The sequence below is a fragment of the Sphingomonas paludis genome, assembly GCF_053502515.1.
Genome location: NZ_CP187558.1, coordinates 2,417,625 through 2,473,906 on the forward strand (window position 1 = coordinate 2,417,625; position 56,282 = coordinate 2,473,906).

At 66.8% G+C, this 56,282-nt stretch carries 52 protein-coding genes (2 of these 52 cut by a window edge); 26 read left to right on the plus strand and 26 right to left on the minus strand.

Going from position 1 to position 56,282, the window contains the following annotated elements:
* Window positions 1-816, plus strand: partial view of a transcription-repair coupling factor gene (mfd, locus tag ACPVPU_RS11635; protein ID WP_448658102.1) — the final stretch only. The gene continues 2,643 nt to the left of window position 1, outside the view; 816 of the gene's 3,459 nt are visible here — the last part of the coding sequence; the start codon falls outside the window, past its left edge; the stop codon is at window positions 814-816.
* Window positions 817-836: 20 nt separating this feature from the next.
* Here mfd and ACPVPU_RS11640 read toward each other — a convergent pair whose 3' ends face one another.
* Together ACPVPU_RS11640 and ACPVPU_RS11645 are read right to left on the minus strand one after the other, a co-directional pair.
* On the minus strand, window positions 837-1,397 hold the full coding sequence (locus ACPVPU_RS11640; protein ID WP_448658103.1) for a fasciclin domain-containing protein: 561 nt from the start codon (window positions 1,395-1,397) through the stop codon (window positions 837-839).
* A 46-nt stretch (window positions 1,398-1,443) separates the two neighbouring features.
* Window positions 1,444-2,484, minus strand: coding sequence for a hypothetical protein (locus ACPVPU_RS11645; RefSeq protein WP_448658104.1), 1,041 nt, complete (start codon window positions 2,482-2,484; stop codon window positions 1,444-1,446).
* Window positions 2,485-2,581: 97 nt separating this feature from the next.
* On the opposite strand from ACPVPU_RS11645, the gene ACPVPU_RS11650 reads away from it, so the two are divergent.
* The 6 genes from ACPVPU_RS11650 (at window position 2,582) to ACPVPU_RS11675 (ending at window position 8,175) form a co-directional block, all read left to right on the plus strand.
* Complete coding sequence (locus tag ACPVPU_RS11650; protein ID WP_448658105.1) at window positions 2,582-2,779, plus strand: hypothetical protein; 198 nt, start codon at window positions 2,582-2,584, stop codon at window positions 2,777-2,779.
* Between the two features lie 77 nt (window positions 2,780-2,856).
* A complete protein-coding gene (glsA, locus tag ACPVPU_RS11655) occupies window positions 2,857-3,768 on the plus strand; it encodes a glutaminase A (RefSeq protein WP_448658106.1) in 912 nt (303 codons plus the stop codon).
* A 415-nt stretch (window positions 3,769-4,183) separates the two neighbouring features.
* Window positions 4,184-5,524 carry an MFS transporter gene (locus ACPVPU_RS11660; RefSeq protein WP_448658107.1) on the plus strand — a complete coding sequence of 447 codons (1,341 nt, stop codon included), beginning with the start codon at window positions 4,184-4,186 and terminating at the stop codon, window positions 5,522-5,524.
* A complete protein-coding gene (cysK, locus tag ACPVPU_RS11665; protein ID WP_448658108.1) occupies window positions 5,521-6,438 on the plus strand; it encodes a cysteine synthase A in 918 nt (305 codons plus the stop codon). The genes ACPVPU_RS11660 and cysK overlap by 4 nt, the downstream gene beginning before the upstream one ends.
* Window positions 6,439-6,559: 121 nt before the next feature.
* A complete protein-coding gene (locus ACPVPU_RS11670; protein WP_448658109.1) occupies window positions 6,560-6,823 on the plus strand; it encodes a hypothetical protein in 264 nt (87 codons plus the stop codon).
* Between the two features lie 77 nt (window positions 6,824-6,900).
* Complete coding sequence (locus ACPVPU_RS11675; protein ID WP_448658110.1) at window positions 6,901-8,175, plus strand: cell wall hydrolase; 1,275 nt, start codon at window positions 6,901-6,903, stop codon at window positions 8,173-8,175.
* Here ACPVPU_RS11675 and ACPVPU_RS11680 read toward each other — a convergent pair.
* The 3 genes from ACPVPU_RS11680 to ACPVPU_RS11690 form a co-directional block, all read right to left on the minus strand.
* Window positions 8,137-9,618 carry a PH domain-containing protein gene (locus ACPVPU_RS11680; RefSeq protein WP_448658111.1) on the minus strand — a complete coding sequence of 494 codons (1,482 nt, stop codon included), beginning with the start codon at window positions 9,616-9,618 and terminating at the stop codon, window positions 8,137-8,139. The genes ACPVPU_RS11675 and ACPVPU_RS11680 overlap by 39 nt on opposite strands.
* Entirely contained in the window at window positions 9,615-10,127 is a 513-nt protein-coding gene (locus ACPVPU_RS11685; protein WP_448658112.1) for a PH domain-containing protein, read from the minus strand. The genes ACPVPU_RS11680 and ACPVPU_RS11685 overlap by 4 nt, the downstream gene beginning before the upstream one ends.
* A gap of 657 nt (window positions 10,128-10,784) precedes the next feature.
* The gene (locus ACPVPU_RS11690) at window positions 10,785-11,570 is read right to left on the minus strand and encodes a hypothetical protein (RefSeq protein WP_448658113.1); all 786 of its coding nucleotides are present in this window, start codon (window positions 11,568-11,570) and stop codon (window positions 10,785-10,787) included.
* Between the two features lie 438 nt (window positions 11,571-12,008).
* Here ACPVPU_RS11690 and ACPVPU_RS11695 point away from each other — a divergent pair, with 438 nt between their 5' ends.
* A complete protein-coding gene (locus ACPVPU_RS11695; RefSeq protein ID WP_448658114.1) occupies window positions 12,009-12,569 on the plus strand; it encodes a TIR domain-containing protein in 561 nt (186 codons plus the stop codon).
* Between the two features lie 49 nt (window positions 12,570-12,618).
* A complete protein-coding gene (locus ACPVPU_RS11700; protein ID WP_448658115.1) occupies window positions 12,619-13,497 on the plus strand; it encodes a macro domain-containing protein in 879 nt (292 codons plus the stop codon).
* A 396-nt stretch (window positions 13,498-13,893) separates the two neighbouring features.
* Here ACPVPU_RS11700 and ACPVPU_RS11705 read toward each other — a convergent pair whose 3' ends face one another.
* Genes ACPVPU_RS11705 through hfq form a run of 6 tightly spaced genes read right to left on the minus strand, consistent with a single transcriptional unit; the run spans window position 13,894 to window position 18,867 of the window.
* Window positions 13,894-15,696, minus strand: coding sequence for an acyl-CoA dehydrogenase C-terminal domain-containing protein (locus tag ACPVPU_RS11705; RefSeq protein WP_448658116.1), 1,803 nt, complete (start codon window positions 15,694-15,696; stop codon window positions 13,894-13,896).
* Between the two features lie 7 nt (window positions 15,697-15,703).
* Entirely contained in the window at window positions 15,704-16,129 is a 426-nt protein-coding gene (locus ACPVPU_RS11710; protein WP_448658117.1) for a MerR family transcriptional regulator, read from the minus strand.
* 48 nt (window positions 16,130-16,177) lie between these two features.
* Entirely contained in the window at window positions 16,178-16,708 is a 531-nt protein-coding gene (locus tag ACPVPU_RS11715) for a hypothetical protein (protein WP_448658118.1), read from the minus strand.
* The gene (gene hisI, locus ACPVPU_RS11720; protein ID WP_448658119.1) at window positions 16,708-17,073 is read right to left on the minus strand and encodes a phosphoribosyl-AMP cyclohydrolase; all 366 of its coding nucleotides are present in this window, start codon (window positions 17,071-17,073) and stop codon (window positions 16,708-16,710) included. The genes ACPVPU_RS11715 and hisI overlap by 1 nt, the downstream gene beginning before the upstream one ends.
* Window positions 17,070-18,362, minus strand: coding sequence for a GTPase HflX (gene hflX / locus ACPVPU_RS11725; protein WP_448658120.1), 1,293 nt, complete (start codon window positions 18,360-18,362; stop codon window positions 17,070-17,072). Before hflX ends, hisI begins: the two co-directional genes overlap by 4 nt.
* A 10-nt stretch (window positions 18,363-18,372) precedes the next feature.
* Complete coding sequence (hfq, locus tag ACPVPU_RS11730; protein ID WP_448658121.1) at window positions 18,373-18,867, minus strand: RNA chaperone Hfq; 495 nt, start codon at window positions 18,865-18,867, stop codon at window positions 18,373-18,375.
* Window positions 18,868-19,047: 180 nt separating this feature from the next.
* On the opposite strand from hfq, the gene ACPVPU_RS11735 reads away from it, so the two are divergent.
* Window positions 19,048-19,548, plus strand: a complete 501-nt coding sequence (locus ACPVPU_RS11735; protein WP_448658122.1) for a hypothetical protein — start codon at window positions 19,048-19,050, stop codon at window positions 19,546-19,548.
* Window positions 19,549-19,694: 146 nt separating this feature from the next.
* Here the strand turns inward: ACPVPU_RS11735 and ntrX are convergent, their stop codons facing one another.
* The 3 genes from ntrX to ACPVPU_RS11750 form a co-directional block, all read right to left on the minus strand.
* The gene (gene ntrX / locus ACPVPU_RS11740; protein ID WP_448658123.1) at window positions 19,695-21,074 is read right to left on the minus strand and encodes a nitrogen assimilation response regulator NtrX; all 1,380 of its coding nucleotides are present in this window, start codon (window positions 21,072-21,074) and stop codon (window positions 19,695-19,697) included.
* Between the two features lie 9 nt (window positions 21,075-21,083).
* The gene (locus ACPVPU_RS11745) at window positions 21,084-23,318 is read right to left on the minus strand and encodes a sensor histidine kinase (protein ID WP_448658124.1); all 2,235 of its coding nucleotides are present in this window, start codon (window positions 23,316-23,318) and stop codon (window positions 21,084-21,086) included.
* A 174-nt stretch (window positions 23,319-23,492) separates the two neighbouring features.
* Entirely contained in the window at window positions 23,493-29,339 is a 5,847-nt protein-coding gene (locus ACPVPU_RS11750) for an autotransporter outer membrane beta-barrel domain-containing protein (protein ID WP_448658126.1), read from the minus strand.
* Between the two features lie 184 nt (window positions 29,340-29,523).
* Between ACPVPU_RS11750 and ACPVPU_RS11755 the strand changes: the two genes are divergently transcribed.
* A complete protein-coding gene (locus ACPVPU_RS11755; RefSeq protein ID WP_448658127.1) occupies window positions 29,524-30,594 on the plus strand; it encodes a helix-turn-helix transcriptional regulator in 1,071 nt (356 codons plus the stop codon).
* 90 nt (window positions 30,595-30,684) lie between these two features.
* The gene (locus ACPVPU_RS11760) at window positions 30,685-32,064 is read left to right on the plus strand and encodes a hypothetical protein (protein ID WP_448658128.1); all 1,380 of its coding nucleotides are present in this window, start codon (window positions 30,685-30,687) and stop codon (window positions 32,062-32,064) included.
* Between the two features lie 42 nt (window positions 32,065-32,106).
* Here ACPVPU_RS11760 and ntrC read toward each other — a convergent pair whose 3' ends face one another.
* From ntrC to ACPVPU_RS11780, 4 genes are all read right to left on the minus strand, one after another.
* Window positions 32,107-33,552, minus strand: coding sequence for a nitrogen regulation protein NR(I) (gene ntrC / locus ACPVPU_RS11765; RefSeq protein ID WP_448658129.1), 1,446 nt, complete (start codon window positions 33,550-33,552; stop codon window positions 32,107-32,109).
* Window positions 33,549-34,673 (minus strand): two-component system sensor histidine kinase NtrB, encoded by a 1,125-nt coding sequence (locus ACPVPU_RS11770; RefSeq protein WP_448658130.1) that lies wholly within the window; start codon window positions 34,671-34,673, stop codon window positions 33,549-33,551. Before ACPVPU_RS11770 ends, ntrC begins: the two co-directional genes overlap by 4 nt.
* A complete protein-coding gene (gene dusB, locus ACPVPU_RS11775) occupies window positions 34,649-35,647 on the minus strand; it encodes a tRNA dihydrouridine synthase DusB (RefSeq protein ID WP_448658131.1) in 999 nt (332 codons plus the stop codon). Before dusB ends, ACPVPU_RS11770 begins: the two co-directional genes overlap by 25 nt.
* Before the next feature lie 189 nt (window positions 35,648-35,836).
* Window positions 35,837-36,568, minus strand: coding sequence for a hypothetical protein (locus ACPVPU_RS11780; protein ID WP_448658132.1), 732 nt, complete (start codon window positions 36,566-36,568; stop codon window positions 35,837-35,839).
* Window positions 36,569-36,824: 256 nt separating this feature from the next.
* Here ACPVPU_RS11780 and ACPVPU_RS11785 point away from each other — a divergent pair, with 256 nt between their 5' ends.
* The 3 genes from ACPVPU_RS11785 to ACPVPU_RS11795 all read left to right on the plus strand — a co-directional run bounded on the left by ACPVPU_RS11785 (window position 36,825) and on the right by ACPVPU_RS11795 (window position 39,070).
* A complete protein-coding gene (locus tag ACPVPU_RS11785; RefSeq protein ID WP_448658133.1) occupies window positions 36,825-37,217 on the plus strand; it encodes a hypothetical protein in 393 nt (130 codons plus the stop codon).
* A 170-nt stretch (window positions 37,218-37,387) separates the two neighbouring features.
* Window positions 37,388-38,539 carry a bifunctional 2-C-methyl-D-erythritol 4-phosphate cytidylyltransferase/2-C-methyl-D-erythritol 2,4-cyclodiphosphate synthase gene (locus ACPVPU_RS11790; RefSeq protein WP_448658134.1) on the plus strand — a complete coding sequence of 384 codons (1,152 nt, stop codon included), beginning with the start codon at window positions 37,388-37,390 and terminating at the stop codon, window positions 38,537-38,539.
* 9 nt (window positions 38,540-38,548) lie between these two features.
* The gene (locus ACPVPU_RS11795) at window positions 38,549-39,070 is read left to right on the plus strand and encodes a CinA family protein (RefSeq protein ID WP_448658135.1); all 522 of its coding nucleotides are present in this window, start codon (window positions 38,549-38,551) and stop codon (window positions 39,068-39,070) included.
* Here ACPVPU_RS11795 and ACPVPU_RS11800 read toward each other — a convergent pair.
* Window positions 39,010-39,492 (minus strand): type II toxin-antitoxin system RatA family toxin, encoded by a 483-nt coding sequence (locus ACPVPU_RS11800; RefSeq protein ID WP_448658137.1) that lies wholly within the window; start codon window positions 39,490-39,492, stop codon window positions 39,010-39,012. The two genes, ACPVPU_RS11795 and ACPVPU_RS11800, sit on opposite strands and share 61 nt — an antisense overlap.
* Before the next feature lie 4 nt (window positions 39,493-39,496).
* A complete protein-coding gene (gene lipA / locus ACPVPU_RS11805) occupies window positions 39,497-40,450 on the minus strand; it encodes a lipoyl synthase (RefSeq protein WP_448658138.1) in 954 nt (317 codons plus the stop codon).
* 196 nt (window positions 40,451-40,646) lie between these two features.
* Here lipA and ACPVPU_RS11810 point away from each other — a divergent pair, with 196 nt between their 5' ends.
* Entirely contained in the window at window positions 40,647-41,297 is a 651-nt protein-coding gene (locus tag ACPVPU_RS11810) for a carbonic anhydrase (protein WP_448658139.1), read from the plus strand.
* A 170-nt stretch (window positions 41,298-41,467) separates the two neighbouring features.
* Window positions 41,468-42,184 (plus strand): SIMPL domain-containing protein, encoded by a 717-nt coding sequence (locus tag ACPVPU_RS11815; RefSeq protein WP_448658140.1) that lies wholly within the window; start codon window positions 41,468-41,470, stop codon window positions 42,182-42,184.
* Window positions 42,185-42,188: 4 nt separating this feature from the next.
* Here ACPVPU_RS11815 and ACPVPU_RS11820 read toward each other — a convergent pair whose 3' ends face one another.
* Entirely contained in the window at window positions 42,189-42,611 is a 423-nt protein-coding gene (locus ACPVPU_RS11820) for a hypothetical protein (protein ID WP_448658141.1), read from the minus strand.
* Window positions 42,612-42,724: 113 nt separating this feature from the next.
* Here ACPVPU_RS11820 and ACPVPU_RS11825 point away from each other — a divergent pair, with 113 nt between their 5' ends.
* From ACPVPU_RS11825 to moaC, 4 genes are read left to right on the plus strand one after another with little or no spacing between them, the layout of a single operon-like run.
* The gene (locus tag ACPVPU_RS11825; protein ID WP_448658142.1) at window positions 42,725-43,309 is read left to right on the plus strand and encodes an anthranilate synthase component II; all 585 of its coding nucleotides are present in this window, start codon (window positions 42,725-42,727) and stop codon (window positions 43,307-43,309) included.
* Window positions 43,306-44,289 carry an anthranilate phosphoribosyltransferase gene (gene trpD, locus ACPVPU_RS11830; protein ID WP_448658143.1) on the plus strand — a complete coding sequence of 328 codons (984 nt, stop codon included), beginning with the start codon at window positions 43,306-43,308 and terminating at the stop codon, window positions 44,287-44,289. The genes ACPVPU_RS11825 and trpD overlap by 4 nt, the downstream gene beginning before the upstream one ends.
* Window positions 44,286-45,071: an indole-3-glycerol phosphate synthase TrpC gene (trpC, locus tag ACPVPU_RS11835; protein WP_448658144.1), complete on the plus strand. Its 786-nt coding sequence runs from the start codon at window positions 44,286-44,288 to the stop codon at window positions 45,069-45,071. Before trpD ends, trpC begins: the two co-directional genes overlap by 4 nt.
* Window positions 45,068-45,535: a cyclic pyranopterin monophosphate synthase MoaC gene (moaC, locus tag ACPVPU_RS11840; protein ID WP_448658146.1), complete on the plus strand. Its 468-nt coding sequence runs from the start codon at window positions 45,068-45,070 to the stop codon at window positions 45,533-45,535. Before trpC ends, moaC begins: the two co-directional genes overlap by 4 nt.
* 98 nt (window positions 45,536-45,633) lie before the next feature.
* On the opposite strand, the gene ACPVPU_RS11845 is transcribed toward moaC, so the two are convergent.
* Window positions 45,634-46,548 (minus strand): hypothetical protein, encoded by a 915-nt coding sequence (locus tag ACPVPU_RS11845; protein ID WP_448658147.1) that lies wholly within the window; start codon window positions 46,546-46,548, stop codon window positions 45,634-45,636.
* An 80-nt stretch (window positions 46,549-46,628) separates the two neighbouring features.
* A complete protein-coding gene (locus ACPVPU_RS11850; RefSeq protein WP_448658148.1) occupies window positions 46,629-47,450 on the minus strand; it encodes a hypothetical protein in 822 nt (273 codons plus the stop codon).
* 129 nt (window positions 47,451-47,579) lie between these two features.
* On the opposite strand from ACPVPU_RS11850, the gene ACPVPU_RS11855 reads away from it, so the two are divergent.
* Window positions 47,580-48,767, plus strand: a complete 1,188-nt coding sequence (locus ACPVPU_RS11855; protein ID WP_448658149.1) for a molybdopterin molybdotransferase MoeA — start codon at window positions 47,580-47,582, stop codon at window positions 48,765-48,767.
* 56 nt (window positions 48,768-48,823) lie between these two features.
* Window positions 48,824-49,513 carry a transcriptional repressor LexA gene (gene lexA, locus ACPVPU_RS11860; protein ID WP_448658150.1) on the plus strand — a complete coding sequence of 230 codons (690 nt, stop codon included), beginning with the start codon at window positions 48,824-48,826 and terminating at the stop codon, window positions 49,511-49,513.
* On the opposite strand, the gene ACPVPU_RS11865 is transcribed toward lexA, so the two are convergent.
* Window positions 49,507-51,621, minus strand: coding sequence for a ComEC/Rec2 family competence protein (locus ACPVPU_RS11865; protein ID WP_448658151.1), 2,115 nt, complete (start codon window positions 51,619-51,621; stop codon window positions 49,507-49,509). The genes lexA and ACPVPU_RS11865 overlap by 7 nt on opposite strands.
* 78 nt (window positions 51,622-51,699) lie before the next feature.
* On the opposite strand from ACPVPU_RS11865, the gene gltX reads away from it, so the two are divergent.
* From gltX to ACPVPU_RS11880, 3 genes are read left to right on the plus strand one after another with little or no spacing between them, the layout of a single operon-like run.
* Window positions 51,700-53,139 carry a glutamate--tRNA ligase gene (gene gltX / locus ACPVPU_RS11870; protein ID WP_448658152.1) on the plus strand — a complete coding sequence of 480 codons (1,440 nt, stop codon included), beginning with the start codon at window positions 51,700-51,702 and terminating at the stop codon, window positions 53,137-53,139.
* A gap of 19 nt (window positions 53,140-53,158) precedes the next feature.
* Window positions 53,159-54,442, plus strand: coding sequence for a citrate synthase (locus ACPVPU_RS11875; RefSeq protein WP_448658153.1), 1,284 nt, complete (start codon window positions 53,159-53,161; stop codon window positions 54,440-54,442).
* 11 nt (window positions 54,443-54,453) lie between these two features.
* Window positions 54,454-54,648, plus strand: coding sequence for a hypothetical protein (locus tag ACPVPU_RS11880; RefSeq protein ID WP_448658154.1), 195 nt, complete (start codon window positions 54,454-54,456; stop codon window positions 54,646-54,648).
* Window positions 54,649-54,652: 4 nt separating this feature from the next.
* On the opposite strand, the gene ACPVPU_RS11885 is transcribed toward ACPVPU_RS11880, so the two are convergent.
* Window positions 54,653-56,005, minus strand: coding sequence for a sensor histidine kinase (locus ACPVPU_RS11885; protein WP_448658155.1), 1,353 nt, complete (start codon window positions 56,003-56,005; stop codon window positions 54,653-54,655).
* Window positions 56,002-56,282 carry the end of a hypothetical protein gene (locus tag ACPVPU_RS11890; protein WP_448658156.1) on the minus strand. The gene runs 805 nt beyond the window's last position, so the window shows 281 of its 1,086 coding nt (coding positions 806-1,086); its start codon lies off the right edge, out of view; its stop codon occupies window positions 56,002-56,004. The genes ACPVPU_RS11885 and ACPVPU_RS11890 overlap by 4 nt, the downstream gene beginning before the upstream one ends.

Here is a 56,282-nt window from a genome sequence, read left to right on the forward strand (position 1 = left end):
GACATCCCCAGCGCCAACACGCTCATCATCAACCGCGCCGACAAGTTCGGCCTGGCCCAGCTCTATCAGCTACGCGGCCGCGTCGGCCGGGCCAAGACGCGCGCCTATGCCTATTTCACCACCCCGCCAGAGCGGATGATGACCGAGACCGCCGAAAAGCGGCTGAAGGTGCTGTCCGACCTGGAGGGGCTGGGCGCGGGGTTCCAGCTTGCCAGCCACGATCTCGACATTCGCGGCGCGGGCAATCTGCTCGGCGACGAACAGTCCGGTCATATCCGCGAAGTCGGGTACGAACTCTATCAGTCGATGCTGGAGGAGGCGATCCTCGATGCCCGCGCCGGGGGCCTCCGCGACGACCGGCCGCGCGATTTTTCACCCCAGATCAATGTCGATGCGCCGATCATGATCCCCGAGGACTATGTCCCCGATCTCGACCTGCGCATGGGTCTCTATCGCCGCCTGAACGAGGTGGAGGACAAGGCCGGCATCGAAAGCTTCGCCGCCGAACTGATCGACCGCTTCGGCAAGCTGCCCGACGCGACCGACAATCTGCTCAAGCTGATCGAGGCCAAGCTCAACGCGAAAAAGGCCTGCGTCGCCAAGCTGGACGTGGGGCCAAAGGGCGCGCTCGTCACCTTCCACGACGACAAGTTCCCGAACGTCGACGGCCTGCTCGCCTATGTCGACAAGCTGAAGGACGTGGCCAAGCTGCGCCCCGACATGAAACTCGTCATCACCCGCGCCTGGGGCAGCCCCGAGCAACGCCTGAACGGCGCGCTGCAACTGTCTAGGGGCCTGGCCAAGGCGGCGGGGTGATCCCGCCCCGGCTCGTTCCTTCAGGCGGCGGGCGGCGGGATGATCCGATCGATGCGATAGACCACGCCGTTGCGCGTGCGGATCGGCTCGCCGACGATGCGGGCGGCTTCCTCGCCTTCGCCAATCAGGATGGCGTCGCCGTCCTTGCGCAGCGACAGCGCCGATCCGGACACGCTGGCCAGCTTCGCGGTCCCGCCGTCCTTGGCCAGTCCCTGATCCAGATCGTCGCGTGAGATATAGCCCGTGGCAACATGTGCGCGAAGCAGCGACACGAGCTGCGGCCGCCCCGCCTCAGCCTCCAGCGCCGTCCGCTGTTCGGCGGGCAGCGCCGTGAACGCGGTATCGACGGGCACGAACACCGTATAGGATCCTACTCCGTTGAACGTGCGCTCCAGCCCAGCGGACTTCATCAGCGCTGCGGCTGTCTTCAGGTCCGCCGTCTCTGCGATCACCTCGTACAGCGTGTCGTCGGTCACCGAAGCTTCGGCGGCGGCGTTGCCGTCCACCCCCGCCTCGTTTCCGCCGCACGCCGACAGCGCCAGTCCGATCGCCAGTGCGCCGGCCAGTCCAAGCCTGTTCATCCTCATCCCCTTTCCCAGAATCATTGCCTGCCGTGTCGACGGGCGATCAGAGCAACAGCTCGATGGCCTGCTGGATCAGCAGAGTCGTCGGGTCGATCTCGTAGACATAGCCATCGCTGTACCGATACATCGCGTCGGTGCCGTCGACGTAGCGGTCGCGGTACTGCGGCGGCACGTTATAGAAATCATATCCCGGCGGCATCGGCTGTCCCACCGCCCATTCGTTGCCGGTCAACAGCGCCGCGATCCCGTCGATCGCGCCGGAAGACGGATTGACGCCCAAGATCGCGCCATCGGCATAACGATAGTCGAGCCCGTCGTCATAGCCGTAATAGCTGTCGTAATATTGCGGCACGTCGTAATCGACATAGCTTTGCGGCCACGCATTGCCGCCGAACAGTGCCCCGCCCAGCAGCGGCAGGAACCCGACGACAAGGCTTGTCTGCGGATTTACCCGATACAGATATCCGTCCGAATAACGGTAATCGTACCGCCGATCGTCGCGCCACGATCCCCAGTTGCCGTACCAGTTGTCATAGCGCTGGGAGTTGCCCCACAACTTCTTGGCCTGACCGGGCGGCAGGCATCCGTTGTTCTTCTTGGCCAGTCCCGGCGGGCACCCGTCGATCACAACGGTGCGTCCGTCATACCAGCGGCCATTGTCGGCATAGCGGACGCGCTCGACGGGATTGCGAACGACGCGGACATCCCGGACGTCGCGCCGGTCCGGGCCGCGCTCGACAAAGACCGGACCCCGGTCGAGCCGACCCTGCCCCGGGGGACCGCGATCGATCCGCACCACGTCCTTGCCGGGCCGGTTGTCCCGCCCGTTGCCGCGATCGTTGCGGTCCGGGCCGCCACGCCTGTCGATGCCCGACGGGCCGCGCTCGGCGACCCTGGGCGGCCCGCCGCGATCCGGCTTGGCGCCGTTGCCCTTGCCAGGCCCGCCATTGCCCTTGGCCGGCCCGCCCGCTTTGGCCGGACCTTGCCCGCCGCCATTGCCCTGTCCATTGCCTTTGCCCTGCGCCAGGGCGGGCGATCCGACGACCAGCATCGCGGTCGCGGCAAGCAGCGCCAGTCTACGCATCATACACTCCTTCACGGTTCGCGGGTCAAACGTCGATCGGACCGAAAGCGTTCCAATCGAAGGGAACGGTCCACGGTGCGCGGTCAAGCGCCGCGAGGTGGCCAGTGAACTGATCATGGATGCAAAGGCGGTCGATCTGGAACGCGCCGAGGTGATGCGCGAAATGCAGCTGAAGCGGCTGGGAAACCGTATCGTCGCCGATTACATTGCCGCTGTCGCGCCGGGATCGCCGAACGACATCATCGACGTGCAGAAGTCGGATAGCGTTCCCGTGGCGAGTATGCCCCGGCGCTGATAGGCAAGGGATGCGCCCTGCGCCGATTGCCCCGAAGGACGACCGGATCGCATCCCCCCGCCGGTCGTTACGCACCGATGCAGATCGAACCCATTCTGGCCGACATCGTCGCCGAAATTGAAGCCGATGCCGCCGAGATCGAGGCAGCGGCCGACCGCAAGAACCCCGACGCAGTGCCCGGCCCCATCGGCATCGCGGTCGCCACGCCCGATCATGTCCACAGCGCCGGGGCCTTTGATCGGCGCTTTCCGATCCAGTCCATATCCAAGGTGTTCGCGCTCGACCTGGCGCTTCGCCAGCACGGGGATGCGGTGTTCAAGCGCGTGGGCCGCGAACCGTCGGGTGATCCCTTCAATTCGGTTATCGATCTGGAGCGTACCTGCGGCATCCCCCGCAACCCGTTCATCAATGCAGGCGCGCTGGTCGTCTGCGACCTGCTTGCCGAACAGGCGGGTGAAGCAAACCCGGTCGAAACACTGATCCGCGATAGCGTGGGCGATCTGCCAGTCGATTTGAACGAGGATGTGCTGGCCAGCGACGGCGACCTCAACCGCGCGATGCTCAGCTTCATGAAGCATCACGGCAATGTTGAACAGCCGATCGACGCCGTGCTCGACCTCTATGCCCGGCAATGCGCGCTGTCGCTCGACTGTCGCGGGCTTGCCATATCGGGCCGGTTCCTCGCGCATACCCGCTTGGCATCGGATGACAAGGACGCCTTCAAGCGCGCGTGCCAGAACCGGATGGTGCTGGCCCTGATGATGACCTGCGGCCATTATGACGGCTCCGGCGACTTTGCCGTCCGGGTCGGCCTGCCTGCCAAGAGCGGGGTCGGCGGCGGCATCCTGGCCATTGCGCCGGAGATCGCCTCCATCGCCGTCTGGTCGCCCAATCTCGATCAGCATGGCAACTCGATCCTCGGCGTGCGCACGTTGGAGATGCTCGGCCACCGCACCGGTTGGTCGGTCTTCGGTCCGCCCCGCGATTGACCGGCGGCGCTGTCCTACAGGCGCAGCACCCGGTACGGTGAGCGGTTCCCGCTTTTTCCCATGGTCGATCCCTGCTGACGCATTGTCTGATAGCCCCGACAAGGCTGACACCTTCGCCCGCGTTCCGCGTACCCTTGTCAACTGTCACGCCCCAGAACAGCTGACACCCTCACCCTTCCCACCGCCTGTCGGCGGCGGGCCCCTTCCCTCTCCCGCATGCAGGAGAGGGAGGGAGCGCCGTCAGGCGCGGAAGGGTGAGGGTGTTCTCTCTCCGTCACCTGTCAACCGGCTCTGAAAAACCGATCCATTTCGTCAAAACTGTCAACCGCTCCGTCAACGCCGAAACCCGCGCTTCCCCCGTCCCAAGCATTCGCCCATTGCCCTTGCCCGCTCCCCCGCCCTACGGACGCCGCCGATGACCAAGCCGCCGCATCCCTTCACGCTGCACAACTTCCGGGCCTATTGGCTGGCCCGCCTGTCGGGGACGCTGGCACAGATGGCGATGGTGATCGTCATCGGCTGGCAGGTCTATGACATCGCTAGGCAGACGATGGGGGTGCGCGAAAGCGCCTTCTATCTCGGCCTGATCGGCGTCGCCCAGTTCCTGCCGCTGCTCGTCCTCTCGCTGGTTGCGGGCTGGATCGCAGACCGCGTGGACCGGCGGCTGATCGCCCGCGCCGCCCTGATCCTTGAGGCAGGATGCGCTGCCATGCTCGCCTGGTTGACCTATAGCGGAGACATCGGCCTGCCCGCGCTGTTCACGGTCGCGGCGCTGCTCGGCGTCGCCCGCGCCTTTGCCGGGCCTGCTCTGGGCGCGCTCGCCCCCAATCTGGTGCCCGCCGCCGTCCTGCCCACCGCCATCGCCATGAGCAGCGTGTCCTGGCAATCGGGCGCGGTGCTCGGACCCGCACTTGGCGGCTATCTCTATGCCGCCGATGCAGGATTGCCCTATGCGGTATCCGCCGGGCTGTTCACGCTGTCGGTGGTGATGCTCAGCCTCGTCCGCCCGATCAATGCCCAGGGGCGGCCGTCGGGCGGCAACCCATGGCAACAGATGGTCGAGGGGCTGACCTATGTCCGGCGCAACCGGCTCGTGTTCGGGGCGATCTCGCTCGATCTGTTCGCCGTCCTTTTCGGCGGAGTCACCGCGCTGCTCCCCGTCTATGCCCGCGACATCCTGATGGTCGGCTCCGAAGGGCTGGGGCATCTGCGGGGCGCGCCGTCGCTGGGCGCTGTGATCGTCGCCATCGGCTTTTCGCTTCGGCCGCTCAAGGATCATGTGGGGCAAAAGATGCTGTGGGCCGTCGCCACTTTCGGCGCGATGACCGCAGTGTTCGGCATCGCTGGGCCGCTATTCTACCTGGCCATGGGACCGGCCGGCGTGGGCAGCGATTTCGCTCCCGGCGTCGCCCTGTCGCTGCTGGCGCTGGTGGTGCTGGGCGGCGCGGACATGTTTTCGGTCTATGTCCGCCAGTCGCTGATCCAGCTGTCGACGCCCGATGCGATGCGGGGCCGGGTGGGCGCGGTCGCCACCCTGTTCGTCAGCGGCTCGAACGAGTTGGGCGAGGCCCGCGCCGGTTTCTTCGCCGCTGCCATCGGCCCCATCGCCGCCACGGCGGTCGGCGGGGTACTGGCGGTGGCGATCACAGGTTTATGGGCCTATATCTTTCCTGAATTGCGCCGGGCGCGGAACTTCGAGACCGTGGAGACGCTGGAATTCCCGCCCATAGAACCGCCAAAGGAGAAGGCCCAATGAAGGCTCAGTCGATCCTGGACACCATCGGCAACACGCCGCACATCCGCGTATCCCGGCTGTTCCCGGATGCAGAGGTGTGGATCAAGTCCGAACGGTCGAACCCCGGCGGATCGATCAAGGACCGCATCGCGCTGGCGATGATCGAGGCGGCGGAGGCATCGGGCCGGCTTCAGCCCGGCGGCACCATCATCGAGCCGACCAGCGGCAATACCGGCGTCGGCCTGGCAATGGTCGCGGCGGTGAAAGGCTACAAGCTGGTGCTCGTCATGCCCGAAAGCATGAGCCTCGAGCGCCGCCGCCTCATGCTCGCCTATGGCGCGACCTTCGACCTGACGCCCCGGGAAAAGGGGATGAAGGGCGCGATCGCCCGCGCCGAGGAACTGGCGGCGGAAACGCCGGGTGCCTGGATTCCGCAGCAGTTCGAAAACCCTGCGAATATCGACGTCCATGTCCGCACCACGTCGCAGGAAATCCTGGCCGACTTCGCCGACGCGCCGCTCGATGCGATCATCACCGGGGTCGGCACCGGCGGGCACATCACCGGGGTCGCAGAAACGTTGAAGCATCATTGGCCGGACCTCAAGGTCTATGCGGTCGAACCCGCCGCCTCACCGGTGATTTCGGGCGGACAGCCTGCCCCGCATCCCATCCAGGGCATCGGCGCGGGCTTCATTCCCGGCAACCTCCATACCCAGTCGATCGACGGGGTGGTGACGGTGGACGCCGCCGACGCCAAGGAAATGGCGCGCAAGGCCGCTCGGACCGAGGGGATGCTGGTCGGCATCAGCTCCGGCGCGACGCTCGCTGCCATCGCGCAAAAGCTGCCGGAACTGCCCGCCGGATCGCGGGTGCTCGGCTTCAACTACGATACGGGCGAGCGCTATCTGTCCGTGCCCGATTTTCTACCGGAATAACGCTTCCCCCACTCGCAGAGGGTCAGGGCATCTGATATTCCACACGCTCATGTGGGGTCGCAGCCGCCAAAACAGATTCGGGTTCGGAAAATGGACGGGGGCAGTCTTTGCCGTCGCCCTGTTGGCCGGTGCCAGCATGGCACTGGGCGACGGCGATCGCTGGCCGCCATCCGCCAGCGCCGCAGGAGCGGGCGATATGGACCGTTCGGTCAATCGCCGCCTGTCGGGTGCCGCCTGGATGCTGGGCGACGCACCGGTCGTCCCGGCATCCTGTCCGGCGGCGGCGGCGCGGCGGTCCGGCGAATGCAATGGCGATCGTCAGTGCCTGGCCGGCGTCGACCGTCAGCAGTCGCTGTGCGAGGCTGCCGGGCTGTGGCGTGATTGACCGCGGCCAGGGTCGGGACAGCTGACAACGGACAAGGCGATGGACAGCGCCCCCTTCCATCCGCATTGGGGGCCGCGATGAATGGCCGCTCGCCCGCTCATGACGATCCGCTGATCCGCCGGCGTCCCGCCATGCTGGCACTGCTGGCATTGGCGCTGATCCTCGTCCCGGCGCTGCTGGTCGCACTGACCCGCCATGGATCCGTCGCATCCCCCTCTACGGCCGCTGCGGCCAATGGAAACGTCGTGCCGCCAACGGTGTTGCCGCAGGTCGAACCGGTGGTGCTACGTCCGGTGGAGGTCGCGGATGCCGTGCGCATCAATGCCGCCATCCCCTTTTCTACCGCCCCCAATCCGGCGGCCGCCCCGTTCGCCTTTGCCGGCAGCGATGCCGACCGGGAACGGGCCATCGCCTGCCTGGCCGCCGCCGTCCTGTACGAAGCGGGCGAGGACCTGGAGGCGCAGCAATCGGTGGCTCAGGTGGTGCTCAACCGCGTGCGCCACCCCGCCTTTCCTGATACGGTTTGCGGCGTGGTGTTTCAGGGGTCGGAACGCAGCACCGGATGCCAGTTCACCTTTACCTGCGACGGTGCGCTCCAGCGGCGCTATTCGGACGGGCTGTGGGCGCAGGCACGGGAAGTCGCTGCCATGGCGATCAACGGCTTTGTATATGCCCCCGTCGGCCACGCCACCCATTACCACACCAACTGGGTCGTCCCCTATTGGTCGTCCAGCCTGGACAAGATCGTCGAGGTGAAGACGCACCTGTTCTTCCGCTGGACCGGATGGTGGGGCACGCCCCGCGCCTTCACGGACCGGGCGACGGGCATCGAACCCATCTATCGCGAGCTGGCATCCTATTCGCCGCTGCATGCGCCGATCAGTGCTGACCTGTCGCTGCCCGGCGATGAGGCGCTGGCAGGCGGCGTAGTAGCCGCGATGGCGGAATCGAGCCTGCCCCGAGCGGTGGAGGCAGAGCGCAACAGCTTTATCACCGCCATCGATCCGTCGGTGCCGGCCGACGAACTGCCGCTGCTGGCGGCGCGCGCCTGTGGCAGCCGTGCCTATTGCAAGTTTCTGGGCTGGACCGACGCGGCCAAGGTGCCGGCCGGCGGCACCGGCAGCCTGCCGCTCGATTCCCCGGCCCTCAGGACCATGTCGTTCAGCTATCTGCGCGATCGCGGGCGTCGGTTTGAAAAGGCCCTGTGGAATTGCGACGAGTTTCCCCGTTCCGCCCCCCAGGAATGCATGCAGCGCCGCGTGGTGCGTGCCGGTGCACGACCCGCGCCTGCCCCGCCCGCCGACGGTCCTGCCTCACCCCAGCCGCAGCCCGGGATCGCGCCCGACGGTTGAACCCGGGTCGATCGCCGATCGCAGCGCCATCATCAGGGTGGTCGCATCGGCCAAGGGCAGATCGCGCACCACAACCGCCGATGCCAGGCTGGCCCCCGCGGTATCGCAGACAAGCGTCGCCACGCCCAGCCGCCGCGCCAGCCAGCCGCGCGACAGCGTCACCGTCTGGACATGCGCCGCCGGAACGATCCACGCCCGACGGCGCAGCACGCCCCGCGTGATCCGGAGCGTGCCTGCATCCAGCGCATAACGATGATGCCGCCGCTGCAGCCACCCCAGCCAGACCGGACCGACGAGCAGCACCCCCAGCGGCCAAAGCCAGGGCTGGACCACCATCAGGCCGACAAAGCCGATCAGCGGTAGCGTGCTATAGCCGACCATTGCCCGGATGCTATGCGCAAAGGCCACGGGAACCAGCACCGGGTCACCCCATGGCGGCAATCCGGCGACGTCGAGGATACGGGTGGTTTCCTCCGCCCGGGCGAGCGGAGCCAGATCCTGAAGCCCGCCGGGATCGTCGCTGCCGCCCAGCATCTGGACAGCGAGCGATTGCCAGCCGAACAGTCGGGCGATGCGGCCGTGGCGGATCAGGGCGAGCTGGATGCGGGCGTTGGCGATCACCACTTCCGTCCGGGTGGTCAGGCCGCGGACCCGGCGGAACCGGCCGTCGGCGGCGGTCAGGGTAAAGCCATGTTCCTTGAACAGGGTGCGGACCAGGCCGCTGATCACCCCGATCGCCGCCGCCAGCAGGGCAAGCAGCGCGATCAGCAGCGGAGAGATGCTGTCGCGGACCTGTTCGCCGCCCTGGCGGATCACTTCCCGGTAATTGACCTGCTCGAAATCGATGAAGTTGTCGAGGAACTGAAGGCCGCCCAGCGCAACCGCGATCCAGACCAGGGAAAAGCGGAACAGGCCAAGCGTCAGCACGCGGCGCATCGACATGGCGAAGACCGGCGTCGCCGCCACCGGGGCCGCATCGTCGGCGGCCGCCATCGACTGGACCCCGCCCCCGCCCCGGCGGAGCAGGGCGCGCAGCCGGTCCGCCTCGGCCATGGACACGCTGTCCAGCAGCCCTTCATTCTTGTCCCCGCCCGCCGTTTCGATGCGGACCAGCGCCAGGCCGAACAGCCGGGCAAGCGGTTTCTGTTCGGTCGAGACGTCCTGGATGCGCTCCAGCGGGATGGACCGGCGGCTCTTGTTCAGCACCCCGTCGGCGATCACCAGCTCGTCCTCGCCGATCCGGTAGGTGAATGCCTGCCATTTCAGCCAGGCGAAGAAGCCGATCACCGCAAGCATCGCCACCGGCAGCAACAGCAGGGCAAAGGCCCCGCCCTTGGACAGCGCGGCATAAAGCGCGGGCAGCGCGAGCAGCGTCTGGGGCAGGTCGCGCAGCGCCCGGATCAGGATCGTCGCCGGATGCGTCCGGCGGGGGGCTTCATTCACCGGGCCGATCCGATGCTGTGGCGGATCGAATCGCGGATTTCCTCGGCCCGTTCCCGGGTGATGCCGGGCAGCGAGACGGTGGAATTGGCGGTTCCGGCCGTGTGCAGCACCAGGGTCGATACCCCGCACATCCGCTCCACCGGCCCCTGCGTCACGTCGATATGCTGGACGCGGGAGACGGGGACGATGGTGTGCGACCGGGTGAGCCAGCCCGATGCGACGTGCAGTTCGGTGCCCGTGAACGCCTGACCCCACCAGCGCCAGCGGCGCGGCGCGCCCGGCCCGACGCTGTACAGCGCCCAGACCAGGATGAGCCCCGGCAACAGGCCGAAGGGCGGCAGGCCGGTCGCTTCCCGCAGGCCATCGAACGCGAACCAGTCAAGCGCGCTCGCCCCGACGAGCGCGGGCAGCGCGGACAGCGCCGACTGGATCCGCATGACAGTGATCTGTCCGCGTTCGAGCGGGGCGAGCGGGACGAGTTCGAGCGAAGCCGGAGTGGGATGGGTCATGCCCGCCGATCATGCACTGCGGCAGCGGGCGGCTCAAGCGGCGATCAGGGCGGCGGTGGGGCGGTGGGGGTGGAAGGCACGTAGGGGGAAGAACCCTCACCCTTCCCACCGCTTTGTGGCGGGCGCCTTCCGGCGCCGGGTGGACCGTGCCCCGCACGGTCCAGTCCCTGCCGGGGGCAGGGACGACCCGGCACCCCCGCAAGCGGGAGAGGGAGCGTTGGCTTGGCCGCTAACCGTAAAGATTGCCTCTCCCCCTCACCCTTCCCACTCGCTGGCGCGAGCGGGCCCCTTCCCTCTCCCGCAAGGGGAGAGGGAGGGTTGTCCGCTGCGGCGCTTGCCGCCAGTTCGGCGCGCACCGTGGCGGTTTCGACCGCGAGTTCGGCGAACCAGGCGTCGCGCTCCGATTCCCCGGCGCGCACAAGGGGGACGAGCAAGGCGGCGTCATTATCCTCCAGCGCCTGTGTCTCCGCGTCGGTCAATTGCCGCTCATAATCGGGATCGCCCGGCGTCCCGGTCGCTTCGCCGTCGAAATCGGACGGCGGGGGGAAGCGGGTGCGCCATTCATGCTCGTCTTCGCACCACCAGACCGGGTCGCCCGCCAAGGGCGTGGCGAACGGTTGACAGTTTTGACGAAACGGATCGGTTTCCGGGGCCGCGTCAGCTGTCAACGGATCGGGCGCGAGCGCGATCAGGCCCGCCGCCTCTGCCCGCAGCCATTGATCCGCCGTCCAGTCGGCGCGGGCGGCGGGATCGAGATCGGCGACGGGCACGGCCGCGGCGGCATCCGTCCGGGTGCGCAGCCAGCGATCGGCGCGGGCGAGCGTGCGCACCCCCTCCAGCGCGTCGGGCGCGGCGACCCCGGCGGCGCCGATGCGCGCGGCGACGAACAGGGCGGCGCGACCGGGCGCGGCATGATCCCGAACCAGATCGAGATATTGTTCGAAATCGGCGGCGGCCAGGCGGGCGGCGGCATCCTCCCCCCCCCGCCGTCGCCGCCGGACGCTGAGCGGCGCGGGGCGACCCGGTGGCTAGCGCGGCATCGGCACGGCGATCGAGCCGGACGAGCATCCGATACGCCAGGGCATTGTCGTAGCGGTGGCGGGTGGTCATCGCGCCGTCATCATGGGTGACGGTTTCGCGCACGCCGTTGAAGGCGCGGTCCATCAGCGTATCGGCCAGCGCATCGCGCGACCGGAGCATCGCCGCCCGCCACCCCAGCGCAAAGGCCGCGCCCCGCGCACTGTCCCGCAGGGCATAGGCGCTTTGCCGCGTCAGGCCGACCATCGCGCAGGCGCGGGTGACGCTGACCCCATGGGCGATGGCGATCAGGAATTGCCGCTGCCGATCGGCGGTCCAGCCATCGGTGTTGCGGCTGTCATCGAGCGGGGCGGGCGGATGGAAGGCGGGCGCGACGTCAGCCGGGGTGACGGAGGAAGTGTCCATCGGGGTCGGTCCTCATGCAGGTGCAGGGGACCGGACAGATATGCTGGATTGGGGGGTGTAGGACAGGGGGAAGGACACAGACATCTCCCGGCTTTCAGGTGCTGGAAAGCCAGGTCAATAGAGACGCCATTCCCAAATATGTGTCTGCAATGTGGGCCTCTTAGCCAGCTTTTGCGCTTCTGTGCCTCGAAGCTGGAATGACTATTTATAGCATTAGCGGTCGTTTAGAGTTCGAAGCGCCCCTGCTGGAGAGCGTCGATATTATTGCCGCTAGGTCGGCACTGGGCATATCCCATAACCGCATGTTTTCAAATTTGGACCACGGCTCTGAGAAAGGCATAGGCCGCGTAGAGTTAAGCACCGTGATCAAAAAGGGGAATTGTTATCCCACCGAAACGTATGTAGTGGAGAAGTGCATATTGAACAAGGAGGATCACATTGGCGCGCAGCGGAAATTACTGTGCATTTTATGTCGCGGAACCATTTAATGCTGGGGCTTTGGGAGCGCATGCGACCAAAGATTTCTGCTACTACAACCTTCTTCGTTCATGGAAGGGTGCGGACCCAACCTTCCCGTTCAACGATTCGCACGCGCTAACTTACAACGTCCGCGACGGGAGCCACTGGGAACTTACGTTGAAGCCGAGGCTCAGGGAGCGGTTGCGTTCTTCGAAGAATTTGATCTTGTTCCTCAGCTCAAGCACGGTCAATTCTCGGGCATTGCGGGAGGAGATAGACTACGCCATCAACGATCAAGGTCTTCCATTAATCGTGGTCTATCCGGAATTTAAAACGAAGGAGAGCATCCTATCCAACGGATCGCTCAATCAGTCGGTTAAAAATCTCTGGTCGACGATTCCGGTACTAAGAGACTCGATTGAAAAAGTCCCGAGCCTACATGTGCCGATGGTCAAATCATTGATCTTTTCGGCTTTAGATGATGCTGATTTCAAGCTGGCAACGAAAATAAAGGAAGGCATTTTTCATTTTAGGCCATAGTTTAGGCCAATTTAATGCAGCCGTCTAACATTTAGCGAGCTAATGATTTATGAAGTATTTCCTGAAGTCAATTGCGACACTTTCTTTTTGGAAATACGCTATATTTTCAGGTGACGCGATAGCAAAGATTTTTGCATTTGTCGGCTTCCAATATGCTATCATGGATATGGCTGACTTTTTCAGTATATATACCAAAGATAAGTATAGTAGATTCGCTATCATTGTGATGTTTATAATTGCGATTGTTTGGGTGGCAATACGCAGGCGGCCAATTACTAGGTTTTCATACAGACTTCCGGGGAAGGACTTTTCTATAGAGGTAAGGATCGGCGATCTATTTGAAGGCGACAACGACGTGTTGGTAAGCACGAACACAACCTTCGATACTGACATGGCGGGCGGTCTGATTGATACTGACAGCATCCAAGGGCAAGTCGCCACCCGCTTTTTCAACGCGAACACGATGGAGATTGATCGTCAGCTTGCACTGGATCTTGCTTCCGTCCAAGGCACGCAGCGTCCGAACGCCCCCGGCAAGCAGATCGAGTATCCCATTGGCACTGTCGCTAGGGTTAAGAGTCACAACCGCACCTTCTATTTTGTAGCGATGTCGAAGCTCAACGCTCAAGGTACGGCACGCTCAGAGCCCCGGGACATCGACGTTGCGCTTGAGGAGGCGTGGTCGTTCATCAAAAGCCATGGTAGTGTCAGAGATCTTTCGATCCCGCTCATGGGCACTGGGCGTGGCCGGACCAGCATCCCGCGAAAAAAGATGGTGGAGCGGATCGCCCAATCCTTCACGGACGGTTCGACCAATCAGGTCTTCTGCAACCGCCTACGCATTTTCATCCGACCGCAGGACGCGGAAAGCTTTTCGGTCAACCTCTATCAAATTCGCGACTACCTCGTTCAGGGTCTCCACACTTGACGATAGTCGTGGGGTAGCTGAAGCTACAAAGGAGAACCCTGGCCAACCCACAAGATCATTACCCATCATTTTCTTCTATCTGCCCAGCGGAAACCCAATTCACAAGTCTTACGGGAACGTGACCTAACGGTCAGTACGCTGCAGAACAGACGTTTACGATCGGCGCAAATTTGATATTCTGAGGCGTCAGCCGCATCGATTTTCAACGATGGCTTTCGACAATAGCGGCAGTCGACATACTGCCTGCGAAGGTCTCTAAAATCACGCAGCCAGTCAGTCAGTGTCGGCGACATCTAAGATGAATATAGGGCCTGTTTCGGCATTATTCCCGAACCGTTCAACGACGAGAATTGGCACACAAGCTGCCGCCAATTCATACGGCCCAGCCCCTCCCCCTCACGCCGCCAAAAACATCTCCGGTGGCAGGGCCATCAGGCTCTCCGCGCCGCCCTCGATCTTCCGCCGCAACGCGCCCGCATCCGGCATGATGCGTTCGGCGTAGAAGCGCGCCGTCACCAGCTTGGCCTCGAGGAACGCGCGGTCCCCCTCCCCGGCCTCGAGCAGTTCGGCCGCCGCCTTGGCCATGCGCAGCCACATCAGGCCGACCGCGACGATGCCCATGATGTGCATGTAATGATGCGCGCCGGCGCCGACCTGGTTCGGGTCCTTCATCCCGTTCTGCACGAACCACAGGGTCGCCGCCTGTAGCTGGCCCAGCGCCTTTTCCAGATGGCCGGCGAAATCGGCGGTGGCGGGGACGGCCTTTGCCGCCGCGACCTCTTCGCCCACCAGCTTGAAGAAGGCCTGCACCGCGCGGCCACCATTCTGCGCGAGCTTGCGCCCGACCAGGTCCATCGCCTGAACCCCGTTGGTCCCTTCATAGATCATGGCGATGCGGGCATCGCGGACATATTGTTCCATGCCCCATTCGGCGATGTAGCCATGGCCGCCATAGACCTGTTGCGCGTTGGTGGCGATGTCATAGCCCTTGTCGGTGCCGTATCCCTTGATGACGGGGGTCAGCAGGCTGATGATGTCGTCGGCCTGTTGCCGCTCCTCCTCGGTCGCGGCGTGATGGGCCAGATCGACCTGGAGCGCGCCCCACAGGCAGAGCGCACGCAGCCCCTCGGTCAGGGCCTTTGCCTCCATCAGCATCCGGCGGACATCGGGATGGACGAACAGGGTGTCGGCCTTTTCGTTGGGATCGGCGGCGCCGGTGAGCGCGCGACCCTGACGCCGGTCGCGGGCGTAGTTGGCCGCGTTCTGGTACGCCGTCTCCGCGACACCCAGCCCCTGAAGCCCGACGCCCAGGCGTGCGGCGTTCATCATGATGAACATGGCGGCCAGGCCCTTATTCTCCTCGCCGACCAGCCAGCCGGTGGCGCCGTCATAGTTCATCACGCAGGTGGAATTGGCGTGGATGCCCATCTTGTGCTCGATCGAGCCGCAGGTGACCGCGTTGCGCTCGCCCAGCGAGCCGTCGTCATTGACCATGAATTTCGGCACGACGAATAGGCTGATCCCCTTCGAGCTGTCCGGCGCGCCGGGGGTCTTTGCCAGGACGAGGTGGATGATGTTGCTGGTCAGGTCATGCTCGCCGGACGAGATGAAGATCTTGGTGCCGGAGATGCTGTAGCTGCCGTCGGCGTTTGGCTCGGCGCGGGTCTTGATGAGGCCGAGATCGGTGCCGCAATGCGGCTCCGTCAGGTTCATGGTGCCGCCCCATTCGCCGGAGACCATGTTGGGCACATACTTCGCCTTCTGCTCCTGCGACCCCTTGGCCAGCAATGCGGCGATCGCGCCGTGGGTGAGGCCGGGATACATGGCGAAGGCCATGTTGGCGGAGATCATATATTCCTCGAACGCGGTGGCGACGACATGGGGCATACCCTGTCCTCCAAATTCCTCCGGCGCGGAGAGGGTGGACCAGCCGCTTTCGGTGAACTGGGCATAGGCTTCCTTGAAGCCGTCGGGGGTGGTGACGCTGCCGTCGGGGTGGCGGGTGCAGCCCTGCTGGTCGCCGGAGAGGTTGAGGGGGAAAAGGACTTCGGCGACGAACTTGCCGCCTTCTTCCAGCACCGCGTCGACGACATCGCCGGTCGCGGCGGTGAAGCCGGGCAGGTTGGTATAGCGGTCGAGGCCGATCACGGCGTTCAGGATGAAGCGCGTGTCGCGCACGGGGGGCGTATAGCTCGGCATGGCAATCCTACTCCTGGATCGGGTTCTGTTCTAGATAGTCGACGAACTGGTTGAGCTCGGCAATGGCGGCGTCGATGTCGCGTTTCTGCGCCTGGAGCAGCGCCACGCGGTCGCGGCAGCGGGCGATGGTCACCTTGCGCTGGACCTGCCGCCCCTCGCCCACGTCATACAGGTCGATCATCTCGCGGATCTCGCCCAGGCTGAAGCCGACGCGCTTGCCGCGCAGGATCCAGGCGAGCCGGGCGCGGTCGCGGTGCGAATAGATGCGGGTCAGGCCGCGCCGCTCGGGCGAGATCAGCCCCTCATCCTCGTAGAAGCGCAGCGCGCGGGCGGTGACGTCGAATTCGGCGCACAGGTCCGCGATGCTGAACTGATCGCGGTCGGGGCGAGGATCGATCGGGGCGAAGCTTGCCAGAGCGGGAATCGTTGCCATACCCGCTTTTCTAATTCACCTTTACGTCAACGTCAACCGGTGCCCAATTCAACTAGAGCAGGGACGGCGTCCGTCGGGCAGGCGAAAGGCCCCCGCCTCCGCCCGGCTGTCGGACAGCCGTTCCACCTGAACCGCCGACAGCGAGGCGCGATCGTCGCAGAATGCGCGGCAGGCATCGGGCAGATCGGCGGGAAAGGCGATGCGGTCGCCGTCGAACAGCGCGTCGAAGCGGCATTCGCCGTCGCCCAGTGCGATGGACAGGCGGTCGGCCGACAGCGTTGCCCGGCCGGACGCGGCGCAGCGCAGCCCCTCTCCATAATCGACGAACGCGCCGATGCTGTATCGGGCGGCATCGCCCCCCTCGCCCCCCGCCCCCTCGCCCAGCGGCACGACGCAGAGCCGATCGGTGTCGCGGGCATAAAGGCCGGTGGGCTCGGCACGGGCGGGATCGGGGATCAGGCCGCGTTCGATGGCCGCCTGTTCCAGCGGGTGGCCGGGCGCGGGGGTGGCGGCGGGCTGCTCGGCATCGCCGCAAGCCGACAGGGCGAGCAGCAGCATGGCCGCAAGCGCCGCCCGCATCAATCGATCCGTTCCAGCCCGTCCGGCGTGACGCGGCGATAGAAGCAGCTGGGCATCCCCGTATGACAGGCGGGGCCAGCGGGATCGCAAAGCAGCCAGACCGCATCCTGATCGCAATCGATGCGGATGTCGCGGACGGTGAGGACATGGCCCGACGTCTCGCCCTTGACCCACAGGCTCTGGCGGCTGCGCGACCAGAAGGTCGCGCGGCGCGTTTCCAGCGTCGCGGCCAGCGCGTCGGCGTTCATGTGCGCGAGCATCAGCACCGCGCCGGTATCGGCATGGGTGCAAACGGCAGTGATCAGGCCGCTTGCATCCCAGCGCGGGGTCAGCGCCGTGCCCTGTTCAAGCTCGGCGGCGCTCACCGGTCGCGCGCCTCGAACCGTTCATGGTCGCGCGGGGCCATGCGCACGGCATAGACGGCGCGGTCCTCCTCCATCCAGTGATCCAGCACCTCGCCATGCTGGAACAGCCAGGCGGCACCCGCCCCGTCGGCCGGATCCAGCGTCACGGTATAGCGGCGATGGCTGGCGGTCAGCAGCGATGCGACCCGGTCGAGCAGCGCATCCACCCCCTCCCCGGTCAGCGCCGACAGCGGCACCACATCGTCCCGGCGCGCGGCCTCGCCCAGCCGTTCCTCGCGCTCGTCGCCAACGAAAGCGTCGATCTTGTTCCACGCCTCGATCCGGGGCGTTTCCTCCGCCACGCCAAGGTCGCGGAGCACCCCTTCGACATCCGCCGCCTGCGCGTCGCTGTCGGGATGGGCGATGTCGCGGACATGGATGAGCAGGTCGGCAGCGATAACCTCCTCCAGTGTGGCGCGGAAGGCAGCGACGAGCTGCGTCGGCAGGTCGCTGACAAAGCCCACCGTGTCGGACAGGATCGCCTTGTCGATGCCGGGCAGCGCAATCTGCCTGAGCGTCGGGTCGAGGGTTGCGAACAGCAGGTTTTCCGCCATCACGCCCGCCCCGGTCAGCCGGTTGAACAGGGTGGACTTGCCCGCATTGGTATAGCCAACGAGCGCGATCACCGGCCAGGGGGCGCGTTGCCGCCGTTCGCGGTGGAGCGTGCGGGTGCGCGTCACCCCCTCAAGCTCGCGGCGCAGGCGGGCCATGCGGTCGCGGATCAGGCGGCGGTCGGCCTCGATCTGAGTCTCACCAGGACCGCCCAGAAAGCCGAAGCCGCCGCGCTGCCGCTCAAGGTGGGTCCAGCTGCGCACCAGCCGCCCCGCCTGATAATCGAGGTGCGCCAGTTCGACCTGAAGCCGACCCTCCGCCGTACGCGCCCGCTCACCGAAGATTTCGAGGATCAGGCCGGTGCGGTCGATCACCTTGCACTTGAGCGCGGTTTCCAGATTGCGCTGCTGGACCGGGGTCAGCGCGGCGTCGAATACCGCCAGTTCGCCCTCGAGCAGCGCGATCCGTTCGGCCAGCTGTTCGACCTGACCCGATCCGATCAGCGTCGCCGGGCGCGCGCCGCGCACGCGAAAGGCGATGCGGTCCACCACCTCCACGCCGATGGCCATGGCGAGACCGGCCGTTTCCTCCAGCCGCGCATCATTGTCGCGCGCCGAGCCGCCCTGATCCGGCAGGACCACGACGGCGCGGGCACCCCGGGCAAAATCGGCGACGTCACGGTCGAACCCGGTACTCAACGGCGGTTCCTCAAGAATCGTCGCCGCCGCTCGCCTGTTCCTCGGCCAGGTTCAGGTTGTTCGCCGGCTGAATGGTCGACACGGCATGCTTGTACACCAGCTGCGACATGCCGTCGCGCTGCAGCAGCATGCAGAACAGGTCGAATGCCGCGATATGCCCCTGGAGCATCACGCCGTTGACCAGGAACATGGTGACATGTTCCTGCTGCTTGCGCACGGCGCTCAGGAAGATTTCCTGAAGCAGCTGGTTACGCGGCCCCTGTTCGTTCACCTGGGCCACGATGGGCGCCATATCGACCTGAGCCGACGGCATGATGGTGGAAATGGCGTGCTTGTAGATCAGCTGCGACTGACCGTCGCGGCGCAGCAGCACCGAGAAATTGTCGAACCAGGTGACGATGCCCTGCAGCTTCACGCCCTTGACCAGGAACATGGTGACGGGCGTCTTGGATTTGCGGAGCGCGTTCAGGAACAGGTCCTGCAGCGAGGGTTGTTTATCGGCCATGGGTCATGCCCTTTGTTCTTGGCGGTGGTTCCCGCAGTGCGCCGTGCCCGGCGTGGTTGCGAACGCCCCCACGGCGTCCGGTATCCCTGAATGTAGGGGGTTGTGGGGGATGCGTCGAGGGGGGCAAACAGTCTCTGACGATCGAACGCCCCCCAGCCTAAAAAGGCGTTGCACGGCGAGGTGGTTATGATGTTCCCTTGGTACGCCATGATGCTGCCATCCATAGCCCGATGTTCATTCTTTGCGTTGTGCGGATTATTTGTCGTTTCATGTTCTCCAGAAGGCCTGCAACGACAAGATCAGTATGTTTGGGCGCTGAACGGATTTGGGTCGACCTCCACGCCGATCGTTCGGATCGAACTGGTGACGAAAGCTCAACCAGCGCCTGAGGTTCGCTGCTTTTACGCGGACACCTTTGTCGAAGCTGTCAGGCTTGAAAAGGGATACTCGCATACAGAGGATGGTGCGATACGAGCAATGGCTGACGCGGCTGCCAGCCGCACCCATCGTTTCAGGTTCGACCGCCTTGAGGCGCTCGATATACTCGACCGGCCCCGAGGTATAATGGACAGCGAGTTGGCCAAAGGCTGCCAGCTCATCGAAGCCGGAAAATCCGCACAATGGGCAGATAGGCCGGCGATGGTGCTTGGGGGGCCAAGGTTTCCATTGGCCGACGATTGAGATGCTGAGCATCCAGGTTGAAGAGCCGCTCAGCAGATGCCTTTCGATTCCGAAGAAGCTGGACCCCGGCTCAAGGCCGGGGTGACGAGGGGAGGATGGGCCGGGGTGACGGGGGAGTATCGGTCGGGGGGACGCGAGGGGTTGGCCTATTCCTCCCGCGTTTCCGCAATGCCCAGCAGTTTCAGTTTCCGGTGGAGCGCCGAGCGTTCCATGCCGATGAAGCTGGCGGTGCGGGAGATGTTGCCGGAAAAGCGGCGGATCTGGACGCGGAGATATTCGCGTTCAAAGGTTTCGCGCGCCTCGCGCAAGGGGGTGCCCATCATCATCGCCGCGCCCATGCCGCCATCGCCTTCGTCGGCACCGCGCAGCACTTCCGGCGGGAGCAGGTCGATGTCGATGCGCGCCACGCGGCTGCCGGGGGCCAGGATGATCGTGCGTTCGACCACGTTGCGCAACTGGCGGACATTGCCGGGCCAGTCATAGCTTTGCAGCGCGACCATGGCGTCGGCGCTGATTTCCGGCGTGGCGACGCGGCGTTCGCTGGCATAATGGGCTGTGTAATGTTCGACCAGCGGGGGAATGTCCTCTCGCCGGTCGGCCAGCGGCGGGATGACGACCGGCACGACGTTCAGCCGGTAATAGAGATCCTCGCGGAACCGCCCTTCGGCGATCTCGTCGGTCAGGGTGCGGGCGGTGGCGGATACGACGCGCACGTCCACCTTCACCTGACGCTGGCCGCCGACCCGGGTGAAACTCTGATCGGTCAGCACGCGCAGAATCCGGGCTTGCGTTGCGACCGGCATGTCGGCGATCTCGTCCAGGAACAGCGTGCCGCCATGCGCCTGTTCAAGCAGGCCGGGGCGGACGAGCTGGCCCCCCTCCTCCACGCCGAACAGTTCCTCCTCGACCCGTTCCGGCGTCATCCGCGCGGCGGAGATGACGACGAAGGGCGCGTCCGCCCGCTGGCTCCAGCTGTGGAGCAGCCGGGCGGCAACTTCCTTGCCGGTGCCGGGGCCGCCGGAGATGAGCACGCGGCTGCCGGTGCCGGCCACGCGCTTCAGCGTCGCACGGACGGTGTTGATCGCCGCCGACGTGCCCGTCAGGTCGTCCTCGCGCCCGATCGAGGCGCGCAGCGTCGCAACCTCGCGCCGCAGCCGTTCGGTTTCCGTCGCGCGCTGGACGAGCAGCAACAGGCGCTCTGCCTCGAACGGCTTTTCGATGAAATCGGCGGCACCCCGGCGGATCGCCGCGACGGCGGTGTCGAGGTTGCCATGGCCGGAGATGACGAGGACGGGGATGGAGGGATCGCGCCGCTTCAGCTCGTCGAGCAGTTCCAGCCCGTCGAGCCGCGACCCTTGCAACCAGACGTCGAGCAGGACGAGCGAGGGACGACGAGCGGCGATCGCCTCGAGCGCGGCATCGCTGTCCGCCGCGCCGCGCGTTTCATACCCCTCATCCTCGAGCACCCCCGCCACCAGCTCGCGGATGTCGCGCTCATCGTCCACAACCAGAATGTCGAGCTTCATGGAAAAATCCTAAACGCCTGTTCGAGTGAGCCGCGGAGAAGGATCCTCCGCCGCTACGCCGCCCGGTTCCTGACCGGCCAGCCCGGCCAGCAGCTGCTGGTCGAATTTCAGGGTGACGATGGTGCCGCCGCCGGGATTGTCGGCAAAGGCCATGGTGCCGAAATGCTCCTCCACGATCTTCTTGACGATGGCGAGGCCCAGGCCGGTGCCGCGCGCACGGGTGGTCATATAGGGTTCGATGATGCGGTCGCGTTCGACCGGCAGGCCGACCCCGTTGTCGGCGACCGTGATCTGGATGGTGCCGTCCCGATCAGCGAGCGTAACGGCAATGGTGCCGCGCTCGGCATGATCGGCCCGCGCCTCGATCGCCTCGACCGCATTCTTGACGATGTTGGTCAGCGCCTGGCCCAGCTGTCGCCGGTCGCAGACGAGCGTCGGGCCGGCATCGCCCGCCTCCAGCGTGAAGTCGATCTCGCCATGCGCAACCTCGTGCAGGAACACCGCCTGGCGGGCGAGGTCGATCAGGTTCTCCTCGCGGAACACCGGTTTCGGCATCCGGGCGAAGGAGGAAAACTCGTCGACCATGCGGCGCAGGTCGCCGACCTGGCGCACGATGGTTTCGGTCAGGCGGGCGAACACGCCGTCATCCTCGGCCAGCTGGCGGCCATAGCGGCGTTGCAGCCGTTCGGCAGCAAGCTGGATCGGGGTCAGCGGATTCTTGATCTCGTGCGCGATGCGGCGGGCGACGTCGGACCAGGCGGCGCGGCGCTGATCGAGCAGTTGCTGGGTGATGTCGTCAAAGGTCAGGACGCGGCCATCCTCGTCGCGCGTGATCTTGACGGCCAGCGTCCGCGCTTCGCCCGCGGCGACGATCTGGGCCACGCCCTCGCGCGCTTCCTCGGCGACCAGCTTGTCCAACTCGGGCGCGATTTCCGACAGCGGGCGGCCGACCGCCGCTGCGGGATCGACGCGCAGCAGCTGGCGGGCGGATGCGTTGAGCAGCCGGACCTGGCGACGGTCGTCGATGGACACGATGCCCGCGCTGACGCCGGACATCACCGCCTCGATCAATGCGCGGCGGCTTTCCAGTTCGGCATTGGCGGTGACCAGCGCGTTCGTCTGTTGCTGAAGCCTGCCGGTCATCTGGTTGAAGGCATTGCCAAGCGTTGCGATCTCGTCGTCCGAACCTGTGCCCTTGACGCGGGCGTCCAGGTCGCCGCCGGCGATGCGGCGGGCGGCATCGACCAGTTCGCCGACGGGGCGCACCAGCCGGTCCGCCACCGCCAGCGCGACGAACACGGCCAGCCCCACGATCAACAGCGACACGCCGATCAGCGCCAGGTTGAAATTGAGCTGGAGATCGCGGGACCGCTCCCTGAGCGCGCGGTAATCGGCCAGCGCCGCCTCTGCCCGCTGCTTGCGCGCCATCAGTTCGCGCGCGCCGACGACCCGGCCGGATGCGACGAAATAGGACGTGCCGGGCACGGGCGCGAGCGAATCCACCCGCTCGCCGCTGACCCGGACGATGCTGGCCTTGCCCGCCTGGATCTGGCGCACATCCTCGAGCCGGATATTGCCGGCCAGACCGCGCTCATAGGGATCGAGTAGGGCGAATGTCAGGATCTCGCCCTGGGGCGAGACGCTGAACACGATCGATTCGGCCAGGCTGCGCTGCAACACGCTCTGGCCGAAGATCGTGACGAATTCCGGCGTGTCGAAGCCGTAGTCATTGGCCAGCAGATTGCCGATATCGTTGGCCAGCGCGATATTCTCGCGGTCCACCCAGCGGGTCATTTCGACATAGCTGTCATTGGCCAGGCTGGCGGCGCGTTCGATCATGTCGCGGGCGCGGTCCGAATACCAGAATTCGACGCCGTACTGGAACAACAGCGAGGCAAAGACGGTGACGAACAGCATCGGGACGCTGGCCAGCACCGAAAACAGCGCGACCAGCCGGACGTGAAGCCTGCCCGACCCGCCGATCGGCGAGCGCGCGGCACGGCTGTGCGCGACGCGGCGTCCCAGAAGAACGAGCAGCGCCATCCACGGGATCAGGTTGGCGACCAGCAGCAGCGCGACGACGGGCGGTGACAACAGCGTTTCCCGCGCGCTGCCGCTGACCACCGCATAGGTGACGGCGATCATTACCAGTGCCAGGGCGAGCACGCCGAATTCGACGAGCGGCGTTACGGCAGGCACGAACCGCGCCTTTCTCCGTTCCGCGATACCGCCAGAATCCGCCATCGTGACTTTGCTACAACAGGAACGTGGCCAAGAAAACACAGTATTTGGTCGGGGCGGCGAGACACACGCCGCCAATCGGACGGGTCAGGCGGTCGACACGCAGACCGCAACCGCCCTGCCCCCAATCCCTTCGCTCAGCGGCCGCCGGGTCGCAATCGAAGGCGGCCGAGCGCCCTAGAAACGGAACCCCAGGCGAAGGTTGCCGGCAACGTCACGCTCGTCACCCGAGACGAATGCACCGATCTGGCCGCCGATGGTCCAGTTGCCGCCCAGTTCATAGGCGGCGGTTGCGCGAAGATCAGCGCCCGCCCGCGCACCCTGTGCCGCGCGAACCTCGAAACGCCGGGGCGATCCGGCCATGTCCAGTTCGACATCGGCGTGGTTGCGGTCGCCGATCACGTAGCGCGCGCTGATGTCCAGATGGCCCCGCCCATCCGCCATCCGGGCAAAGCCGCCAATGCCATAGCGAGTCCACACGTCGCGGTTGCGCGTCGCGGTCAGGTCGAGCGCGTCAGCCCCGGTTTCGCTGAAGCTGCCGAGGCGGCTGCTCGACCAGTCCAGCCCGGCATCCGGGCCGACCGTCCAGGCCCTGTCGCCAAGTCCGTAGCGCAGGTCGACCGAGATGGCGGTGGTGGCGACCCCCGTATCGGCGCGTGCCTGCCGGGAAAGGCCGCCATAGGCGATGGTCCGGGTAACGCGGGCATCGGTCCGCGCATGGACCAGGCTGGTCAGCGCGGTGAAGCCCGAGCCGCCAGTGCCGGAGCGCAGATAGCCGCCGATATGCCACATGTCGCGGGTGGCATGGGAGCTTCGCGCAGCAAGGTTCACATCGCCGCTTTGCCACCCGCCGCCCAGGCCTGCGGCCCAGCCATTGCCGGAGCCGCGATAATCCAGACCCAGTTCGCCGCCTGCCCGGTCGTGGGTGAACCGCCCGCCATTGCCGTCGCTGTCCACCCGGCCCGCCTGGCCAATGACCCCGCCCCAGACGCCCAGCCCTTCGTCCAGTGCCGCCTGGCCGCGCGATGCAAGGCGATCGGCGATCTGAAGCGACCCGCGCTGATCGCTGCCGACCAGCACGGCATAGATTTCGCCCGAACTGGCATCGAATGCCGCCCGCGCCGCATCGGCATCCAGCATCAACAGGGCGTTATAGACCGCCAGGCCGTCCGAACCCGGTTCCCGGTCGAGCACGGCAAGCGCGCCGGACGCCTGCCGCTGGTTGAACGTCAGCGCGACATCCGGGAACGTCCGCACCTGCACCACTTCGATCGATGCGCCGGTCGCGTCATAATCGAGCCTGAAGTCCAGGAACGCCGACTGTTCGGTCAGGGCGGCGAACCGTCCGGTCAGCCCGCCCGCCGCCTCCAGGATGCGAAAGCGCGATCCGTTCCGGTAATCGGTTTCGGGGTCCAGCGTCGTGACGGCGACCGTGCCGCCCTCCAGCGTGGCCGTACCCCCGGCGTTGATCCGGTCGTTGGCGCCTGCCGCCGCAAGATCGACGGCATAGGTCGATCCGGCGCGAAAGATGACGTTGCCCGTGACGTTCATCGTCGCGGTGCCGGTGCCCGGCGCGATCCGACCGGCAATGTCGAGCGCACCCAGCGTTCCGTTGCCGATCAGGGTCGCACCCGCTGCGATGGTGGTCCGTCCGCCCAACCGGCCGGTCAGCGCCAGCGTCCCCGCCTCGATCGTCGCGCTGCCGCCGAATGCCCCCAGGTCGCCAGCGATGGTCAGCGAGCCCGCGCCGGATTTCACGAGCGACCCCGTGCCGGTCAGCGTGCCGGTGAACGCGCCATTTTCGGGCTGTTCGATGTGCAGCGTGCCCGCCGCACCGATGTCGAACCCGCCCGTCAGGCTGGCGACATTGCCCCGGATCGTGCCCGCGCGAACGAAGGTGCCGCCCGAATAGCTGTTCGTTCCGGCGAGGACCAGCGTGCCGAGATCGGTCTTGACCAGCCCCCCGGTTCCGGTGACCGGTGCCGCGATGGTCGCAACAAAGCCGCTGCCCGCGCTGGTGCCGTCACCGACGCGGACGATCGTTTCCGCGCCGTCCAGCCGCAGCGCGCCGCCGGTGACGCTGTACCCGTTGACGGCGAACTGCATCCCCTGATTGACGGCGACCTGCGCCTCGCCGTTGGTTACCGTGACGACGCCCCCCGTACCGGCCAGGATCAGCAGCGCGTTCGGATCATAGGCGCCGTTGCGCGTTCCGTTGGCGATCGTCCAGTTGCCCGCACCGACCGACCAGTTGCCCGTGCCCCCGGCGACCACGCCGTCGGCACCGGTGCCGCCGCCGTCCCAGAAGGCAAAGCTGGTCACCGGCGTCTGAACCAGCAGGTTCACCTGACCCGCGACCGAGGTCTGGATGGTCAGGTCCGCAGGCGTAAAGCCGGTCGGCACCATGCCGATGTCCAGTCCGTTGTCGACGAGTGCACCGCCATAGTTGATCAACCGATACAGCCCCGCGCCGAATGCGCCCGCATCGACGACATCGACCGTCCCGTCCAGGGTCAGGCCGCCGCCGACATTGATCAGGTCGCTGTCCACCCCGGCAACGCCGCCGACGGCGCCGAGTTGATAGCGAAGGAAGGACTGGGCAGCGAGCGTCAGGTCGCCGTCGATGGTCAGCAAACCCACCGGGTCGGACGGCAGGGCCGCCGATCGCGCTTCCTGATTGCCCTGCGGTTCGCCGCCGGGTGCGATCGTGCCCGATCCCACGACCACCGATCCGCCGATCCGGCCGCTGCCCGACAGGATCGCACCGCCGCTGACGGTCATCCGGCTGGCATTGCCGCCGAATTCGCCATCGATCCGCAGATGCCCGCCCGACAGTTCGGTGATACCGGCAAAGAAACGGCTCGATCCGGTGAACCGCGTGTCCCCGGCCAGGTGGCGGATGGTTCCATCGCCCGTGAAATTGGTGCGGATCAGGTAATTGCGCTGGATGTGGTTCAGGACCAGCGTGGTGCCCCGGTTGGAAAAACCGAAACTGCCCACGTCGAACCCGCCGGCCGCACCCGCCGCTTCGCCGCTGCGGGCCCCGATGCTGACGATATTGGTGCCGGTAAAGCCCTGGATCGAACGGGAAGTGAAGTCGCTGCCGCGCAGCACGAGTTCGGTGTTGCCGAACCGCTGTCCCATCGACAGCGCGCCGTCGATCCTGACGCTCGCACCGTCGACCGTCAGCCGGGCGTTTTCCATCTGCAATCCGGCATTTGCGCCGCCGGTCAGGGCGAACGATGCCCCGCTGCGCACGTCCAGCGTCGATAGCGCGCCTTCGAACCCGAGTGCGGAATCGGTATTCGTGTTGACGGTGACGCTGGCCCCATCCTCGACGATGACGGCTGCGCCCGGCTGGGCGCTGGTCGCCGGTGCCATGGCCAGTGCGCGAACCGAATTGAATGCGGTGCCGCTGCCCTCGATCAGCGCATTGGGCACGACCCAATTACCCTCGCCGCCCAGCGTTTCGATGCGGCCGCCACCGCGCAGGATCAAATTGCCGGTGCTGGTGAAGGCAAAGGGGGCGATGCGTGCGACCGCACCGTTTTCGACGATCAGCGCGCCCCGCGACGCGGATGCCATGTCGAGGTCAAGCAGTGATCCCGATCCGCTGACCCGCACGGTCGATCCGGCGCCGAAATTGTGGCCGCTGCCGATCGCGTCACGCAGGGTGCCGCCCGCCAGCACCTCGATCGTGCCCGCCCCGTCATTGACGAAACCGGTGCGGATGCCCCCCACGCCGAGATCGACCAGCGATCCGGGCCCGGTGACGCGAAGCGTTGCGGGCGCGCCGAGCAGCGCGATTTCCATGCCGATGCTGGTCAGCCGGCCGCCGCCCGCGACTTCCAGCGTCCCGCCCTGCACCCGCGGCCTCCCGGCGATGTTCGACTGCCCGGTAAGGATGAGCGTGCCCAGATCGGTCTTGTCCAGCGCGTTCGCCCCGGTCAGGCTGGACGCGATGGTGGCACGGAACGCCGCACCCGTGCTCGACCCATCACCGACGCGGATCGTCGCGACGCCGCCGGCGAAATCGATCGCCCCGCCCTCCAGCCGATAGCCGTCGCTGGCGAACTGGATGCCCAGCGGCGCGAACTGGTTGCGGTCGATCACCTGGACCTGACCGGCGGCATTATCCACGGTCACGACCCCGCCGGTGCCGGCAAAGATCAGCAGCTTTGCCGGATCATAGGCGCCGTTCTGCGCGCCGGCGGTATCCGTCCAGTTCGTGTTGCTCGCATTCCACGTCCCGCTGCCGCCCGCGACGATCCCGTCATTCGCAGCGCCGCCGCCATCCCAGAAATTGAACCGGCCCGGCGCATCGGCGACCGCCAGGTTGACCTGACCCGCGATCGATGTCTGCACCGTCATCCCGGATGCGCGGAACGCTTCGGGCACGGTACCGATCGCCAGGCCGTTGTCGGTCAGGCTGCCCTTGTAGCTGATCAGCCGGTACAGCCCGGCCCCGAAGCCGCCGATGTCGGTGACGTTCAGCGTGCCGTCCAGCACCAGCGCGCCGCTGCCGTCGGGCGTGTTGACGTTGATATGATCGCTGCCCGCGCCGGGCGCCTGGTTCGGGGCGCCAAGGTCGAAGTTCAGGATCGAATTGGCGCCGAGCGACAGCGACCCCAGGGTCAGCGTGCCGACGCCGGCGTCGCCGGGCGACAATGTGCCATCCAGGACCGTAAGCCGCCCGTTGCGGATCGTGCCCGTGCCGCCGAATGTCGCACCGCCGCTGACCCGGAACTCGCCGACCGCCAAGGTGCCGTTCAGCAGCACGGTCCCGCCGCTATGGTCGAACAGACCGCTGAACCCGGTCGGCGCGGTGCTGGTCAGGACGGTGGTGCCGGCACGGTGCAGGATCGTCCCCGACCCGGTGAGCGACGCGCCAAGCGTCAACCGGCCGTTGTGATTGAAGACGAGTTTGCTGTTCGCGCTTTCCAGCGTGATCAACTCCGTCGTGAACTCGCCCGCGCGCCCGCGCGCCGCGCCGTCGGCCGCGCCGATGTTCAGCGTGGATCGGCCGAGCATGCGGATGGCGGGTGCGCGAAGGATCGATCCATCGAGCGTCATGACGCTGTCGTCGTGCATGCCGATCAGCGACCCGATATCGACCCTGCCGCCGGTGGCGACGATGCTGCTGGTGCCGCCCATCGACAGGCCGCTCGAATTGCCGACCGCATCGGCGATGAAATTGCCGCCATCGATGACGATCCGCGCATCGCCGTCCGTCCCGAACGTGCGATAGCGCAGGGTTCCGCCAGCTTCGATCCGTGCATCGCCCGTGATGCCCAGCGCCGTGGTCGCAGTCATTTCGGACCCCGCCCCACTGACCAGCAGACGCGCGCCTTCGCCAAGGACATGGGTGACGCTCGACCCGCCGACCAGTCGTCCGCCGCCGGTCACGCGCAGCTGGATGTCGCGGGTACCCACCAGGTCGCCCGTCTGTCCGACATACAGGGCACCGTTGCCGATATCGATCAGCGAGCCCGTGCCATCGACGGTGATCGTCGCACTGGTGCCGACCGCTGTTCCGAAAACGGCCGAGTTGCTGCGCACGACAGCGCCATTTTCGACCGTGAGCACGCCGCGCGAGTTGGTCCGCGGCGCGACATAGAGCTGTGCACCCAGACGCAGTTCGGTTCCCGTCCCCGATACCAGCAGCGTCCCGTCGCCGGCGGTGCCGGTGATCTGGCCGCCGCCGATGCCGGACTGGCCGCTTACCGCGACCACTGCCCCGCCCCGGATGGTCAGGGCGGCGCGGTTGTTCGATCCGATGAACAGGCCGCTCAGCGTCAGGTCGATGTCCCGGTCCAGGATCACGGGCGTGTTCTGACCGGTATCGATCGTCACGGTGTCGTTGGTGGCCGGAGCGCGGTTGACGTCCCAGTTCGCATCGGTGAACCAGTCGCTGCTCGTGCCCCCGCGCCATTGCTGGGCCTGGGCCGTCCCGGTCAGGGCGCTGCAAGCGACCAGGCCGACCCACAGTCCGTGCCGCCCAAATCCCCGGTTCAGCCGTGCCATTTTCACCCCCCATACCCGCCGAAAATCAGGGGACAGCTTTGCGGTGAGCCGGGGTGCGCACGAAAGCGGGCAAGCTGTCGCATCGCGTCGCAAATCGTCGCATCGGTGCCTGGGACGCTCGACATGGGCCGTCCAACCGGCTTGGGTGGCGCAGAAACGGTCAACGCACGGACGGCGCGCACCTATGCTGGAATTGGACGAGATTTACGATGCGGGCTTCGACCGCGCCCGTTTCCCGCGACTGATCGAACGCCTGGTCCAGTCGTTCGACGCCCAGGCCGGGTTCATCGCATGGAGCGATCCGGATCGCGGCGCCGGGTTTCAGACACAGTTCGGCAACGATCCCGTCTGGCTGCGCGCCTATGTGGAAACCTTTGCCCAGCATGACATCCTGCGCCCGCACCTCCATGCGGTGCCGGAGGGGGTCTGCACCACCGTTTGGCCATTGCTGCAGACGCCCGATATTCGGGCCAGCCGATTCTATCGCGAGTTCCTGGTGCCGCAGGGGATCATCGACAATCTGGCGGTCAACCTGATCAAACGGCCGGGACTGATCGCCAATGTCGCCCTGTTGCGGCGATCCCCGTCCGAACCCTTTGGCGCGAACGAATGCGACGCGCTGACCGCGCTGATCCCCCATCTGCGTCGTGCCATCTATATCCAGAGCCATCTGGTGCGCGCGGCAGATCATGCGGCTGGCAACCGGGCAAGTGCCGGCGACGCCAACACGTCGGTCGTCCTGCTGGCCGCCGACCGCAGCGTGATCGAGGTCGAGCCGCCACTTGCGGCCCTTCTGCGCTTTCGGACCGGCGACCGGTTGCGGGATGGTCCGATCGGCGATGCGGTGGACGCAGCGATCGATCGCGGCGAGCCGGTCGCGCTGGCGGTGCCGGGAGATGCGGACGGCGCACCGATCGGGATCCTGATCGAAGTCCGCGCGCTGGAAATGGACCGCTTCGGCGATCTGGCCGGGGAACCGGGGGCGACCCACGCCCTGCACGTCACCCGGATCGATCGACCGCGCACCCTGGCCTATGGCGCGATCGGACGCTTCTATGGCCTGACCGCCATGGAATTGCGCGTGCTGCGCGATGCGATGGAAGCGGGCGATATCACGGGGATCGGCAAGCGGCTGGGTATGGCCAGCGCGACCGCCCGAACCCATCTTCACCGGATCTACGAAAAGACCGAGACGCGCGGCTTCGCCGGCCTGTCCAACCTGGCGCACCGGTTCGGCCAAATCGCGCCGCCCTAAACAGATGATGGACGCCAATCGGACCGCCGCCGGCTAAACGATCGTGCAGGGGCGCGGTCGATGCCGCGATTCGCAAAGGGTGGGCCAGCGATGAACATCCCGGTCGGCGGTCTTGGCGCAGATGCATTGCCGGTGCGGTCGGTACGGGGAACCGGCGCGAATGACCGGCTGGACGGATGGAAACAGATCGCGGCCCATTTCGGTCGGGATCGATCCACCGTCATTCGCTGGGCACAGGAACGCGGACTGCCGGTCCATCGGTTGCCGGGCGGTCGCACCGGCACCGTCTATGCGCTGCGCCACGAACTCGATCGATGGGCGGGACTGGCGACGGATGCGAAGCGTGCGGACGATGCCGCACCGACGGTTCAGCCGCCGGAGCCCGCCCTGTCGCCGCCGACATCGGCATCGGTGCCCCGCCGCACCATCCTGGCGGCGGCGGTCGCCTTGCTGGCGCTGACCGGCGCGCCGCGTTCCGCCACCCCGCCTCTGCCGGAGGATGCCGGGCTGGCCAACCTGTTCCTGGCCGCGCGCGACCTGATCGCCGAACGCGATGCCGCCGGACTGGAACGGGCGATTTCGATGCTCGACCGGATCCTGGGCGCCCTTCCCCAATTCGCGCCCGCCTATGCCGCCCGTGCCGAAGCGCTGATCCTGTCGCGCGAATTCGGAGCCCGGCGGGACGACGAAGCCTTTCGGCGTGCTCGCCTGGATGCGAATGCCGCAGTGAGAATCGATCCAGCCCTTGCCGCCGGGCACCGGCTGCTGGGGTTCATCGCCTATTGGGACGACAGCGATTTCATCGAGGCCGAGCGGCGGTTCCTGCGGGCGATCCGCCTGGATGCGACCCAGGCCGTATCCCATTTCTGGTACGGCAATATCCTGTCGGATCACGGCGACCACGCCCGAGCCATCGGCGAACTGAACCGTGCGCGGTTGATGCAACCCGGTTCGGTCGCCATCCGCACCGATCTTGCCTGGGCCGAATGGGCGATGGGTGCCGAGCGCCGGGCCGAGCTTGCGCTGAACGATATCGTTCGGCTGCACCCCAATTTCGCGGTGGCGCATGATTGCCTTGCCATCATGGCCCTGATCCGTGGCGACGCACCCGGCTATGTCCGCCATTTCCAGGCATTCGCCCTCGCCCGTGGCGAGCCGGGACTGACCCTTCGTTCCGCCCAATTGGCCAGCGCATCGTCGGCAGGACCGGCGGCGGTGGTCGAAACAGCACTGGGTCATGCAGTGTCCGACCTGGCGGACGGCGCCCGAAGCCATGTCTGGGCGGTCACCATCGCGTCGGTGGCACGGGATCACGACCGCACCGTCCGCCTGCTCGCCGCCGCGTCGGAGCGGCAGGAACGGTGGAACGAGGCCGGTCTGGTCGCACGCATCCGTGCCATCTGGAACAGCGACAAAGAGGTGCTGGACCGGATCGGACGGCTTCGCGAACGCGCCGGTTTTGCACGCTAGGCGAACGGCCGGCCTGCAATCGCCGACCGGACCGTCGGAGCATCAATCCTGATCCCGCCCGGCCTTTCGGTCCTGCACCGGATCGAGCCCGAGCTGGTCGAGCCGTTTGCGCAGCGTATTGCGGTTGATGCCGAGGACGCGGGCGGCGCGGACCTGGTTCTGGCCGGTGCGGGCGAGCACCGCCTGGAACAGCGGGCGTTCGACGGCGGCGATCAGCCGGTCGTACAGCGTGCCATCCTCAAGCGCCGCCGGCCGTTCGATCGCCAGCCGGTCGAGCCAGCCGAGCACCGCCTGTTCGATGCCCGGATCGATGGCCGGCGCGGTACTGGCCGGGGCATCGCCGAACGCAGCCTGCAGGTCCGGCACCCCGATCACCTCGTCCCGGCCCAGCGCAGCCAGGCGGCGCATCAGGTTTTCCAGTTCGCGGACATTGCCCGGCCAGTCATGCGCCTCCAGCAACCTGAGCGCTTCCTCCCCCAGCCGCTTGCGGGGCAGGCCCGCATCGGCGGCACGGTCTAGGAAATGGCGGGCAAGCAGCGGCACGTCCTGTCGCCGGTCGCGCAAGGGGGGCATCGCGATGGGCACGACGTTCAGGCGGTAGAACAGGTCTTCGCGGAACTGGCCGCTGGCGACCTGCTGCGCCAGATCCTTGTTGGTCGCCGCCACGATGCGGACGTCGGCGCGGATCAGGCGCGAGCCGCCGACGGTCGTGAACTCGCCCTGTTGCAGCACGCGCAGCAGCCGGGTCTGTGCCTCCATCGGCATGTCGCCGATCTCGTCGAGGAACAATGTGCCGCCCGCCGCCTGTTCGAAGCGGCCCGCCATCCGCGTCTGCGCGCCGGTGAACGCGCCGCGTTCATGGCCGAACAGCTCCGCCTCGATCAGGTCGCGGGGAATGGCGGCGACGTTGATCGCGACGAAGGGCGAGCGGCGGCGGGGGCCGAGATCGTGGATGGCGCGGGCGACCAGTTCCTTGCCGGTGCCGCTTTCGCCGGAGATCAGCACGGTCAGGTCGTTGGCGACGACGCGGGCGATGACCCGGTACACCTCCTGCATCGCTGCCGAGCGACCGATCAGCGGGAGGGCACGGTCGGCATCGTCCAGCGGGTCGGCGGCCGCGCGCTCGCCCCGCGCCAGCGCGCTGGCGATGGTGGCGGTCAGCGCATCCAGGTCGAACGGCTTGGGCAGATAGTCGAACGCCCCTGCCTCGTTCGCGCGCACGGCGGTGGAGAGCGTGTTCTGCGCCGAAAAGACGATGATCGGCAGGTCGGGCTGCTCGGCGCGCATTGCGGCTGCCATGTCGATGCCGTCGCCATCGGGCAGCACCACATCGGTGAGCAGCACATCGGGCCGTTGCCGGGCGAGTGCCGCCCGCATTTCGGCAAGCGTGCCCACCGCCTGCACATCGTGCCCCGCCCGCTTCAGCGACTGCGACACGACCATGCGGATTGCGGCGTCGTCATCGACGACCAGGACGGTGCCGCTCATGCCGACGCCCTGGGCAACAGCAGGCGGAACACGGTCATTTCGGGTTCTCCCTCCCGCGAATATTGAACGAAGCCGCCCATCTGGCCGACCAGTTTCTCGACCAGCGGCAGGCCCAGCCCCTTGCCCTCGCGCTTGCTGGACACGAACGGTTCGAACAGATGTTCGGCAATGTCGGCGGGCGCGCCGGGGCCATTGTCCATGACCAGAAGTTCAATGGGCAGCGGCACGCGCGGGCGACCCCCGCCCAGATTGACCGACATACCGTGGCGATAGGCGGTGGCGAGAATGATGCGCGGCGCGGCGGTTTCGCCCAGCGCCTCGGCCGCGTTCTTCATCAGGTTGATCAGCACCTGGATGAACGCATCGCCGTCGATCATCACCGGGGGCAGCGAGGGATCGAACCGTTCCTCGATCGGAATGTCGCGGGCGAACCCGGCCTCCGCCACATGGCGGGCATGGGCGAGGAGGGGATAGATGTTGGTGGGTTTCAGGACCGGCGGCCTAGTGTCGGTGAAATCCTGCATCCGGTCGATCAGCGCGGCGATCCGGTCCACCTCGGTCGTGATCAGCCGCGTCAGCTCCCCCTGCCCCTCCAGGTCGCCGTCGGCGCTGCCCAGCAACTGCGCGGCACCGCGAATGCCGGACAGCGGGTTCTTGATCTCGTGCGCCAGCATCGCCGCTGCACCCACCGCCGCGCGGGCACCCGCACTGCGGTCCGCCGCCGGGCCGCGCCGGCGCGATGCGGCGGCATGGGTGATGCTGACGATCCGCCAGCCGAGATGATCGGCGATCATCACTTCCTGAAAATCCACGCGGATGCGGCCGCCCCGGCGCAGCGTCAGATCGATATCGAACGCGGCGAAACCCCGCCCCTCTCCCCGTTCCTCATAGCCGTCGGGCAGGACGACCACATCGCCGAGCGCATGGCCGCGCATCGATCGTTCGGAACGGTTGAGCAGATGCTCCGCCGCGCCATTGGCGTGCACGACCCCTTCGTCCGGGCCGAGGACCAGGGTGGCGACGGGATTGGCGGCGAACAGCTCGGCAAAGCCCGGCCCGCCGACCGGCGGGGCAGGCTCCGCCCCGACCAGCCGCCTTAGGCTGCCGCGCGTGAGCGCCATGGGGCGTAGAATTCGTCGATCATGGCCAGCACGACCTTGGGGTCCGCCTCCTGATTGACGCGGTTGCGGAATTCGGCCGATCCGTGCAGGCCGCGCGTGTACCAGCCGATATGCTTGCGCATCAGGTTGACGCCGGTGACGATGCCGTAATGCTCCAGCATCATGGTGTAATGCTCGACGATCAGCGCATGCTGTTCCTCGAGGCTGGGATCGGGCAGGCGGCGGCCACCATCGAACCAGGCCATCATCTGGTTGAGCAGCCAGGGTTTGCCATAGCTGCCCCGGCCGATCATGATGCCGTCGGCACCGGATTGCGCCAGCGCCGTCTCCGCATCCTCGATAGTGCAGATGTCGCCATTGACGATGACCGGCAGGTCGATCGCTTCCTTGACCGAACGGACGAACGCCCAGTCGGCATGGCCCTTGTACATCTGGTTGCGGGTGCGACCATGGACGGTGATCATCTTTGCGCCCAGATCCTGCGCGATGCGGGCAAGTTCAGGCGCGTTCAGGCTGGCATGATCCCAGCCCATGCGCATCTTGACGGTGACGGGCACCTTCACCGCCTTGACCACCGCCTCGATCAGGCTGGCGGCGAGCGGCAGGTCGCGCATCAGGGCGGAACCGGCGTCGCCGTTCGTCACCTTGCGCACCGGACAGCCCATATTGATGTCGACGATCGCCGCGCCGCGATCCTCGCTGAGCGTGGCCGCCTCCCCCATTTCATAGGGGGTGCAGCCGACGAGCTGCATCGACACCGGTTCTTCGGATGCGTCCCACGCCGCCTTTTGCAGCGACTGACGCGTCTCGCGGATCGCCGCCTGGCTCGCGATCATCTCAGTCACGTTGAGGCCGGAGCCATAGCGGCGGACAAGCTTGCGGAACGGCAGATCGGAAACGCCGGTCATCGGCGCCAGCAGCACCGGCTGGTCGATCCGCACCGGGCCGACATGGATGGGAGCAAGTTTCTGCATGGAATGTGCCTGAAATTTAGGCATTCCGATACAGGCGGACGCCGGGCGATGCAAGGGCGGTGGAACAGGCGGCCAGCTTCGCGCCGACGGGCTGACGCGCCGGGAACTACCGCTATTGGATGACAGCGCGAATGTCCGGAAATGGGTGGTGAGCGGAATGTCTGATTAGGGTCAGACTCCAGCCTTAGCCTAAGTTTCCGAAGCGCTTTTAAGTTGTGCTCGCAGCGGAAGGGAACCGTGATGGATCGCAGTTCCAGCGAGGGTTGCGATAAGCCCCACGACGATGCTGTCGAATATCATCAACAGCCACACGAACGCATCCGGCGATCCGAATGCCCAGTCATGGTTTTTCCCATGTAGATACTGAAGCGGTATCCAGACCATTGCTGCGAAGGCCAGCACACGAACAGCGGCGAACCAGTCCTGACGGAACACGCTTCGCAAACTCGTATCGCGATCGCCGGATAATCCGCGGACCAGGAGAACGAGTAGTGGCAGTGTAGCCAGCGCCAGTGCCATATCAATCCATCCGGCCCTTTCCTCGCCGATCCTGTCTTCCAGCAAGGTGCCGGGTAGGGTCGTCAGCGCGATCAAAACGACCGCGATAGTAAGGTTTTTCCAAGCGATGGAGGCCAAGTTCCACCACTGGCTGTCGTGTCGGGCCGCCCCCCAAAACCGGATGGTTGCGAGTAGCGCGAAAAGCAATCCGGCGAGCTTGGCATAGCCGAATGCCCAGCGTGTGGAGTCCTCCGCCAAGGCCCGTCCCGCCTCACGACTCTCGAACATTCCGATTTGTATCTCTGCAATATGCTGAGCAAATTCAGGCAATATGATCAGAGCGGGAACGATGGGTGCCAGTAGCCAAATTCGGAGCCCATCGCGAAACACGTTTCGTAAGCGATTGATGAAGAGCCTGAACACGCTTTCCCTTGCCCCCGAACAAAACACTTGCACTAAATCTCAGATTTACAGTCCGCTTTCGATCATCGAATGATTATCTGTCAACGTCCACAACGGGGGTAGGCTCGCGCCGGTGTGCAATTGGCGCGGCAGCGGAGGAAGCGGCCGGTCTTCTAGACGGCGACCGTCGGAGCATCTCAGAAGGCTGAAAATGGGTGGATTCCTGCCACCACCGACCTTGTGGTGTTGTCGGCCTTTCGGCGGTAGACGCTGATGGATGATCGAATACATTCCGATTGATAGTGGCGCGCCATGGACTGACGCCGATCATGCTGATCTTGTCTCTTTCGACTGGGAGATGAACGTGGCGACCTTCAGCATAGTGGGAGATGATCGTCGGCTTGAGGTCAGTTTCCCCTATAGCCGATCCGTGATCGTGAGAATGTTGGATGAGTTTCCGTTGAGCACGGAAAGTGAGCCGACAGAATGGGCCGGATTAATCCCACATCACTTCGCCTATCGCGTAAAGGGTGATGCCTTTCTCGAAGCACAATCAGAAGCATGGCGCTCCATGGAGCGAAGCCCAAAGCATTATCGCTTTATGACCGGAGCAGGATGCCTTGACGTTCTCACAACTGGCGAGCCGCACTTTAGGCTTGTGGATTGCTGAAGGGCAGCTCTGGGGTCGCTAGCCGCCTGTCCGCTTTCATCCGGTTGCGGCAGCGGCATCGTGACCCGGCGGCACTGGCAATGTCATCCGTTATCCGGGTCCGGCTTCCCTGTGGCCATCTCGCCCGCTAGGGGTGCGCCGATGGTTTTCGTTCCGCCACACATCTGTCGATGATGACTGTCGCCATCATCGTTGCCGCCGGGACGGGGAGCCGGTCGGGGCTGAGCTTGCCCAAGCAGTTCGCGGCTGTCGCGGGCAGGCCGATGATTGCGCACAGCCATGCGGCGCTGGCCGAGCATCAGGGGATCGACCGGGTAGTCTGCGTGATTGGCGCGGGCCAGCAGGACATGCTGGCCGAGGCGGTAGGACCGGAAGCCGATTGGACGACCGGCGGGGCGACGCGGCGCGAGTCGGTGGCGGCGGGGCTGGACTGGATTGCGGCCAATGGCGGGGCGGATCGGGTATTGGTGCATGATGCCGCTCGGCCGTTCCTGTCGGCGCAAGTCATCGACCGGTTGCTGGCGGCGCTGGATACGGATGCGGGCGCAATCCCCGTCCTGCCGGTGGCGGACACGCTGGCGCGGGGCATGGAAATCCTGGGCGACACGGTGCCGCGCGAGGGACTGGTGCGGGTGCAGACGCCGCAGGCTTTCCGGCTGGACGCGCTGGTCGAGGCGCATCGCCGCTGGCCCGACGATGCCGAGGCGACCGACGATGCCCAGATGGTTCGCGCGGCGGGGCATAGCGTCGCGCTGGTGCCCGGCGAGCGGGCGCTCGAGAAATTCACCCATGCCGAGGATTTTCAGATGACCGCCAGCCCCCTGCCCCCTTGGGTCACGCGCACGGCCACCGGATATGACGTCCACCGGCTGGTCGCAGGCGAAGAGCTGTGGCTGGGCGGCGTCCTGATCCCGCACGACAAGGGGCTTTCGGGGCATAGCGATGCCGATGTCGCGCTGCACGCGATTACCGACGCGTTGCTCGGCACGATCGGCGCTGGCGATATCGGGATGCATTTCCCGCCCAGCGATCCGCAGTGGCGCGGCGCCAATTCCGCCCAGTTCCTGGAACACGCCGCCGGACTGGTCCGGGCCGCCGACGGGGTCATCGAGTTCGTCGACCTGACCCTGATCTGCGAAGCGCCCAAGATCGGCCCGCATCGGGACAGCATCCGCGATCGCATCGCCGCGCTGTTGCGGCTGGATGCCGGTCAGGTTAGCGTCAAGGCAACGACGACGGAGCGGTTGGGCTTTACCGGCCGTGGCGAGGGAATTGCCGCTCAGGCCTGTGCCACCGTGACTGTGCCCCGCAAACAAGGCTGAATCGAACCGATGGACACCATCCTGCCCCCCGAACTGGTCGATGCCGCGCGCCGCGTGATCGAGGCGAACCGGACCGCCGGGCGCACCGTGGTGCTGGCGGAAAGCTGCACCGGCGGGCTGGTTGCGGCTGCGCTGACGGAAATACCGGGGGCGTCCGACGTGCTGCTGGGCAGCCTGGTCACCTATTCCAACGAAGCCAAGATGGACCTGCTGGGCGTCAGCCTGGACGTGCTGGAAACATTCGGCGCTGTATCGGTCGCGACGGCGTGGCGGATGGCGCAAAGCGCGCTCAATCAGACCGGCGCATCGGTGGCCGTGGCCATCACCGGCATTGCCGGGCCGGGGGGCGGCACGCCCAAGAAGCCTGTGGGGACCGTGGTGTTCGCCCGCGCCGAACGCGGCGCCAATCCGGACGAGGTGGTGGCCGATTCGCGCCTGTTCGATGGTGCGGGGCGCGGGGCGATCCGGCTTCAGGCGGCGTTGTGCGCGCTTGAACTGCTGATGCCGCCGGGGGCCGATCCGGCGCCGTAGAGCGCGGCGGCCCGTTCCTCGAACGCGCCGATCATCTTGCGCAGCGCCCGGTCGAACACCTGGCCCGCCAGCATTTCGAACACCCGGTTCTTGAACTGGAAATCGACGCAGAAATCGACCAGGCAGCCGCCCTTGCCATCCGGGCGGAACCGCCAGTCATTGTTGAGATATTTCAGCGGCCCGTCGACATATTCGACATGCACGTGCGCGGGGCGTTCCTTTTTCACCCGCGACGTGAACGTCTCGCGCAGGCCCTTGAACCCGACGATCATGTCGGCGACCATTTCGGTATCGCTGTTCGATCGCACGCGGATGGCGCTGACCCAGGGCAGAAACTCCGCATAACGGCCCACATCCGCCACCAGATCGAACATCTGTTCGGGCGAATAGGGCAGCGCGCGGGTTTCGGTATGCTTCGGCATCGGATCAGGCGCGGGCCAGCTTTGCCTCGCGCGCGGCCCGCAGCTTGGCGAAATCGTCCCCGGCATGATAGCTGGAGCGCGTCAGCGGCGAGGATGCGACGAGCAGGAACCCCTTGGCCCGGGCAATCGAGGCATAGGCGTCGAACGCCTGGGGCGTCACGAAATCCATCACCTTGGCATGGCGCGGTGTCGGTTGCAGATACTGGCCCATGGTCAGGAAATCGATATCGGCCGACCGCATATCGTCCATCACCTGATGCACCTCCAGCCGTTCCTCGCCCAGCCCCAGCATCACGCCGGATTTGGTGAAGATCGACGGATCGTGCCGCTTGACCGTTTCCAGCAGGCGGAGCGAGGCATAATAGCGCGCACCCGGCCGGATCGTCGGATACAGGCGCGGCACCGTTTCCAGATTGTGGTTATAAACGTCGGGGCGCGCGGTCACGATTGCCTCGATCGCGGCCTCCGCCTTGTTACGGAAATCGGGGGTCAGGATTTCGATGGTCGTGTTTGGCGTGTTCCGCCGGAGCGCCTCGATCACCTTCACGAACTGGCTGGCACCGCCATCGGGCAGGTCGTCGCGATCGACCGAGGTGATGACGATATGCTCCAGCCCCATCTTGGCGGCGGCAACGGCAACGTGTTCCGGCTCAAGCGGATCGACCTTGCGCGGCATCCCCGTCTTGACGTTGCAGAAGGCGCAGGCCCGCGTGCAGACGTCGCCCAGGATCATCACGGTCGCGTGCTTCTTGGTCCAGCATTCGCCGATGTTGGGGCACGCCGCTTCTTCGCACACCGTCGCCAGGTTCAGGTCGCGCATCAGCTTGCGCGTCTCCGCATAGCCGGTCGACGTCGGCGCCTTTACCCTGATCCAGTCCGGTTTGCGCTGGCGCGGCTCCGCTGCGGGAGAGGCCGGGGTCAGTTCGGGGCGGCGGGCCACGGGCGTGGGATCGTTCATGGCCCGCGAAATAGCGATCCTCCGGGCGCGGCACAACCGTTGCAGACGATGCACCGGCACATGCAGCTGGCGACGCGCCGGGCGATGCCGCCGCCAAGGCTCCGATAGGCTGAGGCTATGCCGGGACGGGCTTTACTCCGTCGCAACCCAACCACATGTCGGACGTTGGCGCAGCAACGCACGAAAGGGACACCCAATGACCTATTTCAACGACCTGCTCGACGGATATCAACGGTTTCGCACGGCCGATTATCGCCGCCAGCACGAACGCTGGGCGCAGTTGAAGGACGGTCAGGCGCCGAAGGTCATGGTGATCGGTTGCGCCGACAGCCGCGTCGAGCCGTCGCAGATCTTCGACACGCTACCGGGCGAGATCTTCGTCGTGCGCAACGTCGCCAATCTGGTGCCGCCGTTCGAGACGACGCCGGGCCATCATGGCGTATCGGCCGCGCTGGAATTTGCGGTGACCAAGCTGGGTGTCGAGGAAATCGTCGTCGTCGGCCATGGCAAGTGCGGCGGCGCCCATGCCGCGCTGACCGAGATGTTCCATAATGCCGAACCGGGCGATGGCGGCTTCGTCCATGATTGGGTCAGCCTGCTGGACGACGCGCGCGAGAAGGTGAAGGCGAAATATGGCGACAGCCCCGATCTGGGCCGCCAGATGGAGCTGGAGACGGTCCGCACGTCGCTGGCGAACCTGATGACGTTTCCGTTCGTGAAGAGCCGGGTCGAATCGGGCGAACTGAAGCTTCACGGTGCCTATTTCGCCATCACCGACGGCGAATTGTGGACGATGGGCGAAGATGGCGAGTTCACTTCCCAGTTGAAGGCGTCGGCAGCCGCGTAATCCATGGCCCCTCCCCCGGCCAGGCGCCGGGGGAGGGGGAGCCTTGATGCATTGGCGCACCGGTTGACGGCACACCTGCCGAGCCGACGCCACGGTGCGAACGGCCCGCGCGACCATCCAGCGTCAGATGCGTTATTCCCTCGTCGCTCCGTCGACCGAGGAGACGCTGGATGACCCGACTGCCCCGCCCCGCAATTGCCCCCCTGCTTGCCCTGCCCGTGCTCGCCGCCTGTCAGCCGGCCGACCGCGATCCGCGCGGCGTGGCGACGAACGAAACGCTGGTCCAGGTGACGGCCACCGCCACCGCACGCAACCGCCCCGATCAGGCGCGCTTTTCGGTGGGTGTCCGCTCCGTGGCAAGCACCGGACCGGATGCGGCGGCGGCGAACAATCGCAAGATGGAGGCGGTGGTCAACGCCCTCATGGAAGCGGGGGTGGCGCGCGACGACCTGCAGACCCAGCAACTCGGCATTTCGCGGCAGGATTACGGCCCCAATCGCGGGCAGTTCGAGGCGAGCAACGTCATCAATGCCCGCATCCGCGACATCGACAAGGCGAGTGCCGCGATCGGCGCGGCGACCGGGGCGGGCGCGAACGTCCTGTCCGGCCCCGAACTGTCCGTCGCCGATCCGGAGGGTGCCAGCCGCAACGCCTATGCCGAGGCCTACAAGGCGGCGCGGGCGCGGGCCGACGCCTATGCCATCGCTGCGGGCATGAAGGTCGGGCGGGTGCTGTCGATCCGAGACGCGGGCGGAGCGCGCGGCCCGCAATCCCCCTATCCGATGGCGCCGAGCCCGGTCGTCGCCCAATCAGCCGCACCGCCGATCCTTGCCGGGCTGAACGAAAACGAGGTCGCGGTAACGGTCGAATTCGCGCTGGTCCGTTAACCGGTCAATCGTCGGGCAGCGGCTCTCCGGCGGCAATCGCTGCGCGCCTTTGTGCCTCGCGGTCGTCGCGCCACATCCGGTTGAGTGTGCTGTTGCACCCCGTCTGACCACCGGTGCCTACCGCGCCGCAGCTGTTGGGCATGCCGACGCGGTTGACTTCGTTCACCAGGTCGACCCGGCGGGTCCAGCTGGCGCTGCTGCTTTCGTCGGGCGGATTGCGGAATTGCTGGGGAATGCGATAGCGCTCTGTCTCGTCCATCCGTGGACAGACGACGATCTCGTCGGCCTCCGCCTTGGGACAGGGATCGTCGCCATAGACGAGTACGCTGCGGATGCGGCGTGGCGGCTCCCCGCTTCCCAGGTCCGCCGCCGGTTGCGGGGCATCCTGTGCGCCGGCGAGCAGCACTGCCATCATCGTCAGGATCATTAATACGCCTCCACGCGGTACCCGCTCTGTGGCCCTGGACCTGTCCAGCGGATGAACGGGCTGCCACGCGGGGTCAATCTTGCGCGCAACCGTGGCGACGCTATGGCGGGATCATGATCCTGGTCATCGACAATTACGACAGCTTTACGTGGAACCTGGTCCATTACCTGATGGAGCTGGGCGCAGAGGTGAAGGTGGTGCGCAATGACGCGCTGACCGCAGCCGAGGCGCTGGCCAGCAATGCGCAGGCGTTCCTGATTTCGCCCGGCCCCTGCACCCCGAACGAGGCGGGGGTCAGCCTGGATCTGGTCGCCGCCTGTGCCGAGGCGGAAAAGCCGCTGCTGGGCGTGTGCCTGGGGCATCAGGCGATCGGCCAGCATTTCGGCGGGCGCGTGGTGCGCGGCGGGCTGATGCACGGCAAGACCAGCCCGGTCGCGCATGACGGCACCGGCCTGTTCGCCGAGCTTCCCTCGCCTTTCACCGCCACCCGCTATCATTCGCTGATCGTCGAGGACATTCCCGAGGCGCTGGTGGTGAATGCCCAGGCGACCGACGGCAGCGTGATGGCATTCCGCCACGCATCGCTGGCCATCCATTCGGTCCAGTTCCACCCGGAAAGCATCGCCACCGAACATGGTCATGCGATGCTGGCCAATTTCCTGAAGATCGCGGGAATCGAGGCGGGGGAGCGGGTGTGACCCTGCCCGATGCCGGACTGCCGCTGAACGCAGACGCAGCCGAGGCCGCTTTCGCCGCCATTCTGGACGGACAGGCGGCAGAGGCCGATATCGAACGCTTCCTGATCGCGCTGGCCGACCGGGGGGAAACGCCCTTGGAAATCGCCACCGCCGCGCGGGCGATGCGGGCGCGGATGATTCCCGTTGCGGCACCCATGGGCGCGATCGACGTCTGCGGCACCGGCGGCGACGGCCAGCATACGCTGAACGTCTCCACCGCCGTCGCCATCGTCGTGGCGGCAGCGGGCGTGCCGGTGGCCAAGCATGGCAACCGCGCCGCCAGCAGCAAGGCGGGTGCCGCCGATACGCTGGAGGCGCTGGGCCTGGACCTGACCCGCGCCGCCGCGCGGGCGGAGGCGAGCCTGGCCGAACTGGGCATCTGTTTCCTGTTCGCAGCCGACCATCATCCCGCGCTGAAGGGGCTGGCCCCCATTCGCCGCCGCATCGGACGGCGGACGATCTTCAACCTGCTCGGCCCGCTCGCCAATCCGGCGGGGGTACGGGTGCAGATGATCGGCATCGCCCGGCCGGAACTGGTGCCCGTCTATGCCGAGGCGATGGCGATGCTGGATTATGACGAGGCGGCGGTCGTCTCGGGGCTGGAGGGGCTGGACGAACTCAGCCCCGCCGGGCCGAGCGTCGTCGCCAGCATCGGCGATACCGGCCTGCCCGCCACGATCACGCCGGACCTGGCGGGCCTGCCGCCCCGGCCGCTGGACGAGCTGCGCGGCGGCGACGGTGCGCACAACGCCGCGGCCCTGCGCCGGCTGCTTCAGGGGGAGCCGGGCGCGTACCGCGATGCCGTGGTGCTGAATGCCGCCGCCGCGCTGGTGCTGGCCGGGCATAGCGAAAACCTGATGGCGGGCGCGGAGGAAGCGGCGGAGACCATCGACAACGGGCTTGCCAACGCGCTGCTCGACTGCTGGATCGCGTGGCCATGAGCACGATGCTGTCCCGTATCCTCGACGCCAAGGTCGAGGAAGTCGCCGAGCGCAAGACGCGGCAGTCCGATGCCGAGCTTGCCGCGCGCATTGCCGCCGCCGGTGCCCCGCGCGGGTTCAAGGCCGCGCTCGATGCCCGCGCCGCCAGCGGATACGCCCTGATCGCGGAGATCAAGAAAGCCAGCCCGTCCAAGGGGCTGATCCGCGCCGATTTCGATCCGCCCGCCCATGCCCGCGCCTATGCCGCCGGAGGGGCGACCTGTCTGTCGGTGCTGACCGACGAGCGCTGGTTTCAGGGGCATGACGATTATCTGGTCGCGGCCCGCGCCGCCTGTCCGCTGCCCGCCATCCGCAAGGATTTCATGATCGACCCCTGGCAATGCGCCGAATCCCGCGCGCTGGGGGCCGATGCCATCCTCATCATCGTTGCCGCGCTGGAGGACAGCCAGATGGCGGAGATCGAGGCGGCGGCGCTGGACCTTGGCATGGATGTGCTGGTCGAGGTGCACGATGCCGAGGAAATGGCCCGCGCGGCGCGGCTGAAATCCCGGCTGATCGGGGTAAACAACCGTAATCTCAAGACGTTCGATGTCAACTTTCAGAATACGTTCGATCTGGTTGCCCTTGCCCCGCCGGGCTGCACCTTTGTCGCGGAAAGCGGCATTGGCGGGCGGGCGGATTGCGACGCGCTGGCCGAACACGGCATCCGCTGCTTCCTGGTCGGCGAAAGCCTGATGCGGCAGCCGGATGTCGAGGCGGCGACGCGGGCGCTGGTCGGATGAGCGGGCTGACCCATCTGGACGCATCCGGGGCCGCGCATATGGTCGATGTCGGCGGCAAGGCGGAAACGGTGCGTCAGGCAGTGGCAACGGGCCGCATCGCCATGTCGGCAGAGGCAGCGGCGGCGATCCGCGACGGTACGGCCGCAAAGGGCGACGTGATCGCCACCGCGCGCATCGCCGGCATCATGGCGGCCAAGCGCACGCACGAGCTGATTCCGCTCTGCCACCCCCTGCCCCTTGCCCGCATCGCGCTCGATCTGGTCCCCGACGATGGCGGCGTGACCGTCACCGCGACGGTCGGCCTGACCGGGCGGACGGGCGTGGAAATGGAGGCGATGACGGCAGTGTCGGTGGCGCTCCTCACCCTTTACGACATGGTAAAGTCGCTGGATAAGGGCATGATTATTCAGGATATTCGACTGCTGTCCAAGACGGGCGGCAAATCGGGCGACTGGCAGGTCTGATCCACCGGCGGCTGTTCGTCATGCCTTTTGGGTCCTGAAAAATTGCCAGGTCACCGCCCAAAACTACTGCCCCCCGGGCACCACGCCGCCCCCCGCCCTCACCAAGGCCGCAGCCCTTTCATCAACGGCATCAGCGCCCTCCTGATCCAGGGACCGCCGGTCAGCAGCGCCGGATCGCCAAAGCGCCCCACGCGGCGCAGATGCCCGGCCGCCGCCTTGCGCATTTTCGCCTCGGCCAAAACGGCCGCCAGCACGTCATGCGCATAGACCGCTTCATACGGATCATCGGCTTGGGCATCGTCGACGGCGTTCGATAATTCGAGCAACTCCGCGCGGGTCGCGGTTTCCTGAAAATAGGTCTTGGCTTCTTCGCTCGCCTCGGGCCGTTCATCCATCATGTAGAGATACAGCCAATGCTCATAATGCGCCTTGGCGATCAGCGCCGCCGACCAGGGCGGCCTTACTTCCGCATAATCCCGGGCAACCTGCCACATCGCCGCATGAGAGCCGCCCCATTTCTCCGCATTGGCGCTGAGCGCCTTGGAATAGCCTGACATAGGCACAGCCACGGCCCGCGCCAGAGACCCCGATGCCTCGCGCTTCGTCGCATCGTCGCTGTCGACTGCGGTCGCCATCAGCCATGCCGCCGCCTGGCCATGATCCGGCTGCACGGCCAGGGCGTGGCGCAGCAGCTGCCCGGCGCGCTCGCGGCAAGCGGCATAGCGGTGCCAGTTCTGCTCTGCCACCTGATCGGCCGTGTCGAACCCCCTGATCCGGGTCGCACGGCCCATCAGCGCCGAGCCGACAATGACGAACCCGGCAACGTCCCCCGGATCATCGATCGCTGCATCCGGATCGATGTCGAACGGCAGCCGTTCCCCTAAAACCCGCAGCGCGACATAGGCGGTTTCTGGCGGCAATTCGCCCAGATACTGTTTGAAAACGGCCCATTGCCGGGGGGATCCGTCGACGATACGGACCAGCCGGACAAGATCCTTGTCGGTCAACATCACTCTACCCCCCCTTTTCTTCAGCTTTCGGGCATTAGCGGGAGAAGTCCAGAGGGATCAGCCAATTAGCGGCATTGGCCACGCTATTGCTCGCCGAATCGCCGCTCCTTGACGCCGTAAGTGATGCGGATGCGCACCCATTCGCCATATTTCGATTTGCCGCCGACGCGCGGGGGACGGACGCGGAATTGCCAGGCGGCGGCCTGGATGGCGCGGGCAAGGCGTGATCCGCTGCTTTCCCCCACGATCTCGCAATCCTCCACCCGGTATTCGGGCACGGTGCGGCACATGATCATGCCCCAGCCGGGGCCGCTGGCGGAGGATAGGTAACCGGCCAGTTCGGAATCATACGGCTCGCGGTACCAGGATGCGGCATAGAGCGGCTCGCCATTGGGGCCGCTGCCGTCGACCCGCTTTGAATCGCCGGGAAAGCCGGTGTCGGGGGGACCCATCGCAGTGCGCGGCGCGGGCGGCCCGGCGCGACCGGGCGGGGGCGCGCGGCCGATATCGGCGCTGGCCATCTGATCGCGGGACAATTCGATCCATGGGGCCTTTGGCGCGAATTCCTTGACCGCCGGCGGCGGCTGGACCAGCGGGCTGACCGGCCGTGGCGGCGGGGCGTCGGCCATTTCGCGCGGTTGTTCGGCGGCAGGCGGCGGCGGGGCGGCGGCAGGCCGGGGCGCGCTGGCGGCGGCGGGCGGCTGTTCCGACACTTCGGCGGCGTCGAAGGTGCTGAGCGACATGTCCACCGGCTCCCGGCGAACCAGCCGCGGGGCGAGCGTCAGCAGCACCAGCACCAGCAACCCTTCGACCAGCAACGCCAGCAGGATCGCCGGCGCGCGAGTCCCCATCCGTTCGCGCAGGCGAGCGGACCAGGACGGCCGGTCGATCAGGGATGGGGCCACGCGAACACCGTACCGGGGGGACAGGACAGGCAACGGCGTTACGAGCGCTATGCGGCCAAGACAAGGCGGCGGCGGGCAGCGTTGCGCTCCGCCCTTTCGTATCGTGGCGACCCGTGCGACATCGCGGGCATGGCACCGCCCCTGATTCCGCTCGCCGATGCACAGGCCCGGCTGATCGCGATGGCCGATCCGGTCGATGCCGAGGACTTGCCGATCGCCGCCTGTGCCGGGCGATGGAGCGTGGATGCCGTCATGGCGGCGCGGACCCAGCCGTCGCGCGACCTGTCGGCGATGGACGGCTATGCCATCGCCCATGCCGACCTGCCGGGGCCATGGCAGGTGATCGGCGAAAGTGCGGCGGGGCGGCCCTTTGGCGGGGGTATGGCCCGGGGCCAGGCCGTGCGCATCTTTACCGGCGCTGCCGTGCCGCAGGGCGCGGACAGCATATTGGTGCAGGAGGAAGCGGCGCGGGACGGCGACCGGCTGATGCTGACGGGCGAAGGTCCGGCGGCCAGGGGCAGCAGCGTGCGGCGGCGGGGGCTAGACTTCATAGCGGGCGATCCCCTTATCGGTGCCGGAACGCGGCTGACTCCGGCCCGGCTGGCGCTGGCGGCGATGGCCGGGCACGGCACGCTGGCGGTGCGGCGGCGCGTCCGGGTGGCGGTGGCGGCGACCGGCGACGAACTGGTGCCGCCCGGGGCGGCGGTGGGCGACGGGCAGTTGCCCGAAACCAACCGGTTGATGCTGGGGGCACAGCTGGCGGAACTGCTGGTCGACATCATCGACCTCGGCATCCTGCCCGACGATCTGGATGCGCTGACCCGCGCCTTTCGCGCCGTCGATGCCGACCTGATCGTGACCAGCGGCGGCGCGTCGGTGGGCGATCACGATCTCGTCCGCCCGGCACTGGTCGCGGCGGGCGCCGAGCTGGATTTCTGGCGCGTCGCCCTTCGCCCCGGCAAGCCGGTGATGGCGGGACGGCTGGGCCGGGCCATCGTCCTTGGCCTGCCCGGCAATCCGGTGTCGGCGTTCGTCACCACCCTGCTGTTCGTCCGGCCGGTGATCGCCGCGCTATCGGGTGCCGCCGACCCCCTGCCGCCGATGCAGCGGGCGGCACTGGCCCATCCCCTGCCCGCCAATGGCGAGCGGACCGATTTCATGCGCGCGGCCATGATCGGCGGAAGGGTCAGCAGCGCGGCGGTGCAGGACAGCTCGATGCTGGCCACGCTTGCCAGTGCCGATTGCCTGATCCACCGCCCCCCGCACGCCCCCGCGGCGGCTGTGGACGATCCTGTGGATATCCTGCTGATCGCTTGACTGTTGGCGGAACAAAGCATAGACATTCACGGTCTGTTCCGACACGGAGATTGGGGATGCTCACCAAAAAGCAGCATGAGCTGCTCTGTTTCATTGCCGAGCGACTGGGCGAAGACGGCATTTCCCCCTCGTTCGAGGAGATGAAGGAAGCGCTGGATCTGAAGTCCAAATCGGGCGTCCACCGGCTGATCGAGGCGCTGGTCGAACGCGGGTTCATCCGCCGTCTGCCCAATCGCGCCCGCGCGCTCGAAGTGCTGAAGATGCCGGAACGCGTTGAGGCCAAGCGCGGCAAGGCTGCGAAACGGGGTGACGTGGCACCACTTTCGCCACCTTCCGCGCCGCAGCGGATGCCGGAGGCGGCCAACGACGTCATCGAAATCCCGCTTCATGGCCGCATTGCCGCCGGCGTGCCGATCGAGGCGATGGAGGGATCGCAGATGCTGCCGGTGCCCGCCGCGCTGCTGGGCACGGGCGAGCATTATGCGCTTGAGGTATCCGGCGATTCGATGGTCGAGGCAGGCATCCTGGACGGCGACTATGCGCTGATCCGCAAGACGGAGACGGCGCGCGACGGCGAGATCGTGGTGGCGCTGATCGACGGCCATGACGCGACGCTGAAATATTTCCGGCGCGAAGGGGCGATGGTCCGGCTGGATCCCGCCAACCGCAGCTATGATCCGCAGCGCTATCGCCCGGATCAGGTGCAGGTGCAGGGCCGGTTGTCGGGGCTGCTCCGCCGCTATTGAGGCGGCGGCGCCTGTCGGGGCGGGCGCGGCGGCATCACCCTGGGGGGGTTCAGCCAGGGATGGGCCGTCGCCGCCTTCACCCGGCGGATCGTCCCGTCGGCCAGGTCGATGGCCACGCCGCCGCTATCGACCAGCGCCGGGCGGTCCAGTTTCAGCCAGCGCGGCGTGCAGCCCGCTGGCAGCCGTCGGTCGCTGACGACGATATCGGCATCGGCGCAGATATCGCGCATTGCGGTCCATTCGACGAAATGGCTGCTGCGCGTCGCCGCCACCCGCCATCGCCGCCCGCTCCGGTCGGTCACGTCGGCAACGCACAGGTCGGCGCTGCACCGCGCATCGGCCAGGCCCGCCAACGCCAGCGGATCGCCGTCCACTCCCGCCGCTTCGGACAGGATCATCCGCGCATAATCGCCGGTCCGGTCGCGCAGCACCGCCAGACCGGCATCGGTGCGAAGGGCGACGTGGCGGCCATCGCCGGTGACCAGCACATCCGGTGCGCCGCCCGACAGAGCCCCCAGCGCCCCGATGGCCACCGGCACCAGGCCCCAGACCCGCCACCCGGTCCGCCACAGCGCGATCCAGAGCCCGCCCCCGACCATCGCGGCAAAGGACCATCCGGGCATGACGGGCAGCATCCGCACCGATCCCGGTGCGTCGGCGGTGGCATGGGCGATGCCGAGCAGCAGGTCGAGCGCCCGGCCGGTCACCCACCATGCCGATGCGCCCAGCCCGACCGTATCCAGCACCAGCGCCAGCGCCTCTGCCGGCATGATGACAAAGGTGGTCAGCGGAATGGCGACCAGATTGGCCAGTGCTCCGTACAGGCCCGATTTGTGGAAATGGAACAGCGCGATCGGGGTCAGCACCGCCTCCACCACCAGCCCGGTCAGCAACAGGGACGCCGTGCCACGGGCAAGGCGTCGGTGCGGCCCTTCGTCCCGCCGTTCGAACCATCGCTGGACGCGGGGGTGACCGTGCAGCGCAACGATGGCGGTGACCGCGGCAAAGCTCAGCTGGAAACTCGGTCCCACCACGCTTTCCGGCCACAGCACCAGCACGAACAGCGCGCCCGCCCCGATCAGCCGCAGGGTGATCGCCTCCCGCCCCAGTGCCATCGCAGCCAGGACCATGAGCGCGGCGATGCACGACCGCACCGTCGGCACCTCTGCTCCTGCAAGCCAGGTATAGCCAAGCGCCGCCAGTGCGCCAAAGCCCGCCGCGATCAGCGGCACCCGCGTCCGCAGGGCCAGGGCGGGGATCAGGGCCAGCAGCTTCATCGCCACCAGGATGGCGGCACCGACGACGGCGGTGACGTGCAGGCCGCTGATCGACAGCAGATGCGCCAGGCCCGATCGGCGCATGGCTTCGGCATCCGCCTCGGCAATCGCGCCGCGATCGCCGGTGGCAAGCGTGGCGGCAATTGCCCCTGCCTCGCCGCCCACCCGGTCGCGGATATGTGCGGATAACCGGTTGCGGACGCCCGCTCCGGCCTGCACCGCCGGTTCGATGACGGTTACCGGCCCCAGCGCCCTGCCCGTCGCGCCGACCCCGTCGAACCAGGCGGCCCGCGCATAGTCATAGGCACCGGGCAAGGCAGGCGGCGCTGGCGGCATCAACCGTGCGCGCAGCCGAACGAGCGCGCCGGTGCCGATCCCGGCCACCATATCCGTCTGGCGAACATTGACCCGCACCAGCGGCGGCAGGCCGGGCGTACCGGCGGGTGTCAGCCGCAACCGCACCAGATCGCGGGCCGGCAGCGGCTCGACCCGTTCGACCCGCGCATCGAACTGCACGGTCACGTCCCGGGCCAGCACGGGATGGGCGACCCGTTCGGCCCGTCCCCACGCCAGCGCCAGGCCCAGCGCGATCGCCATGCCCGCCAGGATCATGGCCGCGCTTGAGCGCCGCCCGGTGCCGATCGCCGCGCCGGTCAGCGCCAGGCCGATCCCGCCCAGCCCGGCCGCAATCCAGGCGACGGGGCCGGGCAGGACGAACCACAAGACCGCGCCCAGCCCAGTCATGACGGGAATCCACAGCGGCAACTGACCGCGCTCGCCCTCCAGCCGCCGCTCGATGGCGTCTGAAACCGCGCCTATTCCCTTCGCCATTTGTCGTGGCCAGATCGCCATGCTAGGGGCGGCAAAGGCTGTTCTGGCCATCAAAAAATAGTCTGGGAGCAAGCGCGGTTGAGCGCAACCATCGAATCCGGCGGCGCCGAAGCACGCCCCGTCGTCACCCGTTTCGCCCCGTCGCCGACGGGGTTCCTGCACATCGGCGGCGCGCGCACTGCGCTGTTCAACTGGCTGTTCGCGCGGGCGAATGGCGGCAAGTTCCTGCTGCGGATCGAGGATACCGACCGCGCGCGCTCCACCCAGCCCGCCATCGACGCGATCCTGGACGGGATGCGCTGGCTGGGCCTGGACTGGGACGGCGATGCCGTGTTCCAGTTCGCCCGCGCGGGACGCCATGCCGAGGTCGCGCATGAATTGCTGGCGCGCGGCCATGCCTATCGCTGCTGGCTGACCCAGGAGGAGCTTGCCGCAATGCGCGAACGGGCGCAGGCGGAAAAGCGGCCGTTCCGCGTCGAAAGCCCGTGGCGCGATGCCGATCCCGCAACCGGCCCCGCCGACCGCGATCCGGTCATCCGGCTGAAGGCCCCGCGTGAAGGCGCGGTCACCATCGACGACCGGGTCCAAGGGGCAGTGACGGTCCAGAACGCCGAAATCGACGATTTCGTGCTGCTGCGCTCCGACGGCACGCCGACCTACATGCTGGCAGTCGTGGTGGACGATCACGACATGGGCGTCACCCATGTCATTCGCGGCGACGACCACCTGAACAACGCGTTTCGCCAGCTGGCGCTGATCCGCGCGATGGAGTGGCCGGAACCGGTCTATGCCCATGTCCCCCTGATCCACGGGTCGGACGGGGCAAAGCTGTCCAAGCGGCACGGGGCGCTGGGTGTCGAGGCGTACCGCGACGAACTGGGCGTGCTGCCCGAGGCACTGTCCAATTACCTGCTGCGGCTGGGCTGGGGCCACGGCGATGAAGAGATCATCAGCCGGGACCGCGCCGTCGAGCTGTTCGATCTGGACGGTGTCGGTCGCTCCCCTTCCCGCTTCGACCTGAAGAAGCTGGAGAACCTGAACGGGCATTATCTGCGCGCGGCCGACGATGCCCGGCTGACCGATCTGGCGGCTGCGCGCTCGGCCGAGCCGCTGACCGACGAGCAGCGCGCCCTGCTGCTGCGCACCATGCCCTATCTGAAGCCGCGCGCGGCCAATCTGAACGACCTGATCGACGGGGCGCAGTTTCTATTTCGCACTCGCCCACTAGCGATTGACGCGGATGCGCAACCCCTGCTTGAGGGAGAAGCAAGATCGATTCTGGCCCGTGTCCATGCGGCACTGGCGGCGGAACCGGACTGGTCGGCCGATCCCCTGGATCAGGCGGTTCGCCGCGTGGCAGAGGAAATCGGCGTAAAGCTGGGCGCCGTGGCACAGCCGCTGCGCGTTGCGCTGACCGGTCGCCGGACCTCCCCGGGGATCTTCGACGTCCTGGCCGTGCTGGGGCGCGAAGAGAGCCTTGCCCGGATCGCCGATCAGGCCGCGCAAGCGGCCGAATGAACAACGGAAAGGAACAAGGATGACCGATACCGCCAAGCTCCAGACCCCGACCAAGGAGGTCGAGTACAAGGTCCTGTCCGGCAGCGTCGGCCCCCAGGTCGTCGATATCCGCAAGTTGTATGCCCAGACGGGCATGTTCACCTATGACCCCGGCTTCACCTCGACGGCCAGCTGCGAATCGACGCTGACCTATATCGATGGCGACCAAGGCGTGCTGCTGCATCGCGGCTATCCCATCGGCCAGCTGGCCGAACAGTCCAGCTTCATGGAAACCGCCTATCTGTTGCTGAACGGCGAGCTGCCGGACCAGGGCGAGCTGGACAAGTTCGTCTATACGATCAGCCGGCACACCATGCTGCACGAACAGCTGGCGACCTTTTACCGCGGGTTCCGGCGCGATGCGCATCCGATGGCGATCATGTGCGGCGTCGTCGGCGCGCTGTCGGCCTTTTATCACGATTCGACCGACATCACCGATCCGACCCACCGGCTGATCGCCAGCCACCGGCTGATCGCCAAGATGCCGACCATCGCCGCCATGGCGTACAAATATTCGGTCGGCCAGCCGTTCATGTATCCCAAGAACGACCTGTCCTATACCGGCAACTTCCTGCGCATGACCTTCGGCGTGCCCGCAGAGGAATATGTGGTCAATCCGGTGGTCGAAAAGGCGCTGGACCGCATCTTCATCCTGCACGCCGATCACGAACAGAATGCGTCGACCTCGACCGTCCGGCTGGCCGGATCGTCGGGCGCCAACCCGTTCGCCTGTATTGCGGCCGGTATCGCGTGCCTGTGGGGCCCGGCGCATGGCGGTGCGAACGAAGCGGCGCTGAACATGCTGCGCGAAATCGGCACGCCCGACCGGATCCCGGAATATATCGCCCGCGCCAAGAACAAGGACGATCCGTTCCGCCTGATGGGCTTTGGCCACCGGGTGTACAAGAATTACGATCCCCGCGCGACCGTGATGCAGAAGACGGTGCGCGAGGTGTTCGAGGCGCTGAACGTCAGCGACCCCGTGTTCGAGGTTGCGCTGCGGCTGGAGGAAATGGCGCTGAGCGACGATTATTTCGTCGAAAAGAAGCTGTTCCCGAACGTCGATTTCTATTCTGGCGTGATCCTGTCCGCCATCGGCTTCCCCACCACCATGTTCACCGCGCTGTTCGCGCTGGCCCGCACGGTCGGCTGGGTGGCGCAGTGGAACGAGATGATCGCCGATCCGGATCAGAAGATCGGTCGCCCGCGCCAGCTGTACACTGGCCCGACGCAGCGCGACTATGTGCCGCTGAACCAGCGTTGAGAGGATAGGCAATGCGATTGAGGGCGGTATTCACTGGACTGGGAGCCGTCCTCGTCCTGCTTGGCCTGCTCTGGACGGCGCAGGGGCTGGGCTGGGTTCGCTGGCCGGAATCCGGCTTTATGATCGATCAGAGCGGCTGGGTCTGGCGCGGCGCGCTGACTGCCGTGCTGGGGGTCGTCCTGATCCTTCGCAACCGCCGCCGCTAAAGGCTCAGCCAGTCGCGCGCAGCGTCAGCATGAACCGCGCGCCCTGGCCGGGCGCGCTGTCCACGACGATATCGCCACCCATGGCCCGCGCCAGCCGCCGGGCGATGTAGAGGCCAAGCCCGCTGCCGCCCGGTTCGGCGGGATCGACGCGCTCGAACTTCTCGAAGATGCGCGCCTGATCCTCGATCGCAATGCCCTTGCCCTGATCGGCGACGATGACGCAGGCGGTATCGCCGTCGCGTTCCAGCCGGACCCAGACCCAGGCATGGGGCGGCGAATAGCGCACCGCATTGCCGATCAGGTTGACCAGGATCTGCAGCACGCGGCGATAATCGCCATGTGCGTTCAGCCCCTCGTCAGCATCGGGCGCGTCGATATGCACCCGCCCGGCCTGGGCGCGCACCGCCAGCAGGCCGGCGGCCCGGCGGCCCAGCTCGCCCAGATCGACAGGCTCCATCATCAGCGCGAAATCGGGCGATTCGATCGACTGGACCTGGGCCAGATCCTCGACCAGCGCCATCAGGTGGCGGCCCGCCGTGGCGATGTCCTGAGCGTAGCTGGCATATTCCGCACGGATCGGACCGTCGGTCTGCCCCTCGATCGAATCGGCATTGGCGATGATCCGCTTGAGCGGCGCCCGCAGCGCGCGTTCCAGCCGTTCGCCGATCGCCAGCGATGGCGGGATCTGAGGCGGCGCCTGCTCGGCCGACGCCGACGGTTCGGCAAGCCCGGTCATGCCGGCGAACCGGCCGATGGCATCGGTCAGCGGATGACCGGACAAAAGGACCGCCTGTCCCGTGCCGCGCACCACGGCGCGCTGGCCGGAAAATGGGGCGCCGGCGGCGACGCTTGCCAGCAGCGGAAATCCGCCATCGCCGTCCGCTTCCAGCGAGAACAGCTGAGTCACCGGCTGGCCAAGCATGTCGGTCGACAGCCCCGGTTCGGCGGCAGCGAGCGCCCGTCCGATCCGCGTCAGCCGCAAGGCCCCGTCGATTGCCCAGCCATGATCGGACGCCGCACCGCGCCAGGCAAGCACGCCCTGATCGCTGGGCGGCGGCGGCAGTTGCGCCTGCCACCCGCCCGCTTCGATCCGCAGTCCGTCGCCATCCGGCACCAGCCGCAGGGCCAGGCGCAGATCGACATCGCCGTCCGCCAGCGTCAGCGTGCGGGCGATCGGCACGCGCAGCCGCTGCGCCAGCCGGGCAAGCATCGCCAGTTCGGGCAGCGCCAGCGGCTGGCCCACGGCACCGCCCGCATCGGCGTTCAATTCCAGCAGGCGCTCGTCGCCCTCGACCAGGCAACTCCGGGCGTCCAGCCGGGCGAGCACCGGCGCGGATGGACGGGCCATCACGTTCATGCCCCGGCTCCCATGGATGCACGCCGGACCAGGTTCGCGCGATAGGCATCGGGCAGGCGCAGCGGCAGGATCAGGGCGGCGGCCTGTTCGGGCGCATAGCGCGCGGCCCCGGCCATCGCCGTTTCCTGGGCGGCCAGGTCAGCCAGCGGCATGGCGGCGGTCAGTATGGCCAGGATCATCGCCAGCGATTCCTCGTTCAGCCCGCCCGCGCGCAGGGCAAGCCACAGCCGGGGATCATCGGCATCCGCCACGATCCCGGCCAGCGCGCGTGGCGACA

What these genes read in the sequence shown, in the direction of transcription:
- ACPVPU_RS11640 (WP_448658103.1), bottom strand. Translation starts at nt 1,397, where the DNA reads ATGAACAGGCTTGGACTGGCCGGCGCACTGGCGATCGGACTGGCGCTG.
- ACPVPU_RS11645 (WP_448658104.1), bottom strand. Translation starts at nt 2,484, where the DNA reads ATGCGTAGACTGGCGCTGCTTGCCGCGACCGCGATGCTGGTCGTCGGA.
- glsA (WP_448658106.1), top strand. Translation starts at nt 2,857, where the DNA reads ATGCAGATCGAACCCATTCTGGCCGACATCGTCGCCGAAATTGAAGCC.
- ACPVPU_RS11660 (WP_448658107.1), top strand. Translation starts at nt 4,184, where the DNA reads ATGACCAAGCCGCCGCATCCCTTCACGCTGCACAACTTCCGGGCCTAT.
- cysK (WP_448658108.1), top strand. Translation starts at nt 5,521, where the DNA reads ATGAAGGCTCAGTCGATCCTGGACACCATCGGCAACACGCCGCACATC.
- ACPVPU_RS11675 (WP_448658110.1), top strand. Translation starts at nt 6,901, where the DNA reads ATGAATGGCCGCTCGCCCGCTCATGACGATCCGCTGATCCGCCGGCGT.
- ACPVPU_RS11685 (WP_448658112.1), bottom strand. Translation starts at nt 10,127, where the DNA reads ATGACCCATCCCACTCCGGCTTCGCTCGAACTCGTCCCGCTCGCCCCG.
- ACPVPU_RS11690 (WP_448658113.1), bottom strand. Translation starts at nt 11,570, where the DNA reads ATGGACACTTCCTCCGTCACCCCGGCTGACGTCGCGCCCGCCTTCCAT.
- ACPVPU_RS11700 (WP_448658115.1), top strand. Translation starts at nt 12,619, where the DNA reads ATGAAGTATTTCCTGAAGTCAATTGCGACACTTTCTTTTTGGAAATAC.
- ACPVPU_RS11705 (WP_448658116.1), bottom strand. Translation starts at nt 15,696, where the DNA reads ATGCCGAGCTATACGCCCCCCGTGCGCGACACGCGCTTCATCCTGAAC.
- ACPVPU_RS11710 (WP_448658117.1), bottom strand. Translation starts at nt 16,129, where the DNA reads ATGGCAACGATTCCCGCTCTGGCAAGCTTCGCCCCGATCGATCCTCGC.
- ACPVPU_RS11715 (WP_448658118.1), bottom strand. Translation starts at nt 16,708, where the DNA reads ATGCGGGCGGCGCTTGCGGCCATGCTGCTGCTCGCCCTGTCGGCTTGC.
- hfq (WP_448658121.1), bottom strand. Translation starts at nt 18,867, where the DNA reads ATGGCCGATAAACAACCCTCGCTGCAGGACCTGTTCCTGAACGCGCTC.
- ntrX (WP_448658123.1), bottom strand. Translation starts at nt 21,074, where the DNA reads ATGAAGCTCGACATTCTGGTTGTGGACGATGAGCGCGACATCCGCGAG.
- ACPVPU_RS11745 (WP_448658124.1), bottom strand. Translation starts at nt 23,318, where the DNA reads ATGGCGGATTCTGGCGGTATCGCGGAACGGAGAAAGGCGCGGTTCGTG.
- ACPVPU_RS11750 (WP_448658126.1), bottom strand. Translation starts at nt 29,339, where the DNA reads ATGGCACGGCTGAACCGGGGATTTGGGCGGCACGGACTGTGGGTCGGC.
- ACPVPU_RS11755 (WP_448658127.1), top strand. Translation starts at nt 29,524, where the DNA reads ATGCTGGAATTGGACGAGATTTACGATGCGGGCTTCGACCGCGCCCGT.
- ACPVPU_RS11760 (WP_448658128.1), top strand. Translation starts at nt 30,685, where the DNA reads ATGAACATCCCGGTCGGCGGTCTTGGCGCAGATGCATTGCCGGTGCGG.
- ntrC (WP_448658129.1), bottom strand. Translation starts at nt 33,552, where the DNA reads ATGAGCGGCACCGTCCTGGTCGTCGATGACGACGCCGCAATCCGCATG.
- ACPVPU_RS11770 (WP_448658130.1), bottom strand. Translation starts at nt 34,673, where the DNA reads ATGGCGCTCACGCGCGGCAGCCTAAGGCGGCTGGTCGGGGCGGAGCCT.
- dusB (WP_448658131.1), bottom strand. Translation starts at nt 35,647, where the DNA reads ATGCAGAAACTTGCTCCCATCCATGTCGGCCCGGTGCGGATCGACCAG.
- ACPVPU_RS11785 (WP_448658133.1), top strand. Translation starts at nt 36,825, where the DNA reads ATGATCGAATACATTCCGATTGATAGTGGCGCGCCATGGACTGACGCC.
- ACPVPU_RS11790 (WP_448658134.1), top strand. Translation starts at nt 37,388, where the DNA reads ATGATGACTGTCGCCATCATCGTTGCCGCCGGGACGGGGAGCCGGTCG.
- ACPVPU_RS11795 (WP_448658135.1), top strand. Translation starts at nt 38,549, where the DNA reads ATGGACACCATCCTGCCCCCCGAACTGGTCGATGCCGCGCGCCGCGTG.
- ACPVPU_RS11800 (WP_448658137.1), bottom strand. Translation starts at nt 39,492, where the DNA reads ATGCCGAAGCATACCGAAACCCGCGCGCTGCCCTATTCGCCCGAACAG.
- lipA (WP_448658138.1), bottom strand. Translation starts at nt 40,450, where the DNA reads ATGAACGATCCCACGCCCGTGGCCCGCCGCCCCGAACTGACCCCGGCC.
- ACPVPU_RS11810 (WP_448658139.1), top strand. Translation starts at nt 40,647, where the DNA reads ATGACCTATTTCAACGACCTGCTCGACGGATATCAACGGTTTCGCACG.
- ACPVPU_RS11815 (WP_448658140.1), top strand. Translation starts at nt 41,468, where the DNA reads ATGACCCGACTGCCCCGCCCCGCAATTGCCCCCCTGCTTGCCCTGCCC.
- ACPVPU_RS11820 (WP_448658141.1), bottom strand. Translation starts at nt 42,611, where the DNA reads ATGATCCTGACGATGATGGCAGTGCTGCTCGCCGGCGCACAGGATGCC.
- ACPVPU_RS11825 (WP_448658142.1), top strand. Translation starts at nt 42,725, where the DNA reads ATGATCCTGGTCATCGACAATTACGACAGCTTTACGTGGAACCTGGTC.
- trpC (WP_448658144.1), top strand. Translation starts at nt 44,286, where the DNA reads ATGAGCACGATGCTGTCCCGTATCCTCGACGCCAAGGTCGAGGAAGTC.
- moaC (WP_448658146.1), top strand. Translation starts at nt 45,068, where the DNA reads ATGAGCGGGCTGACCCATCTGGACGCATCCGGGGCCGCGCATATGGTC.
- ACPVPU_RS11855 (WP_448658149.1), top strand. Translation starts at nt 47,580, where the DNA reads ATGGCACCGCCCCTGATTCCGCTCGCCGATGCACAGGCCCGGCTGATC.
- lexA (WP_448658150.1), top strand. Translation starts at nt 48,824, where the DNA reads ATGCTCACCAAAAAGCAGCATGAGCTGCTCTGTTTCATTGCCGAGCGA.
- ACPVPU_RS11865 (WP_448658151.1), bottom strand. Translation starts at nt 51,621, where the DNA reads ATGGCGAAGGGAATAGGCGCGGTTTCAGACGCCATCGAGCGGCGGCTG.
- ACPVPU_RS11875 (WP_448658153.1), top strand. Translation starts at nt 53,159, where the DNA reads ATGACCGATACCGCCAAGCTCCAGACCCCGACCAAGGAGGTCGAGTAC.
- ACPVPU_RS11880 (WP_448658154.1), top strand. Translation starts at nt 54,454, where the DNA reads ATGCGATTGAGGGCGGTATTCACTGGACTGGGAGCCGTCCTCGTCCTG.
- ACPVPU_RS11885 (WP_448658155.1), bottom strand. Translation starts at nt 56,005, where the DNA reads ATGAACGTGATGGCCCGTCCATCCGCGCCGGTGCTCGCCCGGCTGGAC.